Annotated in this window: 49 protein-coding genes, 3 tRNA genes and 1 pseudogene; 35 read left to right on the top strand and 18 right to left on the bottom strand. The window is 44.6% G+C overall.

Going from position 1 to position 56,935, the window contains the following annotated elements; all coding sequences use genetic code 11:
* Window positions 1-57: 57 nt before the first annotated feature.
* The 3 genes and pseudogenes from ED652_RS16395 to ED652_RS16385 form a co-directional block, all read left to right on the top strand.
* Window positions 58-933: pseudogene (locus ED652_RS16395) on the top strand (diguanylate cyclase); the annotation flags it as partial.
* A 305-nt stretch (window positions 934-1,238) separates the two neighbouring features.
* Entirely contained in the window at window positions 1,239-1,796 is a 558-nt protein-coding gene (locus ED652_RS16390) for a phaC PHA synthase (RefSeq protein ID WP_122055500.1), read from the top strand.
* A gap of 244 nt (window positions 1,797-2,040) precedes the next feature.
* Window positions 2,041-3,519, top strand: a complete 1,479-nt coding sequence (locus tag ED652_RS16385; protein WP_122055499.1) for a diguanylate cyclase — start codon at window positions 2,041-2,043, stop codon at window positions 3,517-3,519.
* Window positions 3,520-3,659: 140 nt separating this feature from the next.
* Here the strand turns inward: ED652_RS16385 and ED652_RS16380 are convergent, their stop codons facing one another.
* Window positions 3,660-4,148 (bottom strand): MgtC/SapB family protein, encoded by a 489-nt coding sequence (locus ED652_RS16380; protein WP_122055498.1) that lies wholly within the window; start codon window positions 4,146-4,148, stop codon window positions 3,660-3,662.
* 202 nt (window positions 4,149-4,350) lie between these two features.
* A complete protein-coding gene (epmB, locus tag ED652_RS16375; RefSeq protein ID WP_122055497.1) occupies window positions 4,351-5,373 on the bottom strand; it encodes an EF-P beta-lysylation protein EpmB in 1,023 nt (340 codons plus the stop codon).
* A 33-nt stretch (window positions 5,374-5,406) separates the two neighbouring features.
* Between epmB and efp the strand changes: the two genes are divergently transcribed.
* Entirely contained in the window at window positions 5,407-5,973 is a 567-nt protein-coding gene (efp, locus tag ED652_RS16370; protein WP_004733338.1) for an elongation factor P, read from the top strand.
* 262 nt (window positions 5,974-6,235) lie between these two features.
* Here efp and frdD read toward each other — a convergent pair whose 3' ends face one another.
* From frdD to frdA, 4 genes are read right to left on the bottom strand one after another with little or no spacing between them, the layout of a single operon-like run.
* Complete coding sequence (gene frdD, locus ED652_RS16365; protein WP_009847918.1) at window positions 6,236-6,613, bottom strand: fumarate reductase subunit FrdD; 378 nt, start codon at window positions 6,611-6,613, stop codon at window positions 6,236-6,238.
* An 11-nt stretch (window positions 6,614-6,624) separates the two neighbouring features.
* Entirely contained in the window at window positions 6,625-7,008 is a 384-nt protein-coding gene (gene frdC, locus ED652_RS16360; protein ID WP_004733341.1) for a fumarate reductase subunit FrdC, read from the bottom strand.
* A gap of 1 nt (window position 7,009) precedes the next feature.
* Window positions 7,010-7,774: a succinate dehydrogenase/fumarate reductase iron-sulfur subunit gene (locus tag ED652_RS16355; protein ID WP_122055496.1), complete on the bottom strand. Its 765-nt coding sequence runs from the start codon at window positions 7,772-7,774 to the stop codon at window positions 7,010-7,012.
* A complete protein-coding gene (frdA, locus tag ED652_RS16350; protein WP_017096120.1) occupies window positions 7,774-9,597 on the bottom strand; it encodes a fumarate reductase (quinol) flavoprotein subunit in 1,824 nt (607 codons plus the stop codon). Before frdA ends, ED652_RS16355 begins: the two co-directional genes overlap by 1 nt.
* A 451-nt stretch (window positions 9,598-10,048) precedes the next feature.
* Between frdA and epmA the strand changes: the two genes are divergently transcribed.
* On the top strand, window positions 10,049-11,020 hold the full coding sequence (gene epmA / locus ED652_RS16345) for an elongation factor P--(R)-beta-lysine ligase (RefSeq protein ID WP_122055495.1): 972 nt from the start codon (window positions 10,049-10,051) through the stop codon (window positions 11,018-11,020).
* A gap of 90 nt (window positions 11,021-11,110) precedes the next feature.
* Here the strand turns inward: epmA and ED652_RS16340 are convergent, their stop codons facing one another.
* From ED652_RS16340 to rsgA, 5 genes are all read right to left on the bottom strand, one after another.
* Window positions 11,111-11,998, bottom strand: coding sequence for a DMT family transporter (locus ED652_RS16340; RefSeq protein ID WP_122055494.1), 888 nt, complete (start codon window positions 11,996-11,998; stop codon window positions 11,111-11,113).
* Window positions 11,999-12,158: 160 nt separating this feature from the next.
* Window positions 12,159-14,039, bottom strand: a complete 1,881-nt coding sequence (locus ED652_RS16335; RefSeq protein WP_122055493.1) for a methyl-accepting chemotaxis protein — start codon at window positions 14,037-14,039, stop codon at window positions 12,159-12,161.
* 260 nt (window positions 14,040-14,299) lie between these two features.
* Complete coding sequence (locus ED652_RS16330) at window positions 14,300-15,715, bottom strand: DASS family sodium-coupled anion symporter (RefSeq protein WP_122055492.1); 1,416 nt, start codon at window positions 15,713-15,715, stop codon at window positions 14,300-14,302.
* Between the two features lie 297 nt (window positions 15,716-16,012).
* Window positions 16,013-16,924, bottom strand: a complete 912-nt coding sequence (gene asd, locus ED652_RS16320; RefSeq protein WP_122055490.1) for an archaetidylserine decarboxylase — start codon at window positions 16,922-16,924, stop codon at window positions 16,013-16,015.
* 125 nt (window positions 16,925-17,049) lie between these two features.
* Window positions 17,050-18,105, bottom strand: coding sequence for a small ribosomal subunit biogenesis GTPase RsgA (gene rsgA, locus ED652_RS16315; RefSeq protein ID WP_017107428.1), 1,056 nt, complete (start codon window positions 18,103-18,105; stop codon window positions 17,050-17,052).
* A 149-nt stretch (window positions 18,106-18,254) separates the two neighbouring features.
* Between rsgA and orn the strand changes: the two genes are divergently transcribed.
* The 4 genes from orn (at window position 18,255) to ED652_RS16295 (ending at window position 19,320) form a co-directional block, all read left to right on the top strand.
* Window positions 18,255-18,800: an oligoribonuclease gene (orn, locus tag ED652_RS16310; protein WP_017107429.1), complete on the top strand. Its 546-nt coding sequence runs from the start codon at window positions 18,255-18,257 to the stop codon at window positions 18,798-18,800.
* 180 nt (window positions 18,801-18,980) lie between these two features.
* Window positions 18,981-19,056, top strand: a tRNA-Gly gene (locus ED652_RS16305).
* A gap of 52 nt (window positions 19,057-19,108) precedes the next feature.
* A tRNA-Met gene (locus ED652_RS16300) sits at window positions 19,109-19,185 on the top strand.
* A 59-nt stretch (window positions 19,186-19,244) separates the two neighbouring features.
* Window positions 19,245-19,320, top strand: a tRNA-Gly gene (locus ED652_RS16295).
* 611 nt (window positions 19,321-19,931) lie between these two features.
* Here the strand turns inward: ED652_RS16295 and queG are convergent.
* A complete protein-coding gene (queG, locus tag ED652_RS16290; protein ID WP_122055489.1) occupies window positions 19,932-21,074 on the bottom strand; it encodes a tRNA epoxyqueuosine(34) reductase QueG in 1,143 nt (380 codons plus the stop codon).
* Between the two features lie 240 nt (window positions 21,075-21,314).
* On the opposite strand from queG, the gene tsaE reads away from it, so the two are divergent.
* The 8 genes from tsaE (at window position 21,315) to hflC (ending at window position 30,901) form a co-directional block, all read left to right on the top strand.
* Window positions 21,315-21,779, top strand: a complete 465-nt coding sequence (gene tsaE, locus ED652_RS16285; protein ID WP_122055488.1) for a tRNA (adenosine(37)-N6)-threonylcarbamoyltransferase complex ATPase subunit type 1 TsaE — start codon at window positions 21,315-21,317, stop codon at window positions 21,777-21,779.
* Complete coding sequence (locus ED652_RS16280; RefSeq protein WP_122055487.1) at window positions 21,773-23,491, top strand: N-acetylmuramoyl-L-alanine amidase; 1,719 nt, start codon at window positions 21,773-21,775, stop codon at window positions 23,489-23,491. Before tsaE ends, ED652_RS16280 begins: the two co-directional genes overlap by 7 nt.
* A 50-nt stretch (window positions 23,492-23,541) precedes the next feature.
* The gene (gene mutL, locus ED652_RS16275) at window positions 23,542-25,809 is read left to right on the top strand and encodes a DNA mismatch repair endonuclease MutL (RefSeq protein WP_122055486.1); all 2,268 of its coding nucleotides are present in this window, start codon (window positions 23,542-23,544) and stop codon (window positions 25,807-25,809) included.
* 141 nt (window positions 25,810-25,950) lie between these two features.
* A complete protein-coding gene (gene miaA / locus ED652_RS16270; RefSeq protein WP_102279161.1) occupies window positions 25,951-26,883 on the top strand; it encodes a tRNA (adenosine(37)-N6)-dimethylallyltransferase MiaA in 933 nt (310 codons plus the stop codon).
* Window positions 26,884-27,075: 192 nt separating this feature from the next.
* Entirely contained in the window at window positions 27,076-27,339 is a 264-nt protein-coding gene (gene hfq / locus ED652_RS16265; RefSeq protein WP_010434097.1) for an RNA chaperone Hfq, read from the top strand.
* Between the two features lie 44 nt (window positions 27,340-27,383).
* Window positions 27,384-28,691: a ribosome rescue GTPase HflX gene (hflX, locus tag ED652_RS16260; RefSeq protein WP_017107433.1), complete on the top strand. Its 1,308-nt coding sequence runs from the start codon at window positions 27,384-27,386 to the stop codon at window positions 28,689-28,691.
* 27 nt (window positions 28,692-28,718) lie between these two features.
* The gene (gene hflK / locus ED652_RS16255; protein WP_017107434.1) at window positions 28,719-29,921 is read left to right on the top strand and encodes an FtsH protease activity modulator HflK; all 1,203 of its coding nucleotides are present in this window, start codon (window positions 28,719-28,721) and stop codon (window positions 29,919-29,921) included.
* Between the two features lie 2 nt (window positions 29,922-29,923).
* Window positions 29,924-30,901 carry a protease modulator HflC gene (hflC, locus tag ED652_RS16250; RefSeq protein ID WP_076669155.1) on the top strand — a complete coding sequence of 326 codons (978 nt, stop codon included), beginning with the start codon at window positions 29,924-29,926 and terminating at the stop codon, window positions 30,899-30,901.
* 170 nt (window positions 30,902-31,071) lie between these two features.
* Here hflC and ED652_RS16245 read toward each other — a convergent pair whose 3' ends face one another.
* On the bottom strand, window positions 31,072-31,260 hold the full coding sequence (locus ED652_RS16245; RefSeq protein WP_026012244.1) for a DUF2065 domain-containing protein: 189 nt from the start codon (window positions 31,258-31,260) through the stop codon (window positions 31,072-31,074).
* 172 nt (window positions 31,261-31,432) lie between these two features.
* Here ED652_RS16245 and ED652_RS16240 point away from each other — a divergent pair, with 172 nt between their 5' ends.
* Entirely contained in the window at window positions 31,433-32,749 is a 1,317-nt protein-coding gene (locus tag ED652_RS16240; RefSeq protein ID WP_017078237.1) for an adenylosuccinate synthase, read from the top strand.
* Window positions 32,750-33,047: 298 nt separating this feature from the next.
* Complete coding sequence (locus ED652_RS16230) at window positions 33,048-33,683, top strand: tetratricopeptide repeat protein (RefSeq protein WP_122055485.1); 636 nt, start codon at window positions 33,048-33,050, stop codon at window positions 33,681-33,683.
* A gap of 154 nt (window positions 33,684-33,837) precedes the next feature.
* Here the strand turns inward: ED652_RS16230 and ED652_RS16225 are convergent, their stop codons facing one another.
* Complete coding sequence (locus ED652_RS16225; RefSeq protein ID WP_122055484.1) at window positions 33,838-35,247, bottom strand: amidohydrolase; 1,410 nt, start codon at window positions 35,245-35,247, stop codon at window positions 33,838-33,840.
* 247 nt (window positions 35,248-35,494) lie between these two features.
* On the opposite strand from ED652_RS16225, the gene rnr reads away from it, so the two are divergent.
* The 5 genes from rnr (at window position 35,495) to rplI (ending at window position 40,446) form a co-directional block, all read left to right on the top strand.
* A complete protein-coding gene (gene rnr, locus ED652_RS16220; RefSeq protein ID WP_122055483.1) occupies window positions 35,495-37,996 on the top strand; it encodes a ribonuclease R in 2,502 nt (833 codons plus the stop codon).
* A 158-nt stretch (window positions 37,997-38,154) separates the two neighbouring features.
* Complete coding sequence (rlmB, locus tag ED652_RS16215; protein WP_004735856.1) at window positions 38,155-38,895, top strand: 23S rRNA (guanosine(2251)-2'-O)-methyltransferase RlmB; 741 nt, start codon at window positions 38,155-38,157, stop codon at window positions 38,893-38,895.
* Between the two features lie 289 nt (window positions 38,896-39,184).
* Window positions 39,185-39,598: a 30S ribosomal protein S6 gene (rpsF, locus tag ED652_RS16210; protein ID WP_004735855.1), complete on the top strand. Its 414-nt coding sequence runs from the start codon at window positions 39,185-39,187 to the stop codon at window positions 39,596-39,598.
* Window positions 39,599-39,730: 132 nt separating this feature from the next.
* Entirely contained in the window at window positions 39,731-39,958 is a 228-nt protein-coding gene (gene rpsR / locus ED652_RS16205) for a 30S ribosomal protein S18 (RefSeq protein WP_000090472.1), read from the top strand.
* Window positions 39,959-39,996: 38 nt separating this feature from the next.
* Complete coding sequence (gene rplI, locus ED652_RS16200) at window positions 39,997-40,446, top strand: 50S ribosomal protein L9 (RefSeq protein WP_017107439.1); 450 nt, start codon at window positions 39,997-39,999, stop codon at window positions 40,444-40,446.
* A 199-nt stretch (window positions 40,447-40,645) separates the two neighbouring features.
* Here the strand turns inward: rplI and ED652_RS16195 are convergent, their stop codons facing one another.
* Window positions 40,646-41,542 carry a DUF481 domain-containing protein gene (locus ED652_RS16195; RefSeq protein WP_122055482.1) on the bottom strand — a complete coding sequence of 299 codons (897 nt, stop codon included), beginning with the start codon at window positions 41,540-41,542 and terminating at the stop codon, window positions 40,646-40,648.
* Between the two features lie 176 nt (window positions 41,543-41,718).
* Here ED652_RS16195 and ED652_RS16190 point away from each other — a divergent pair, with 176 nt between their 5' ends.
* From ED652_RS16190 to ED652_RS16180, 3 genes are read left to right on the top strand one after another with little or no spacing between them, the layout of a single operon-like run.
* Complete coding sequence (locus ED652_RS16190; RefSeq protein WP_162929952.1) at window positions 41,719-43,110, top strand: replicative DNA helicase; 1,392 nt, start codon at window positions 41,719-41,721, stop codon at window positions 43,108-43,110.
* Between the two features lie 6 nt (window positions 43,111-43,116).
* A complete protein-coding gene (gene alr, locus ED652_RS16185) occupies window positions 43,117-44,202 on the top strand; it encodes an alanine racemase (RefSeq protein WP_122055481.1) in 1,086 nt (361 codons plus the stop codon).
* 2 nt (window positions 44,203-44,204) lie between these two features.
* Window positions 44,205-45,410 (top strand): BamA/TamA family outer membrane protein, encoded by a 1,206-nt coding sequence (locus ED652_RS16180; protein ID WP_122055480.1) that lies wholly within the window; start codon window positions 44,205-44,207, stop codon window positions 45,408-45,410.
* A 116-nt stretch (window positions 45,411-45,526) separates the two neighbouring features.
* Here the strand turns inward: ED652_RS16180 and ED652_RS16175 are convergent, their stop codons facing one another.
* Window positions 45,527-45,946, bottom strand: a complete 420-nt coding sequence (locus tag ED652_RS16175) for a secondary thiamine-phosphate synthase enzyme YjbQ (protein ID WP_102291149.1) — start codon at window positions 45,944-45,946, stop codon at window positions 45,527-45,529.
* A gap of 326 nt (window positions 45,947-46,272) precedes the next feature.
* Here ED652_RS16175 and pgi point away from each other — a divergent pair, with 326 nt between their 5' ends.
* The gene (gene pgi, locus ED652_RS16170; protein WP_122055479.1) at window positions 46,273-47,925 is read left to right on the top strand and encodes a glucose-6-phosphate isomerase; all 1,653 of its coding nucleotides are present in this window, start codon (window positions 46,273-46,275) and stop codon (window positions 47,923-47,925) included.
* Window positions 47,926-48,066: 141 nt separating this feature from the next.
* Here pgi and ED652_RS16165 read toward each other — a convergent pair whose 3' ends face one another.
* Together ED652_RS16165 and zur are read right to left on the bottom strand one after the other, a co-directional pair.
* Window positions 48,067-48,528 carry a chemotaxis protein CheX gene (locus ED652_RS16165; RefSeq protein ID WP_004735847.1) on the bottom strand — a complete coding sequence of 154 codons (462 nt, stop codon included), beginning with the start codon at window positions 48,526-48,528 and terminating at the stop codon, window positions 48,067-48,069.
* Window positions 48,529-48,545: 17 nt separating this feature from the next.
* The gene (gene zur / locus ED652_RS16160; protein WP_122055478.1) at window positions 48,546-49,004 is read right to left on the bottom strand and encodes a zinc uptake transcriptional repressor Zur; all 459 of its coding nucleotides are present in this window, start codon (window positions 49,002-49,004) and stop codon (window positions 48,546-48,548) included.
* Window positions 49,005-49,317: 313 nt separating this feature from the next.
* On the opposite strand from zur, the gene dusA reads away from it, so the two are divergent.
* The 7 genes from dusA (at window position 49,318) to ED652_RS16125 (ending at window position 56,478) form a co-directional block, all read left to right on the top strand.
* Window positions 49,318-50,298 carry a tRNA dihydrouridine(20/20a) synthase DusA gene (gene dusA / locus ED652_RS16155; RefSeq protein WP_122055477.1) on the top strand — a complete coding sequence of 327 codons (981 nt, stop codon included), beginning with the start codon at window positions 49,318-49,320 and terminating at the stop codon, window positions 50,296-50,298.
* Window positions 50,299-50,545: 247 nt separating this feature from the next.
* Window positions 50,546-50,767, top strand: coding sequence for an envelope stress response protein PspG (gene pspG / locus ED652_RS16150; RefSeq protein WP_017108630.1), 222 nt, complete (start codon window positions 50,546-50,548; stop codon window positions 50,765-50,767).
* A gap of 135 nt (window positions 50,768-50,902) precedes the next feature.
* On the top strand, window positions 50,903-51,571 hold the full coding sequence (locus ED652_RS16145) for a TIGR04219 family outer membrane beta-barrel protein (protein ID WP_122055476.1): 669 nt from the start codon (window positions 50,903-50,905) through the stop codon (window positions 51,569-51,571).
* Between the two features lie 191 nt (window positions 51,572-51,762).
* The gene (locus ED652_RS16140; protein WP_004735813.1) at window positions 51,763-51,993 is read left to right on the top strand and encodes a hypothetical protein; all 231 of its coding nucleotides are present in this window, start codon (window positions 51,763-51,765) and stop codon (window positions 51,991-51,993) included.
* Window positions 51,994-52,116: 123 nt separating this feature from the next.
* On the top strand, window positions 52,117-53,982 hold the full coding sequence (locus ED652_RS16135; protein ID WP_122055501.1) for an assimilatory sulfite reductase (NADPH) flavoprotein subunit: 1,866 nt from the start codon (window positions 52,117-52,119) through the stop codon (window positions 53,980-53,982).
* On the top strand, window positions 53,982-55,709 hold the full coding sequence (cysI, locus tag ED652_RS16130; protein ID WP_061026048.1) for an assimilatory sulfite reductase (NADPH) hemoprotein subunit: 1,728 nt from the start codon (window positions 53,982-53,984) through the stop codon (window positions 55,707-55,709). Before ED652_RS16135 ends, cysI begins: the two co-directional genes overlap by 1 nt.
* Complete coding sequence (locus ED652_RS16125) at window positions 55,702-56,478, top strand: phosphoadenylyl-sulfate reductase (RefSeq protein WP_102542874.1); 777 nt, start codon at window positions 55,702-55,704, stop codon at window positions 56,476-56,478. The genes cysI and ED652_RS16125 overlap by 8 nt, the downstream gene beginning before the upstream one ends.
* Window positions 56,479-56,935: the final 457 nt, after the last annotated feature.

Genomic DNA, 56,935 nt, shown 5'->3' with positions numbered 1-56,935 from the left:
ACGACCGCATCTTAACTTTAATTGCTAAATCACTTTGTAAATACGTGGATTCCATATATGGATTGGGGAAAAATGCTCGGCTACCAACCGCATGAGTTGACTGCGACGTTTGAGACTTGGAAAAATAACTTACACCCTGATGATTATCATCAAGCCATGAAAGCTTTTGAAGAGCACCTGTCGGGGAGCTGCGACTTGTATGAAGTTGTTTACCGAATGACGCATAAAGATGGCAGTGATAGCTATGTGTATGACAGAGGTCGTGTTGTTGAGTTTGATACCAATGGAACACCGCTTAGAATTATGGGCACGCACATCGATATCACGCAAGAAAAACGCTTTGAGCAACAATTGACGACATTGGCCTCTACCGATAGGTTGACGGGGCTACTCAATAGACAAGCCATCGAACAACGTTTTCGTGAAATGAAAAGCGCTGATACGTTAGTCAGAGCGGCGCTGATCTTTATTGATATCGACAACTTTAAAGCGGTGAATGACACTTTAGGCCACCAAGAGGGCGATCAGTTGTTGAGTTTTATTGCTCAGCGCTTGGTTACTCTAGCCTCTGATGTGAATTCGTTAACTTCTGGTGCGGCTTCGCAAATTTCTGATACAGCTTCGCGAGTTTCTGGTATAGCTACGCTAGCCTCTGAACCGGCGCAAATCGGACGGATTGGCGGAGATGAATTTGTCATCTTGTTTCCCGATACGAAGCTAGATCAAGTCACGCACTTTTGTGAAGAGTTGTTGCAGACGGCGGTACCTGAAAGCAATCAAAGGCTGAAGGGCGTCGCCATCGGAATGAGTATCGGTGTGTGTTTCTTTAACCAAGGTGAACATCACTTTAATGACGTGTACCAGCAATCTGATTTGGCTATGTATCAAATTAAGAGAAACGGCAAAAATGGAGTGAAAACTCTGTATCTCTGATGAAAAAGGCGCTTTCATCAAACCCTCCTATGCTCGGTTGAACATAACGGGTATTCCATATCCCAATAGTTTGTGCGAACTTTCTTCTTTCTTCTTTCTTCTTTCTTCTTTCTTCTTTCTTCTTTCTTCTTTCTTCTTTCTTCTTTCTTCTTTGTTCTTTGTTCTTTGTTCTTTGTTCTTTTAGGCCTATATTCAACAGTACAGTTATGACATTGATTTAACATGAATAGCTGTGAGTAAAGGATAATAAATGCTTGATTGGAAATGGATTATCAAGTTAACAATAAGTCAGTGGAGACTCCCCAATGAAAAAACTACTTTCAGTACTTGCTGTGTCTGCAGCAGTAATGGCACCGGCAGCATTTGCTTCTTCGCCTGTTATGTTTTCAACGATCAACGGCTTCAATGCTCCTGATTCAGATGCGGTTGGTGGTGTACGTTTAGCACTTCTTCATGGTCAAGTGAACGACGTTAAAGGTGTCGACCTTGCTATTATTGGTATGTCAGAGACGCAAACGACGACAGGTGTAAACTTGGGTATTTTTGGTGCGCATAAAGTAAACCAAGAAATGACCGGTGCTTCATTGGGTATATTCAACTGGAACCCTGGAAAAACGACAGGTTTGAACTTGGGTGCAGTTAACATCACTAATGATGTAAAAGGCGCGAACGTGAGTTTTGTTAACTATTCTGAAGGCGACACTATGGTTGATGTTGGTGCTGCGAACCTTTCAGAAGTGTCGACGGTTCAGGTTGGTATCTTCAACAAAACAACGAAGATTGAAGGCGTGCAAATTGGCTTGATCAACTGTGCTGATAACGGCTTCTTCCCGTGCTTCCCGATCGTAAACTTCGCTAAGTAAGTTTATTGTTGAATGCTTGGTTTACTCTTTTTTGTAAACTGAACTTATTTGTAAACCGAGCTTGTCAGTAAACCAAGTTTATTTATACGCCTAGGCTCCTCTGTTTAGGCGTTAATGTTTCCAATTCCCTTTCAATCAACATGCCTCAAACTACTTAATAAGCATTTGATTTTATATTTACTATTGCAGTATTTTTACTTATAAGTACAATGTGCGATAAATTCCCAACGATGATTTATATGCTTTGATTAATCCCCATACCGTCGATTTTAAAAAGGCTTTTTTAAGTCTAACCGCCAGTTTTTTAGTAGTTTTGAGCTTGTTGCTCGTTGATTCAGCGGAAGAATCAGATAAACAGTATGGAATCGAAAACCAAGGTGTCACGCGCTCTTTAGCGGAGCTCACACAGATCATAAATGCGCTTGAGTACAACATTACTGCACTTTATCCACTGCATGGCGATACTTATGTGTTCTCGCATGAAAAAAAGGTAGAGGGTGAGACGTGCTATTTCACCAGTGAAGAGCAGCATGCCCTTCGCTTTGACTTTATGTTCTCTGGCCCTCGCGAGATGTGCGACCCTAAGTCGGATCTTCATACCGAAGCGGGTAAGCGCTTGTTTATCGCACCAACCATGGCTTATTTTGCCAATACCATTGATACCATCTCTGCGATTTACTTTATCTCGAAAGAGAAATTTATCATCTCTTCACCATCTGATTTTGCTCGCTATATCAAGGGCGACACATTTGATTCGGTGGTCAACAGTCGCCCGTATTGGATTAATACGATTCGTTTTGGTTTAGCTCAGGGGCAAGACCAAGTGGTGTATACCGGCCAATATGATGATTACCTGACAGGTAAAAAAGTCGTGACGTTGACCAAAGGCATTTACGTTAATGGTGACTTTAAAGGGGTATTAGGCGTCGATGGTTATGTTGCTAACTTAGTCTCAAACCTTACCCATGGTTATAAAGTGACGAGTACGCGAGGCGCAAACAAGTACGGGGTTATGGACTTTACCTATTCCAAGCCTTTGTATGTTGATGACATTAACACCCAGTTATACCTGAGTATTGAAGAAGATAAGATCGAGCACTTTCTACATGTATTGGCGATGGAGAAGATTCAACTTTCGATACTGTTGGTTTTGTATCTACTCTCGGTTTTATGGCTATGGCGTTTTTATACAAGACAAGAACACCAGCGTTTGAATGACCTAGCAATGTGCGACCCATTAACTGGTTTACTGAATCGACGTGGTTTTGAAGCTCGATTACTGGCGCAGGATGAACAGCCGATTATTGGTGTTGGCGTGTTTGATATCGATGATTTCAAAGTCGTTAATGATCGCTATGGCCATAAAGTGGGGGACGAAGTGATTTGTCATGTGGCTCAATTGATGCTGAACAGTGTTAGGCAGCAAGATATTGTGGCGCGATTTGGTGGTGAAGAGTTTGTTGTCGCGATCACGGGTGAATCATCGGAGTTGCTTTCATCGATTTTTCAACGAATTCAAAACGACATTAGCCTGCAGTGCTACCGCTCTCCAGCTGGCGACAAGATTAATATCTCAGTGTCTGGTGGCGCGACGCTCTACTCTCTGTACAAGTTCGACAGTGTCGGGCACTTGTGGGAAAACCAGAGTATTCGTTCTTCGGATGAGCAGCTTTATAAGGCGAAAGCCGCGGGTAAGAGCCAAGTGTGTATTCACGTGCATTAAGCGCTTGTCTAAAAACTCAAAGCCTAGTCGTTTGACTAGGCTTCTTTTTCGTTTCTAAGAATGAGTCTCTAAGAATTTGCTCTAAGAAATCGAATCTAAGGACAAAATGTCTTTAAGATAAACGCATCTAAAATTAGAGGTTACTTCTTCACGCGACCTTTATTCATCCATTTCTGATGCACACCACGGCGCAGGCTTTGGAAGCTGTTTTCGACCTTGTCGACACCAAGCAGAATCACTAATGCCAATAGCGTGATGATTACCGATTGAGAAAGGTGCCCTAACGCAATCATCATACCCAACGCAGCCAACACCCAAATAATGGCCGCTGAGGTGACACCATGAATCTTTCCATCGAGTGTCATCATCACACCTGCACCAAGGAAACCAACTCCGGTAATGATCTGACCAAGTACACGAGCCTGATCCAGTGTGTTGGGGGAGAGGCTAATCGCCATGGTAAGAAATAAATAGGTACCGCTGATAATAAGAATCGACGTTCGGATTCCAACCGGTTTGCCGCGTGTTTGTCTTTCGATTCCGATTAAAGAACCACACAGCATGCATACTGCTAGGGCTGCCCAGCTAAAGGGGGCAAGGTTGAGAGTTTGTTCTATAAATTGTGACATATCACCCCTCCTAAAAATTTAGAATAGAGCGAGTATGCTAATAATAGACCAGACGATCGAACAAAAAATTTTTGTCTTAACGATTGATGGAGGCGACTTAAAAGCTAGCAGCCGTTTGTTGTTAAGGTAAAGCTAGGGGAGTGTTCTTTTGTCGCTTCTTGATATTTAAGACGATAAGAAGCGACCATTGTTCAAGATAGAGTTATTCAATATGTAGATCGAGTGGCGTCTTGCTACTGCGACCGCCAATCTCGCGAGTTAACTTAGGCACTAGATAGCCTGAAACCTCAGAGATCAAACCCTTAAAGTGCATCTTTGCCTCTTCATCGGAAATATAGAAATGAGCGGCGCCCTGAACTTTATCAAGTACATGCATATAGTAAGGTAAAACACCGGCGTCGAATAGCTTGCCGCTTAATTCTTTCAACGAGTTAGCGCTGTTATTGACACCTTTTAGCATCACGCCCTGATTGAGCAGAGTGGCCCCAGTTTGCTTTAATTTATGAAAGGCTTGCTTGAGTTCTAAGTTAATCTCGTTGGCATGATTAATATGGCTCACCATCACCACATTGAGGCGCGTTTGAGCTAACAATTGGCACAGTTCATCCGTCACTCGAGCAGGGATCACAACCGGTAATCGGCTATGAATTCGAACGGTTTTCACATGCGGAATCTGTTCGATGGTATGGATCAGCCATTCGAGTTCGCTGTCTTTGGCCATCAAAGGGTCACCACCGGATAAGATAACTTCGTTGATCTCGGGATGTTGATCCACATAATCGAGGCTGGTTTGCCATACAGACTTAGAACCCTTGTTGTCTTGATAAGGGAAATGACGACGGAAGCAGTAGCGGCAGTTAATGGCACAGCCACCTTTTACAATCATCAATGCGCGACTTTTGTATTTGTGCAGCAGTCCTGGAATCGCGTTGTCTTGTTCTTCCAGTGGATCAGCTGAATAACCCTGGTGAACTTCAAACTCTTCACTGAGCGGCAAAACCTGACGCAATAGAGGGTCGTGTGGATTGCCTTTTTCCATTCGCTCAACAAAGCTAAGAGGAACTCGAAGTGAAAACAGCTCACGTGCTGCGAATCCTTTTTGCCACGGTGTTGGGTCTATTTCCAATGCTTGAAGCAGTTTTGTCGGGTCAGAGATCGCATTCGATAGTTGTTTGAGCCAGTTTTGCTCAACAGATTCGACTTTTCGGGTTATGATATGCGGCATTGAAATTAACTCAAAGATGTGGAAGAGAAAATCATGGCGTCAGTAAGCACCAATGAATTCAAAGGCGGTTTAAAATTCATGTTAGATAACGAGCCTTGCGCAATTATCGACAATGAATACGTTAAGCCAGGTAAAGGCCAAGCGTTTAACCGTGTAAAACTTCGTAAACTGCTGTCAGGCAAAGTGTTAGAGAAAACATTCAAGTCAGGCGAAAGCTTTGAGCTTGCAGATGTTGTTGACGTTGAATTAGGCTACCTATACAACGATGGCGAATTCTACCACTTCATGAACAACGAAACATTTGAGCAAATCGCAGCAGACGTAAAAGCAGTCGCTGACTCAGCAAAATGGTTAGTTGAAAATGACGTTTGTACTCTAACGTTGTGGAATGATAACCCTATCACTGTTACTCCGCCAAACTTTGTTGAGATCCCAGTAACTGAAACTGATCCTGGCCTTAAAGGCGATACACAGGGTACGGGTGGTAAACCTGCAACTCTAGCAACAGGCGCGGTCGTTCGTGTACCTCTATTCATCGCTATCGGTGAAGTGGTTAAAGTTGATACTCGTACTGGCGAATACGTTGGTCGTGTGAAGTAATTTGATTGTGTCCACCTTGTTTAAGGTGGCTCAGTGAAATAGAAAAGGTCGCTTATCGCGGCCTTTTTTGTATCCCAAGATCAGAGACGAGTAAACGGGATGCGGGATACGAAAAGCAGGAAGAGCAAGAGTGAGTTAGAGGATAAGAGATTCGACAAGCAACAAAAAAAGCAGAACAAGATAACCCTGCTCTGCTTTTAGTCTTTTCGCTCTTAAGCTTTTCGAATCTCGATTACTCGAATCCCGAATCTGCTCTTAACTGTTAGATCATGAAGATGAAGATAACAGACAGTGCGCTGATTAGGCCTGCAACGAAGTAGCAGCCCACTTTACCTGCAACGCCGACGTGGAACTTAAGGTCGTGCATGCCGTGGTGAAGACGGTGCATTGCGTGCCACATTGGCAGTGCTAGTGTACCGATGATGAATAGCGCACCGATAATGCTGGTGGCAAACTCAGACACACGTTCGTAGCTCATTGCATCCGCATCGATAATGCCCATAGGCACTAAGATACCCAGCACTAGAATCGTGATCGGAGTGATCATCGCGAACCAAGTACCGCCAGCGCCAAATAGGCCCCACCAGATTGGTTCATCAGAGCGTTTCGGATTGTGGTTAACATTGTAATTTGTGTTCATAACGAAGCTCCTTACACCACCATAAGAACGATTAAAGAAATAAATGCCACCGCTGCCCACTGGGTCAGTACGATGATTCTTTTATCTACCAATTTGCCTTTAAGGCGGATTGGCATTACTTGAGGCATCATGCTGAAGAAGGTCTGAGCGTGCAGTAAGCTGCCTAGCAGTGCCACGATGTTGATACCAACAACGACAGGGTTAGCCATAAAGCTCAACCAACCTTCCCACGCTTCAGGGCCTTTCACTAGCGAACCCAAACCGAAGGTTAGGAACAGAGTGAATAGAATCAAAGGCAGTACAGTCGCTTCACGTAGCATGTAGAAGCGGTAGAACGGATGGTTGCTCCACCACGTTCTCTTCATCTCACGAACATAAGGCTTACGATTGCTCATATTATGCCTCCTCTGCTGTTTTTACTTGCGATCCGTCTGGTTTGAACATCGAAATAACGAAGTCCATTGAAGACTCAACTTTACCTTGGTTTACTGCCGCTGCTGGGTCTACTTTCTTCGGACATACGTCAGAACAGTAACCTACAAACGTACAGCCCCAAGCGCCGTTGTCGCCATTGATAAGCTTCATACGTTCAGCTTTACCATTGTCACGGCTATCTAGGTTGTAGCGGTGAGCAAGAGCAAGTGCCGCAGGGCCAATGAACTCAGGGTTTAGACCAAACTGAGGACACGCCGCGTAACACAAACCACAGTTGATGCAGCCAGCGAACTGTTTGTACTTCGCCATTTGCTCTGGAGTTTGGATGTTAGTGCCATCTTCAGGTGTACGGTCGTTACCAATGATGTAAGGCTTGATTGCTTCAAGACGTTCGATGAACGGCGTCATGTCGACAATCAAATCTTTCTCGATTGGGAAGTTAGCCAATGGCTCAATTTTGAAGCCGTTTGGATAATCACGTAAGAAGCTCTTACACGCCAGTTTTGGCACGCCATCAACCATGATGCCGCAAGAACCACAAATCGCCATACGACAAGACCAACGGTAAGACAGGTCTTTATCTAGGTTATCTTTGATGTAACCGATCGCATCAAGTACTGACATGGTTTCATCAAACGGAACTTCAAAGGTTTGAAAATGAGGTTCTGCATCGTGCTCAGGGTCATAACGCAAAATTTCAATTTTTTGGATTCGATTCGCTGACATTATGCTTGCTCCTCTTCGCTCTTCTTCGCATTCTCTTCTGCTGCTTTTTCGGCTGCAGCGGCTTTCTCGGCTGCTTCACCGTATAGACGAGCTTTAGGTTGAGATTTAGTAATCTTAACGCCGCTGTAGTCGATAGTTGGTGCCGCATCTTCGTTGTAGAAAGATAGAGAGTGTTTCAGGAAGTTCACGTCGTCACGTTCTGTGCAGTTGTCGTCTAGACGTTGGTGTGCACCGCGAGACTCTTTACGAAGGATCGCTGAGTGAACCATCGCTTCTGCAACTTCAAGGCCGTAACCCACTTCGATAGCATAAAGTAGGTCAGTGTTGAACACTTTGCCTTTGTCTTTAATGCTGATCTTCTTGTAGCGCGCTTTCAGTTCAGTGATTTTGTCGATGGTTTCTTGCATCAAGTCTTCTTGACGGTAGATACCACAACCCGCTTCCATGGTGTGACCCATTTCAGTACGGATGTCAGCCCAGTTCTCATCGCCTTCTTGAGCCAAGATGCCTGCGATGCGATCTTCAACCGCTTTGATTTGCTTAGCGATAGCTTCTTCATTCCAGCCTTTGAATTCAGCTGCACGTTTCACGGCTTGCTCACCGGCTACGCGGCCAAATACGACGAACTCAGCCAGAGAGTTAGAACCTAGGCGGTTTGCACCGTGTAGGCCAACTGAAGCACATTCACCAACGGCGAATAGGCCTTTAATGCGAGTTTCACACGTACCGTTAGTTTCAATACCACCCATGGTGTAGTGAACGGTCGGGCGAATTGGGATTGGCTCTTTTGCTGGATCAACGTTTACGTACGCTTTTGCAAGCTCACAGATAAACGGAAGACGCTCTTGCAGGTACTCTTCACCAAGGTGGCGAAGGTCAAGGTGTACGACATCACCAAGTGGGTGCTTGATGGTGTTGCCTTTCTGCTGCTCGTGCCAGAATGCTTGAGAAACTTTGTCACGAGGACCCAGTTCCATGTATTTGTTTTTCGGCTCGCCCACTGGAGTTTCAGGGCCCATGCCGTAATCTTGCAGGTAACGGTAGCCGTTCTTGTTGACGATGATACCGCCTTCACCACGACAACCTTCGGTCATCAAGATGCCAGTACCCGGTAGGCCTGTTGGGTGGTATTGAACGAACTCCATATCACGCAGTGGTACACCGTGGCGATAAGCCATTGCCATACCGTCGCCAGTTACGATGCCGCCGTTGGTGTTGCAGTGGTAAACACGACCTGCGCCACCCGTTGCTAATACAACAGATTTCGCTTTGATCGTAACAAGCTCACCTTCAGACATATGAATCGCGATTAGGCCTTGTACTTCGCCATCTTCAACGATCAAATCCACCACAAAGTACTCATCAAATCGTTTGATTGTGTCGTACTTCATCGAAGTCTGGAACAGTGTATGAAGCATGTGGAAGCCGGTTTTATCCGCTGCGAACCACGTTCTTTCTACTTTCATACCGCCGAATCGGCGTACGTTTACTTCACCGTTTTCTTTACGACTCCATGGGCAGCCCCATTGTTCCATTTGGATCATTTCGCGAGTCGAGTTTTCAACAAAGTATTCAACAACATCCTGTTCACATAGCCAGTCGCCACCGCCAACAGTATCGTTGAAGTGGTTATCTAGGCTATCTTCGTCTTTAATTACTGCTGCTGAACCGCCTTCTGCTGCTACCGTGTGCGAACGCATTGGGTAAACTTTAGAAATCAGTGCTACTTCCAATTCAGGATTAGCTTCAGCCGCAGCGATAGCTGTACGAAGACCAGCGCCGCCTGCGCCGATGACTGCGATATCTGTGGTAATTGTCTTCACAGTTATTCTCCAGTGTGATGCGGAGTATTCCGCTTGTTATTATAAAAAGCTTATTTAGGAGGTTCTAAATCGTAGGAACCATTTAGCACCCCTAAGCCTTAAGTGGTAGGTTCAGTGTAAGAGAGAAAGGCATTTCAAAAATTGATGCATTTGGGTTTTTAGGTCGGTAATGCATATGGAGGCATAGAAATTATAGGTTATGTGACTGCAATCACGGCAATGAATTGTTGATAACGATTAACCCACAGGACGGGTGTTAACGGCTTGTTGAGTATGATTTTTGTTATCAATGTTGATGTGAAAGCTGTATTGATAATTGTATTGTAGAACGTAATTTTCTGGCTTCATTAAAACAACATTTTGCTTTCATCAATAGACAGATAGAAGCTTACAAAAGAGACGAAAGGTGGTAATTTTCGTCGCCTAGAATTCAGTGATATGGAACTTAATAATGCACTCTACATGGCAACCGGCCGCAACCATTAAGCAGTTAAAGCAACGTGCTGATATCCTTAATCAAATTCGCCAGTTCTTTACAGAACGAAACGTGATGGAAGTGGATACGCCTGCGATGAGTCACGCTACGGTGACGGACGTGCATTTGCATACCTTCAAAACTGAATTCGTAGGGCCGGGTTATGCGCACGGCCAGCCGTTGTTCTTTATGACCAGTCCAGAGTTTCATATGAAACGACTGTTAGCGGCGGGCAGTGGCTGTATCTACCAAATTTGTAAGTCTTTTCGTAACGAAGAAAATGGCCGTTATCACAACCCTGAGTTCACTATGTTGGAGTGGTATCGCGTTGGCTTTGATCATCATGACCTGATGGATGAAATGGATTTGCTGTTACAGCAGGTTCTAAAATCAGGCACAGCGCAACGAATGACTTACCAACAAGCCTTTATTGATGTGTTAGGTGTTTGTCCGCTGGAGAACTCGATGGATACGTTGAAGCAAGCGGCTGCACAACTTGGGTTAAGTGATATTGCGGATCCTGAAGAAGATCGCGATACGCTCTTGCAGCTTCTGTTCAGTATTGGGGTAGAGACGAAAATCGGCCAAGATGTTCCGGCCTTTGTTTATGACTTCCCGGCATCGCAAGCGGCGTTAGCTAAGATTAATCCTGAGGATTCACGAGTGGCGGATCGCTTTGAGGTGTATTTCAAAGGGATTGAATTGGCAAACGGCTTCCATGAGTTGGATAAACCACAAGAACAACTTCAGCGTTTTGAAGAGGACAATGCCAAACGCATTGAGATGGGCTTATCGCCTCAACCGATTGATCATCACTTGATTGAGGCATTAAAAGCGGGCTTACCAGACTGTGCCGGTGTTGCTTTGGGTATCGACCGCCTGATCATGCTGGCGTTAGGTTATGACCATATCGATGATGTGACGGCTTTTCCTTTCCCACGTTCTTAGCTTTTTGCTTCTACTGAAAGTTAATAGTCCTTAGCTATTAACTTTCAGCTTCTAATCCGCTGCACTAGCTGACCAGAATACCGGTACCCACTAGCTAACCAGAATACCAGTACCAAGTACGGCAACAATGGCTCCTATCCAAGCGTAGGCGTTCGGTCTCTGCTTGGTGTACAGCCAGAGTATTGGTAACAACATGATTGGCGTGGTTGAAGATAACAGTGCGACCATGCCGACATTGCCTTCCTGCAACGCATACAAAATCAGCGTCATTCCCACGGCCATCGCTAGAAAACCATTAACCGCGGTAATTGCGAATATCTGTTTATTCATTGGGTTGATTGCGCGTGAAAGTTTAGCGCCCGTTAAACGAAACAGAGAGTGAGCAACAAAGGCGGTGATCATTCGAATGGCTGAAGCGGCGATAGGGTCTATGTTGGTTTGCATCACGGGTTTGGCAATAATACCGCCCAGTGCCTGGCAGATGGCGGCTGTGATTCCTAGAGCAACACCAATCCACACCTTGCCCTTAATGGTTTCGAGTTGGTTTTTCGCTTGCCCACGACGACCAAAGAAGATTGCGGTTAATACACCACTAAACACCAACGCCGAGCCAATCAACTCCACAGAAGTCATGCTTTCGCTAAACAGGAAGTAACCAAGAATCGCCGAGAACACGGCGTGACAAGAGAACAGCAAACCCGCTTGGCGCGGTCCCATTCGGTTCAAACAGGCAAATAGGGCCGTATCACCAATGAAGATACCAATTAGACCCGACAGCATCATCGGCGTGACTAAGTCAGCTTCCACACTTGACCAACCGCCAGTAAACCAAGCCATGCTTGATAAGATGATCGCGGTACAACCCATTCGCCAGCGGCTATAAGCGAAAGAACCTAAGTGTTGAGCAGGCTTTACTGACATCAGGCTCGCAATCGCCCAAAGAAAAGCGGCAGCTAGAGCCAACCATTCAAATCCCATCTGAATAACATCCTTGTGTCTGGGATAAATTAGCTCATCAATATGCATCAAACCGAACTGAGAACAAAGCGATTCTTATTAAAGAACGACTTTGTTTCAGTTATTGGTTTGTGTCAGCTGTCGCTTTCTAGTGTGGTTCACTTACTTTGCTTGAGGCGCGCTATACCTTAAAGCGTTCCACATCTCGGCGCATCGACTCAGCAGCGTTGCTCATTTCATTTGAACTATTGCGGCTGCTTTCCGCTTGTTGTGCTAGATCGTCAGAGGCATCTTTGATTCCTTGCGTATTGCGGCTGATGTCCTCGCTTACCGCGCGTTGCTCTTCTGCAGCACTCGCAATTTGCAGCGCCATGTCGTTGATTTCAGTGATGGCTTGCGTGATTTTAGTCAGGCTGCCATGGGCTTGTTCTGCGAAGCCAACACTGTTTTCTGCTAACTGAGTGCTGGTGGTCATGCTTTCAACGGCATGCTCGGTATTCTTCTGTAGCGTATCAATCATCACGCGGATTTCTTCGGTCGAGCCGTGCGTTCTTTGGCTTAGCACTCGCACTTCATCGGCCACAACCGCAAATCCACGACCTTGTTCACCCGCTCGAGCAGCTTCAATCGCCGCATTCAATGCCAATAGATTGGTCTGTTCGGCAATGCCTTGAATGGTGGATAGGATCTGGTTGATGCTTTGAGCATTACTCTCTAATTCACGAATAACATTGGCGGCATCTTCAACTTGAGTCGCAAGGCCAGTAATCGCATCACGGTTTTGTTGGATAACCTCTTGGCCTTCGTTACAAGCGGTAGCGGATGCTTGAGAGGCAGAGGCGGTTAATTCGGCATGGCTAGCCACTTCGGCTGCAGTGGCAGACATCTCATGAATTGCGGTCGCAATTTGGTTGATGTCGTTTTGTTGATTCTCAACTCGAATGGATGATTGGGTCGCCAGCTGATTGGCTTTCTCTGCATGATTGTTGAGATCGTGGCTGTGCTCTATCACGCCCTTCAACATGCTTTGCATCTGGCTTAAGAACTGGTTTACAAGCTCGGCAAGTTTACCTATCTCGTCCATACGCGTGATATCAATACGTTGAGTGAGATCACCTCTGCCTTGAGCGAGCTGAGTTAAGGCTTCAGACAAGGTTTGTAACGGAAAGAGTAGGCGGTTGATCACCACGGTACTCGCAATCGAAATGATGACGTACAAAACCAAAGAGGTCAGCGTGATGAATTGAATGGCATCAGATACCGCAGAAAACGCCACCTCTTTATCGATAACAATACCCAATGACCAATCGGTATTCGGAACGTTGGCCATGTAGACCATTTTATCACCCTGGCCAGGCCAAGTGAGAGTGGTGATCATTTGGTTTTGGAGCAGTTGTGACACTTTGTCTGTTGTTAGCTCTGGATTCAAACTGGTCAATGGTTTTTGACTCAGCGCTTCATCGCTGTACGCAACGATGTTGTTATTACCATCCACTAAGAATGCAAAGCCATAATTATCCAGTTTTACATTGAGCACGGTATCAATAATGCTGGTTACGGTTAAATCTGCTGCGAGAACGCCCTGTCTATCTCCACTGAATGCTTTTGCGAAACTGATGACAATGCTGCCGTCAAAGTCTTGATAAGGTTTTGTAATGATGAGGTCTGATGTTGAGTTGGCATCTTTATACCAAGGGCGAGTGCGCGGGTCATAGCCTGCTGGCCAATCTTCACCTTTATCGCCATACGCGATAGTGCCATCGCTGAATCCCGCATAAACAGACAAGAATTGCCCGGCTTGTTTGGTGATTAGTAACTCGCGGTCAGAATTACTATTGCTTGAAATAGTCGGCTCATTAGCAAGCATCATGTCACTGCGAGTTGAGAGCCAATCGGCAATGTAGTTCGTCGTGCCGACACTGACATTTTTCATTTCTTGGTTAATCGCGACTTCAGTCTCTTGAGTCAGCTGATTGACCGATATCCAAGCTTGAGCGCCACTTACGACGGCGATAATGACCGCAATTGCGATCTGAATTTTAAACTTAATAGTATGTCTCAAGGTCTATTCCTCTCTATTAGACAAAAAACTAACGACAGTGACGTACTTGATGGTGAATTGGTGTGTCTCTGATGCGTGTATAGTGCCGTTGTCTTGATGTTTGTAAATATGCTTAAAATCAAAAATTTAAAATGACTTATCGTTATTTTTAATAAACCGTGAAGTAGAATCACAATTGTCTATCGATTAAAAACGGATAAACCCTCCAGATAGCGAAATCATGATTGCTATCTGGAGGGTTGTAGTGAGAAGTTAACGTGCTAGGTGATAATAAACAGGGCGAGGTAGACCATCAGCAAGCCGACGATCCCTAAGATGATACCCATTTTCGCCATGTCTTTACTTTCGATAAGCCCGGTCGAGTAGGCCAACGAGTTTGGTGGTGTCGATACTGGAAGAATCATACCGAGTGATGCGGAGAAGGCGACCACAACCAGTAAGCCTTGTAAGCCGCCAATCGCGACCAAACTTTCCATGGATGCGCCAATCGCAGCTGCTATCGGCATCAACAAGTTGGCAGTCGCGGTGTTCGACATGAAGTTCGCCATTAACCAACACACGATAGATAGTGTCAGTACCACAGCAGCAGGCGAGAGCGATTCATAATCAATCGCGTGCGCTAATGCTGCAGCTAGTCCTGTTTTGTCCAAGCCAATACCAATCGCAATGCCCCCTGCCACTAACCACAATACATCCCAGTTAATCAGCTTGAGCTCTTCTTTGCCCATGATGCCGGTCAGAGTGAACACCGCCAGTGGAATGATCGAGACCACATAAGTGTTCATGCCGTGCAGTTTGGTGGTCATCCACAATAAGATTGTCGCAGCGAAGGTGACGTAAACGACGATCGCTCGCCAACTTTTTCTAAATTGACCATCAAGCTTAAGGACCATATTTCTTTCTTTCGAAGGGAAGAGTTTTTGTAGGAGAAACCAAGCGATGGTCAGTTGGATGATCACAAAGGGTAAGCCCATCATCATCCAGCTAAGGAAGTCGATACTGTTCTCGCCGGTTAGGTATTGCAGTGCGATCGCATTGGGTGGTGTACCTATGGGTGTTGCGATACCACCGGTATTGGCGGCGATTGGAATGCACAACACGAGCGCTTTAATCCCCATGTCGCCTTTTGGCGCAGAGGCTACGATAGGACCTAGCAATGCGAGCATCATTACTGTTGTTGCGGTATTTGACATGAACATTGAGAACACGGCGGTGATCAGCATTAAACCGAGCATGATGAAGCGCGGTTCCGTGCCAAACGGTTTGAGCAATACTCGTGCTAAGTTGTTATCGAGTTCGTATTTGGATGCGGATATCGCAAGAGCAAAGCCACCCATAAAAAGGATGATGATTGGTGACGAAAATGCACCGAAGATGTCGGTATATTTGATTAATTCACCGAGATCATGCCCCACTGGTGGAGTTCGAAATAGATGCAGGCCTTTGTCAGAAATCATCACCAGTTCAAGTGCAATGATCAGAATTGAGGTGGCGAACACCGGAACAGGTTCAAGCACCCACAGCAGGGCTGCTAATAAGAATATCGCCAACAGGCGGTGTTGAATCAGCGTGAGATCATCGATTGGTATTGAATCTATCGGCATGAATAGCACGCCTAAGGGAATCGCAAAACAAATCAACAGCTTGACCAGAACGCCAATATTGAGTTTAGGCATGTACAAAGACCCTATGAATAAAATATCTTCAAATAGAGTAAGTTATCTGGATTTTTGGTACTTGGAGACGGGTTGTAAAATCGAAAGGTTGTTTAAGGTTTCGACAGTTGTTTTGTTTTTGGTCAATCTTTTGTCTGGGCAATTCGACGTCCTGCTCGTTGGGGGTAAGGTTGTCGGTAGTTAGATTTGTTGAAATCTTGGAGGGAAGTGTCTGGAACTAGATAAGAAAAAGGCGCGTTCTTCTCTAAATATAGAAAAATAACGCGCCTTTAAAACTAAATGAGCTAACTCAAACCGTTAAGCTTGGTCTGTGTTCTCTGTTGAATTAACAGCTTCAGTTTCAACGTCTTTACCAGCAATGTGCGCGAAAGGGGTACCTAGAACGGTTTTTTCACCATTCTGCATCGTTTCGTCAAACTTGATTGTATCTTTCGCAAACAGATTGATAACCGTTGAACCAAGCTTAAAGCGACCCATCTCTTCGCCTTTCTTCAAGATGATAGATTTATCGCCTTGTGCTGGGTAATCCCACTTGTAAACCGAGTTACCGCGAGGCGGCGTGATGGTGCCAGCCCATACTTGCTCGATGCTACCTACGATAGTTGCACCAACCAGCACTTGTGCCATTGGGCCAAATTCAGTATCAAAGATACACACCACACGCTCATTACGTGCGAATAGGTTTGGAACGTTCTCTGCCGTTAACGGGTTAACTGAGAACAGGTCACCCGGAACGTAGATCATCTGGCGCAGTGTGCCGTCACATGGCATGTGCACGCGATGGTAATCACTTGGCGACAAGTAAAGCGTTGCGAATTCGCCGTCTTTAAACTCATCGGCTAGAGCAGCATCACCACCCAATAGCTCACGAGCTGAGTAGTTATGGTTTTTAGCTTGAATCAGTTGACCGTCAGTAATTGGGCCAAACTGACTTACACGTGCATCAGCAGGGTGAACAATAACAGAATCACCTTCTGCGATAGGGCGCATGCCTTCTTTCAATTCACGTACGAAGAATTCATTGAATGTCTTAAAGTGTTTTGGATCGCTATGCAGAGCTTCATCCATGTTCACTTTGTACTGCTTGATGAACCAGTTAATGATCGCTGTTGTTAAACCACCCGCTTTAGCAGACGCCAGTTTACCAACTAAACGAGTCAGGCCATGTTGTGGGATCCAGTACTGCAATCCAACTTTAATCTTATCCATTGTATTAATTTTCCAATGCTAATTGTTTTTCAATTAAATCTGTCGATGACGGTTTAGGGCGCGAGATGTTACTTAAGTTCGCGCCAATTGTCAGTAAATGCACACATTTGTTCACAAAAACGCGATTAGAGATCGGCTTTCTTGCTTCGTGAGTACTGACGGTTATCTTTGTTGTCAGCCATTGTTTCAATAATGCGGTGGTAGCTAGCAAAACGTAAGCGGCTAATTTTTCCGTCTTCAACTGCTTCACGCAGAAGACATCCTGGGTCGTCATTGTGTTTACAATCGCGGAACTTACAGCCACCTAGGTATGGCTTGAATTCAATGAAAGCATCTGTGACTTCATCGGGTTCTAAATGCCATAGGCCGAATTCACGTACCCCAGGGGAATCGATAAGATCACCACCAGAAGGGAAGTGATACAAACGCGCTGCTGTGGTGGTGTGTTGACCCAGTCCTGAGTTTTCAGAAACTGCACCTTCTTCAATGTCCAATGTTGGCATCAGTGCATTCACTACGCTGGATTTACCTACGCCAGATTGACCAACGAAAATATTGATACGATCTTTCAGTTCAGCTTCCAACTCTTTGATGCCGTAACCCGACTCTTTACTCACGAACATGACTTTATAGCCGATTTTCTCGTATATCTTCAGTGTTTCTCGGTATTCGCTAATTTGTTGCTCTGTCAGCAAGTCGACTTTATTGAGTACAACTAAAGGCGCAATATTCACCGTTTCAGAGGCGATCAAGTAGCGGTCGATGATATTAAGTGATAGCTCTGGTAGTACAGCTGAAACGATAACCATTTGGTCTACGTTTGCGGCAACCGGTTTTAGGCCGTCATAGTAGTCAGGACGAGTTAGCATTGATGTTCTAGGCTCAACGGCTTCGACAACACCAGAGATGCCAGCCATTGACTCAAGCCCTGCGCGCCAAGTTACTTTGTCTCCGGAAACTAATGTTTCGATACTACGACGCAAGTTACAACGGTGAACTTCGTTGGTTTCAAGATCTTCGATATCAGCATGTTGACCAAAGCGCGTAATCACGAGCCCGCTTTTTGTTCCGCCAAGCATGTTCTCATCCCACTGGATAGAATCTTCTTTCTTGAGTCGCTTGTTCTGGTTGCTACGTACGCGACGTACCTGACCTTTGGTTAACTTCTTTTTTTTAGCCACAATTTTTCACTTAACACATCTAACTTGATGATTGAGGACTCAAACAGGATGTTATTGGTGCCACTGATTTCGATGGCCCTAAAGCTAGTTTGAGTATAGTTATTTGGGTATAGTACCTCTTTTACACATAAACAAATAGGCGACGCCTTATGTCCTTTAGCGATCAGAACCTTATTTGGGTTGATCTAGAGATGACAGGACTAGATCCTGAAACTCATAAAATTATTGAAATTGCCTCTATCGTTACAGATAGTGAGCTCAACATTCTGGCTGAAGGGCCTGTTTTGGCCATTCACCAACCTCAGAGTGAACTGGATAAGATGGATGAGTGGTGTACGACGACTCATACTGGCAGCGGTTTAGTAAAGAGAATTCAAGAAAGCACCGTTTCAGAGCAAGACGCAATCAAACAAACAATTGAGTTTCTTGAAAAGTGGGTACCGAAAGGTAAATCGCCTATTTGTGGTAACAGCATTGGCCAAGATCGCCGTTTTCTATACAAGCACATGCCAGAGTTGGAAGAGTACTTCCACTACCGCTATGTCGACGTAAGCACTCTGAAAGAACTTGCGCGTCGTTGGAAACCTGAAGTACTCGATGGTTTTTCTAAATCAGGAAGCCACCTTGCACTAGACGATATTCGAGAGTCGATTGCAGAGCTTCAGTACTACCGAAAAACAATCATTAGCATCTAATCTGATTGAATGATCACGTTTATCTAACTTTTCAGGTACATACAGGGCATTTTTTTTGCAATTTTGTGTGCTTTTTCAGCAGTTGAGTAAAAACTTGCTGATTTTTGCATTAAGGACTTGCATCACAAAAAAATGCTCTTATAATTCGCAGCCCTGAACGGCGAAAGACGTTTTCAGATTGCGATACTAGCTCAGTTGGTAGAGCGCAACCTTGCCAAGGTTGAGGTCATCGGTTCGAACCCGATGTATCGCTCCAAATTCTCTCTTTTTTAGAGAACAGTTTCATTGTCTTAAACAATGCATCCGGACGCGGGATGGAGCAGTTTGGTAGCTCGTCGGGCTCATAACCCGAAGGTCGTCGGTTCAAATCCGGCTCCCGCAACCACATTACAGTTGAACGTTGATTTGATGCTTCTTAGCAGACAAGATGAACGGTTAGCTTATGCGATACTAGCTCAGTTGGTAGAGCGCAACCTTGCCAAGGTTGAGGTCATCGGTTCGAACCCGATGTATCGCTCCAGTTTACTCTTCATGGTAAACAAAACTCTTTAAACCACAGCGTTTAAAGACGACCTTACCGGTCACGTTCTTTCTTTAATGCTGCGAAGCATAATCCCCCAAAAAAGCAAATAATCCTCCATCATGGTGGATATTTTTTTGTCTTAAATTTTTCTTAGCAACTGGAATGCTAGTAAACATCAGGTCTCTGAAGCAGATACTTGAGGTTTTTCACATCTATAAACAGACTTATCCACAAAATGTTAGGTGTGGATAACTTGGTTGATAAAGTTATTTCAGACTTAATTCTTTACATATCTCAAAAAGATCTTTCTTTATTTCAATGCGTTAGTAAAACACAGCTCTCTGTAACTTGTTGTTTTATATTGGATTGTGACTTGGCTTGTGATTGAGCTAAAGATCGTTAACTTGTTGTTTTTTGATCTTAATCATTTATGGGCTTTGTGTTTAACTTTATGTGGGTGTTGAAAGTTTACGAAATATTTTAATTTTTTCCACATTGCCAAAATTGAGAACAAGGTCAAACATTGTTCTAATATTATGTGTAATGGGTTGTCTTAAATATTGGACTATTTAGGCAGGTTAACTAGCCAATCGTTGGTGCTTAAAGGGCTAGGCGTCTCTTGGCAGGCCTTTCTCAACAATGCGTATTAGTCGGTGCTTTTTGGTGGAGATTTTGCTGCTATTTTTTTGCACGCCGCTAGCGTTGGGTAACTGTTGTAGTTGTTTATTCAAAGCCCATTCAATATGCACATCCAACATGTCGTTTTTGCCTTGATGAGATTCTAGTGTTTCAACAATGCGTTGTTGAAATGGCGCATTGCCCATAGCAACAAAGATATTGCGCAACCACTGGGTGTGGCCGATACGTCTTATTGCTGAGCCTTCCATTTTCTTTAGGAAGGTGGCTTCGTCCCAACTTGAAAGTGAAATGAGATCGGCCTCTTGGAAATCCTCTCTACGATGAAAGTCTGTTTGCTCTGTGAGTTCGGCATGACGATTCCACGGGCAAACTAACTGACAGTCATCACAACCATAAATACGGTTACCAATTGCGTCTCTAAATTCTTCTGGGATCACACCATCGTATTCAATGGTTAAGTACGAAATACACTTACGCGCATCGACAACACCGTCGGCGATAATGGCACCCGTTGGGCAGGATGTGATACATGCGGTACATTTCCCACACTCATCGACACTCGGTGTATCGACTGGCAGAGGAATGTTAACCAACAGCTCGCCTAGGAAGAACCAAGACCCTGCGTCTTTATCTAGAATTAACGAGTGTTTACCAGTCCAGCCTAATCCCGCTTTTTGAGCTAATGGTCTTTCTAAAATAGGCGCTGAATCCACAAAAGGACGTGAGTCAAATTCCTCAACTTCTTTTTCAATTCTTTGTCCCAGCTTTTTCAACTGGTTACGGAACAATTTGTGATAATCGCGGCCTAAAGAATAACGGCTGATATAGCCCTGAGTGGTATCGTTTAGGTTGGATGCAAACTGAGCTTCTGGTGGTAGGTAATTCATTCTAGCGCTGATTACTCGAATGGTCCCTGGGTGAAGTTCATCTGGACGCGCACGCATCATTCCATGCCGAGCCATCCAATCCATCTCGCCGTGATTGCCAGCATCTAGCCATGCTTGAAGAGGGGCTTCGTGTTCACTCAAATCGACATCGCAGATGCCAACTTTTTGAAAGCCGAGCTCTTTTCCCCAGATTTTAATTTGTTCAGCAAGATGGTCTAGATTCATGGCTTAATTCTTATTTTCTCTGTTTTACAATTAGAGATAAGGCTAATTAAAATTAGGTTCGGCAAAAATGGGGGCGGATCTTAACGGATCTTTACGATATTAACCAGAACAGACGTGTTTTGAGCAGTATTTTTCATAGAACTTACACTTGAGTGCTTGTCTCCCAAAAGCATCACGGTTTACTATTCTTGTTCTTTTGATTTTTATATAGTCAACGATCGATTTTTAGAGAACGTATTCATGAGCACGAAACAATTTACTTTGAAAGATGAACAAGCAACGATTCAACTAGGAACGGAGCTTTCTAATCTTTGCTCACAGCAGACGACTATTTATCTGCATGGTGATCTTGGCGCAGGAAAAACGACGTTCAGTCGTGGCTTTGTAAAAGCACTTGGCCATCAAGGAAATGTAAAGAGCCCAACGTATACTCTAGTTGAACCTTACCAACTTGCAGATTGGCAGGTGTACCACTTTGACCTTTATCGTTTGGCCGATCCTGAAGAGTTAGAGTTCATGGGCATCCGTGATTACTTTACTCCAGACGCTATTTGTTTGGTTGAATGGCCTGAGAAAGGTTATGGGATGCTACCTGAAGCAGATTTGGATATTGATATTCGTTACCAAGACGATCACCGTATTGTTTCTTTAACCTCTAATAGTGAATACGGACAGCGCTTACTTAGTCAGTTGGAGTTATGTTGATTTCTAAACGCCTTTTTTCATCAGTAGCCGTAATGGCTGCTGTTTTTTCTTTACTGTTTTCTTCACTTGTTTCTGCAAACTCACTGAAAGGGTTGAGGGTTTGGCCTTCACCTGAAGAAACTCGTGTGGTTATCGACCTTAAATCAGAAGCGGACTTTAGCTATTTTACTTTGAGTAGCCCAAGTCGTTTAGTTGTCGATTTAAAACATACCAACCTTGCGACCAAGTTACCTGTTGTGGTGAAGGACAGTCCCGTTCTGTCGAAAGTTCGTAAGAGCTCCCCGCCAGACAAAAACACCTATCGCTTGGTTTTCGAGTTGAAGAAATCCTCTAAAGCCGATTTGTTTAAACTGAGCCCGACTCCTGGTGGTCAGTATGGGCACCGTTTGGTGATTGACTTCCCTCATGGTGCGACAAGTAAGGGAACAACATCGAAGCCGAGTAAGCCAACAGTTAACAAAAATATTAATCAGGTTAAACGTCAGAAAGACATTCTGATCGTGATTGACCCTGGCCACGGCGGTGAAGATCCTGGTTCAATCGGCCCATCTCGTAAATATGAAAAGAATGCGACTCTGAGTATCTCTCGCAAGCTTGCTGCACAGTTGAATGCGGTCCCGGGGATCAAAACTCGTATGACTCGCAATGCCGACTACTTTGTAAACCTTAACCGACGTGTTGCGATTGCTCGTGAAAATGAAGCTCACTTGTTTATCTCTATTCACGCGGATGCGTTTACGACTCCTCAGCCACGAGGTGGTTCGGTGTTTGTGTTGAATACTCGACGCGCCAATACGGAGATTTCACGCTGGATCGAGAACAAAGAGAAACAGTCTGAATTGCTCGGTGGTAGCGGTGCCGCTTTCACTGGCAACATTGATGATAAAAACGTAAACCAAACTCTGCTTGATTTGCAGTTCAGCCACTCTCAAAAAGAGGGCTATAAGCTTGCGACAACGATTCTTTCTGAGATGGGTAAGGTCGCTAAGCTTCATAACAGCAAGCCAATCAATACCAGTTTGGCGGTATTGCGTTCACCACAGATACCATCGGTATTGGTCGAGACGGGCTTTATTTCAAACCCGACGGAAGAGAAGCTTCTTTTCCAACGCTCGCATCAAGATAAATTAGCACGAGCAGTGACTAAAGCGGTCGTTAAGTATTTGAAGGCTAACCCACCTGAAGGGATTATCTTGTCTAATGCAACGTCATCAACAGGTAGCGTGAGCCAGCATAAAGTGTCTCGTGGAGAGTCGTTATCGGTGATTGCGAGTAAATATGGTACGTCGACACAGACGTTGATGAAATTCAATAATCTGAAATCGAGCAGCCTAGCAATTGGCCAAGTACTTAAGATTCCAGGCAGTGCTTCAAGTTCATCATCAAGCAGCGCAGTGAAAACCAAGACCATAACCCACACGGTTAAGTCTGGAGAGTATCTAGGCAAGATAGCCAGCCGTTACAAAGTTCGGGTTACAGATATCAAACGTGAGAACCGCTTGAAATCTGAAACCGTGAGAGTCGGCCAGAAGCTACGCATTACGGTTGAAGTTAAAGATGTCCCTCTGCGCAAACATAAAGTCGCAAGAGGTGACTACCTAGGTAAGATTGCTTCTAAATACGGCGTGAGCGTCAACAGCATTCGCCAAGCGAATAAGCTACGATCTGACAGCCTAGCAGTGGGTCAGGTGTTGATTATTCCGCACAAATAAGCTTTTAACGCAGACATGTTTCCATCAGTGGCAGTAAGGTAACTATAAATATGACGATCAAAATACTGCCAGCTCGGTTAGCGAACCAAATCGCAGCGGGTGAAGTGGTAGAAAGACCAGCTTCTGTTGTGAAAGAGTTGGTTGAGAACAGTTTGGATTCAGGTGCCACACGTATCGATATTGATATCGAGAAAGGTGGCGCTAAGATGATCCGCGTTCGTGACAACGGCAAGGGCATCGTTAAAGATGAGCTTGCCTTGGCGCTGAGTCGTCATGCTACCTCCAAGATCCATACCCTTGATGACCTCGAGGCGATCGTCAGCCTTGGTTTTCGTGGTGAAGCGCTCGCGAGTATCAGCTCTGTTGCCCGCTTAACCATGACTTCACGCCCTGCGACTCAAGATCAAGCTTGGGCTGCGCACAGTGAAGGTCGGGATATGCAGGTGAAACTGCAGCCTGCAGCGCATCCTATTGGTACTTCGGTTGAGGTGTTGGATCTGTTCTTCAATACACCAGCACGCCGCAAGTTTTTGCGTACTGAGAAAACCGAATTCACGCATATTGATGAACTGCTTAAACGTATCGCATTGAGTCGCTTTGATGTGACGATCAACCTCCGCCATAACGGTAAAATGATTCGTCAGTACCGCGCTGCCAAAACACACGTTCAAGCAGAAAAGCGCATCGCAGCGGTATGTGGTAATCCTTTTGTTCGTCATATGCTTAAGATTGAGCTAGAACATCAAGGTCTAAAACTTCATGGCTGGATCACCACGCCAGAAGGAGCAAGACAACAAAGCGATCTGCAATACTGCTATGTGAACGGCCGTATGATGCGAGATAAGCTGATCAATCATGCGATTCGTCAAAGCTATGAGACCAGCCTACGCCCAGACCAATTTGCAACTTATGTGTTGTTCATTGAACTAGACCCGCATCAAGTCGATGTGAATGTTCACCCTGCCAAACATGAAGTGCGCTTCCATCAAGCCCGCCTTGTACACGACTTTATCTACCAAGCGTTGAGTGATGGCTTAGCACAAAGCAAACAAATTGATGCAGCACCGATCAATCAATCGGCTTTTCATCAGTCAGAAGCCCCAAATTATCAGCAAGATGGTTCGATGTCTGAAACGGGGGATGTTGCGAGTTTTTCTGAGCCAGAAAGTATAACGCCGACTCATTCGGATCAAACACAGATCTCTGAGAGGCTGCGACACGCCATTGAGCAGACGCCAGCCTACCCAAGAAAAGCCGAATCTGAGCAGGTTTATGATAACCCTCAGCACAGCGTTAATGATGCTGGGCAGCACTATAGCTCACCAGAGAACAGAGGTTCATCGTCTAGCAGAAGCTCTTCAACCAACTTAGATTCGTCAACTAACATGAGTTCAGCTAGCACAGGCTCGTCGGCTCGCGAAACCAGCTTTACAGGTTCTCCTCGTCAAGAGTGGATAGAGTCTCGACCTGCTCCGAGAAAAGAAAAAGAACCCAACCAACATCATGCTGACCCCGCGCCTTCAAAGCGTGAAGTTAAAGCCTACAAAGAGCTGTTGAAAACGCCAGATTTTGATGATCAAGTTGTACAGTCTTCACTTTCTCAAGAGCATGTAGCACCAGTAGAAACCAAAGACAACATAGAAAATATAGAAAATATAGAAAATAAAGGAAATATAGAAGCTAAGCCTGCTCAACAGAATCCTGTTCATTTAAAGCCAAGAGCACCTGTGACGGACTTAGGCAAAGCAGTCTCGGTAGTGGAACGTCAGTATCTTGTGATGGGGAACAAAAACGGCAGCGTATTAGTGTCTTTAGCCAAAGCGGAATTGCTACGTGTGATTGGCCAGCTTGATACTCGAGAAGGGGCATTAAAAAGCCAGCCGTTATTGGTGCCTTTATCAATCAAATTAGGCGCTGATTTAGTCGGTGTCGCTAAGGCGCTAAGTCCAATGCTGTCCGTGCTTGGTATCGAGCTTAAAGCTAGGAATAACGAAGCGATAATGGTGATGGGAGTGCCTTCTCCTTTGAGGCAGCAAAACTTACAAATTTTGATCCCAGATCTGTTATCGTACGCGGCTTCAATAAACGCTCAGGCCTCGGAAACTCAAGGTCACAGCTTTTCTAACGATACGTTGCCATTACTGGTTAACTGGATCGGGATTCAGACAGCACAAGTAAAAAACGACTACACTTTATCTGAAGCGGTTCAACTAGTTGGGGAACTTGAGCAACTTTGGCATGGTCTACTTCCATTAGATGATCCCGAATTTGTTAATCCTATCGACTTTTCAGCGACCATCGCAGCTTTTATGGCTTAGTTGTTTATCGATTTAAAGACTCAAGTTTATTGACGGTTTAACTTTTTGCGACGACATTGATCTTCGCAACGATACGTATTTTTGCGACAAAAAAGCCCTTTGCTATAAAGCGCTATAACAGAGAAACCAATACAAAATATCATGACTGAAAAATTACCTTTAGCGTTGTTTTTAATGGGCCCAACGGCATCAGGAAAAACAGACTTAGCTATCCGCTTACGTCAGAAGTATCCGGTAGAGATCATCAGTGTCGATTCGGCATTGATCTATAAAGACATGGATATCGGCACCGCTAAACCGGATGCAGAAGAGCTTGCGCTCGCGCCTCATCGCTTGATTGATATTCTTGATCCAAGCGAAGCGTATTCTGCGGCAGATTTTCGTCGTGATGCGATCAATGAAATGAATGCCATTGTAGCGGAAGGTAAAATCCCGCTACTTGTTGGTGGCACAATGCTTTACTACAAGGCATTGTTGGAAGGTTTATCGCCACTACCAGCCGCGGATCAAGAGATTCGTAAGCAGATTGAAGCGGAGTCTATTGAACAGGGTTGGCAGGCATTGCACGATCAATTAAGAGAGATAGATCCCGTATCCGCTGAAAGAATACACCCAAATGATCCACAAAGGCTTTCAAGGGCATTGGAAGTTTACCGAATTTCGGGTAAAACATTAACAGAGCTAACTCAAACGAAAGGCGATAGCCTGCCATTTCGTGTAAAACAATTTGCAATAGCTCCCAAGGAAAGGAAAGAACTCCATCGCCGCATTGAGCTGCGTTTCGAAAAGATGATAGAAGCGGGTTTTGAAGATGAAATGAAGGCGTTGTACGCCAGAGAAGATCTTCATCCTGAACTGCCATCGATCCGATGCGTTGGTTATAGGCAGATGTGGGATTATTTAGATGGGAATTGTGATTTAGACGAAGCGGTTTTCCGTGGTGTCTGTGCAACCCGTCAATTGGCCAAGCGACAAATCACCTGGTTACGCAGTTGGGATGATTTAACTTGGTTAGATAGCGAAAACATTGAACACGCGTTAGAAACTCTTTCAGATGCAATAGCATCTGATTAGTATTGCTGTGTATAATGTGATCGCTTTTGCGTGAATATACTCTGGAAAGGATCAGTTATTGAGGCTTTTAAAAATCACAGCCTTTCAATAACAACGGAGTTTTTTTATTCGTTTAGCTCAGATGCAAAGGCCGCACCTTTTTGTGCACCACTAGCTAAATAATTACAACAAAATATAAATAAGGAAAATAAAATGGCTAAGGGGCAATCGCTACAAGACCCATTCCTAAATGCACTCCGTCGTGAGCGCATTCCAGTCTCTATCTATCTTGTTAACGGCATTAAGCTGCAAGGTCAGATCGAGTCTTTCGATCAATTCGTGATCTTATTGAAGAACACAGTAAACCAAATGGTTTACAAGCATGCGATTTCTACTGTGGTTCCTGCTCGTGCAGTTAGTCACCACAGCGGCGAGCAACGTGCGCCATCTGATCGTCCAGAGAAGACTGAAGATTAATCGTTCAAATAATACAGCTTGCGCTGTAATAAGGAGTTGGTTGCTTGTTTGACCGTTATGAATCCGGCGAGCGAGCCGTACTTGTTCATATCAACTTCACGCAAGAGGGAGAATGGGAAGACCTGAGCGAATGTGAAATGCTGGTCTCCTCAGCGGGGGTAGAAACGCTACAAGTGATTACTGGTAGCCGACAGTCCCCACTCCCTAAATACTACGTTGGAGAAGGTAAAGCCCTAGAAATCGCACAAGCTGTTCAGCTGACCGGTGCTGAAATTGTGATTTTTAACCACTCCCTCTCTCCTGCCCAAGAGCGCAACCTCGAGCAATTGTGTAAATGTCGTGTGATTGATCGCACGGGTTTGATCTTAGATATCTTTGCACAACGTGCGCGAACTCATGAAGGTAAGCTACAAGTTGAGCTCGCTCAGCTTCGTCATATCTCTACCCGATTGATTCGTGGTTGGACTCACCTTGAAAGGCAGAAAGGTGGTATTGGTCTTCGTGGTCCAGGTGAAACTCAACTGGAAACCGATCGACGTTTGTTGCGTGACCGTATAAAAGCGATATTACGTCGTTTAGCGAAAGTGGCTAAGCAGCGTGAACAAGGACGACGTGCTCGTAATCGAGCTGAAATCCCAACAATTTCTTTGGTTGGTTATACCAACGCAGGGAAATCAACACTTTTCAATCGAATCACTAGTGCAGGTGTTTATGCCGCAGACCAACTGTTTGCAACCCTAGACCCAACACTACGTAAGATTGAATTGGCAGATGTCGGGCCTGCAATTCTCGCAGATACCGTAGGTTTTATCCGTCATCTACCGCACGATCTGGTCGCTGCGTTTAAGGCTACGTTACAAGAGACGCAGGAAGCTGACATTTTGTTACATGTTGTTGATGCCAGTGATGACCGCTTTCGTGAGAACATTCAGGCTGTTCATGAAGTATTAGAAGAAATCGATGCTCATGAAGTGCCAACCCTTGTAGTCATGAACAAAATTGACTGCATGGAAGACCAAAAACCTCGAATTGAAAGAGACGAAGAGGGCGCACCTCGCGCTGTTTGGGTTTCTGCAATGGAAGGAGAAGGTATTGAACTGCTGTTTGAAGCTTTAACTGAGCGTTTAGCGAGTCAGATGGTTCAATTCCGGTTGTGTATTCCACATCAACATCAGGGCCGTATTCGCAGCTTATTCTTTGAGATGAAATGTATTCAACAGGAAGAGTATGATGAAAATGGTAACTTGTTGATAGATATCCGAATGCAACAAATAGATTGGTCTAAACTTGAAAAAAGAGAAGGGGCGCTCTTAGGTGACTTTATCGTTACCAAAGAGACTGCTACAGTATAACGTCATATCAAATGATGGAGCTTTCTAATGGCGTGGAATGAGCCTGGAAATAACAACAACGGCGATAATAACGGCCGCGATAATGACCCTTGGGGTAAGAACAATAATCGCGGCGGCCGAGATCAAGGACCGCCAGACTTAGACGAAGTGTTTAGTAAACTAAGTCAAAAGTTAGGTGGCAAGTTTGGTAAAAAAGGTGGCAACGGTAACGGGCCATCTATCGGTGGTGGCGGTGCGATTGGCTTTGGTGTCATTGCTGTCATTGCGATTGCTATCTGGTTCTTCGCTGGTTTCTACACCGTTGGCGAAGCAGAAAGAGCAGTAGTACTTCGATTGGGTCAGTTCGACCGTATCGAAGAGCCTGGTCTTAACTGGCACCCACGCTTCATCGATGAAATCAAAGATGAGCAACTGGTTAACGTTCAAGCGATTCGTTCTCTACGTGCTGCTGGCACGATGCTAACGAAAGATGAAAACGTTGTGACCGTTGAAATGGGTGTTCAATACCGTGTTTCTGACCCATACAAGTACTTGTATCGTGTAACGAATGCAGACGACAGTTTACGCCAAGCAACCGATTCTGCGCTTCGTGCGGTAATTGGTGACTCACTAATGGATAGTATCCTGACAAGTGGTCGTCAACAGATTCGTCAAAGCACTCAAGAAACGTTGAACCGTATTATTGATAGCTACGACATGGGTATTCTGATTGTTGACGTGAACTTCCAGTCAGCACGTCCACCTGAGCAAGTGAAAGATGCATTTGATGATGCTATCGCGGCTCGTGAGGATGAAGAGCGTTTCGAGCGTGAAGCTGAAGCTTACCGAAATGACATTCTTCCAAAAGCAACAGGTCGTGCTGAGCGTTTGAAGAAAGAAGCGGTGGGTTACTCAGAGCGCACAGTTAATGGTGCTCTTGGTCAGGTCGCTCAGTTCGAGAAACTGCTACCTGAATACCAAGCAGCTCCTGAAGTAACACGTAACCGTATGTACCTTGATACAATGGAAAAAGTGTACTCAAGTACCTCGAAAGTCCTGATTGATTCTGAATCAAGCGGTAACTTGCTATACCTACCAATTGATAAGCTAGGCGCACAAGGTGGTTCTCAGTCGGGCACTCGCCCTGCAAAAGCATCATCAACTTACGATCAAATTGAGTTAGAAACTCAAGCGGATCCTAAGCCTAGCACTCAAACTCGTTCAGACAGTTCACGCCAAGGGAGATACTAATAATGCGTAAATTAATGATCCCTGTATTAGTTGTGACGATTGCCCTTCTATTGATGTCACTGTTTGTGATTCAAGAAGGCGAACGTGGCATGGTAATTCGTTTTGGTCGAGTTCTCGATGACAACGGCGTATCACGAATCTATGAACCAGGCCTGCACTTTAAACTGCCTATGTTTGATCGCGTAAAAGTACTTGATGCTCGTATTCAAACGATGGATGGTCGTTCTGACCGTTTCGTAACATCAGAGAAAAAAGACGTTCTAATTGATACCTACGCAAAATGGCGTATCGCTGATTTTGGACGTTTTTATCTGAGTACTGGCGGCGGCAATATCATGACGGCAGAAGCGCTTCTTGAGCGTAAAGTGACAGATGTTCTTCGTTCTGAAATTGGTTCCCGTGAAATTAAGCAGATCGTGTCAGGCCCTCGTAATAAGGACATCCTGCCAGACTCTGCTGATAGCGAAGTTGTCACAACGGTAGCGGCTGCAGAAGCACTAGAAGTTGATGGCGAACGCGATAAGATCATGGAAAACGTTTTGTCTGGAACGGCAGAAAGTGCGATGGCTGATTTAGGTGTTGAAGTTGTTGATTTCCGAATGAAGAAGATTAACCTTCCTGACGAAATCAGTGAATCTATCTACCGCCGTATGCGTGCAGAACGTGAGTCGGTTGCTCGTAGACACCGTTCACAAGGTCGTGAGAAAGCGGAAGTTATCCGTGCTCAAGCTGAGCTAGAAGTGGCAACAGTTCTTGCTGAAGCTGACCGTACAGCTCGAATCACTCGTGGTGATGCTGATGCAGAAGCAGCGAAGATCTACTCTGATGCGTTCAGCAAAGATCCTGAGTTCTACGGCTTCATGCGTTCATTGCAAGCTTATGAGACATCATTTAGCGATAAGAGCGACATTCTAGTACTGGATCCGAAGACTGACTTCTTCCAATACATGAATCAAGCAAGCGGCGCTTCAGCAAAATAAGCTGATGCGTTAGCGAATGCTTAGCTCAATAAGCAAAATACGTTAAAACTTAAAAGGCTCCCATTGTGGGAGCCTTTTTGTTTTCTATGACTTATTTCAGGAGGAGACATGTTTGTGGATTCACTATTGAGGCAAGGGGAGGCGCTTAACAGCATTCTACTTACAGAAACCTAGCGGTAGGTCATGAAAGCGATAACGACGCCGGCAACCACAAGGCAACCGCCAATTCGGCGCAGTTGCGTGTCTGGCTGTTGGCTTAATTGAGCAACCATGTTTCTCCAGCCATTGGGTGCAATCAAGGGCCCCAGCCCTTCAACGATAAGAACAAGCCCGATTGCGAGCCAGATAGAATTAGACATGTTGCTGCCTTTTGCCTGTAAAAAGATAATAATATCAGCATCTTTACGGATCTTCGCGGTGTCATTGCAAATTTGCTTGTCGTTAGCTTTAACAATTATGAACAAAAAATGACTGCAAGAAATGTGATTCGGTGCTAGAATCCATTTTTAATTAGCAACAGAAATTGGAAAGATGGGAAATAACGTAGTCGTTCTAGGCACCCAATGGGGTGATGAAGGTAAAGGTAAAATCGTTGACCTTTTAACTGAAGATGCAAAATACGTGGTTCGCTACCAAGGCGGTCACAATGCAGGTCACACACTTGTAATTGACGGTGAAAAAACCGTTCTTCACTTAATTCCATCAGGTATCCTACGCAATAACGTTAAATGTGTTATTGGCAACGGTGTAGTATTATCGCCTGACGCACTTCTTAAAGAAATGAAACCTCTTGAAGATCGCGGTATCCCAGTACGTGAGCGTCTTTTCATCTCTGAAGCTTGTCCTCTAATTCTTCCGTACCACATTGCAATCGACAACGCGCGTGAAATCGCTCGTGGCGCTAAAGCTATCGGTACAACGGGTCGTGGTATCGGTCCTGCTTACGAAGATAAAGTTGCTCGTCGCGGTCTACGCGTTGGCGACCTTTTCGATAAAGAAGCATTTGCTGAGAAGCTAAAAGAAGTTATGGAATTCCACAACTTCCAACTAGAGCACTTCTACAAAGCTGAAACAGTAAGCTACGAAGAAGTTCTTGAGCAAGCGATGAGCTACGCAGACATGTTAACTGCGATGGTTATCGACGTAACTGACGAACTAGACGCAGCACGTAAGCGCGGCGACAAGATCATGTTCGAAGGTGCTCAAGGTACGCTACTAGATATCGACCACGGTACTTACCCATACGTAACGTCTTCTAACACGACTGCTGGTGGTGTTGCTGCAGGTTCTGGTTTCGGTCCTCGTCACATCGGTTACATCCTTGGTATTACTAAGGCTTACTGTACTCGTGTTGGTTCAGGTCCATTCCCAACTGAGCTATACGATGGCCTTGAGAAGCAAGACCCAGTTGGTAAGCACCTAGGCGATGTTGGTCACGAGTTTGGCGCAACAACTGGTCGTCTACGTCGTACTGGTTGGTTCGATGCTGTCGCTATGCGTCGTGCAATCCAAATCAACTCTCTATCTGGTATCTGTCTAACTAAACTAGACGTTCTAGATGGCCTAGAAGAACTAAAAATCTGTACTGGTTACAAGATGAAAGATGGTTCTATCCTAGAAGTTTCTCCAATGGCTGCTGAGTCATTCGAAGAAGCGACGCCAATCTACGAAACAATGCCTGGTTGGTCTGAAAACACATTTGGAGCTAAATCTATCGACGCGCTTCCACAAGCTGCTCTAGATTACATCAAGCGTATCGAAGACCTAACTGGTGTTCCAATTGATATCGTATCAACTGGCCCAGATCGTAACGAAACTATCATCAAGGTTCACCCATACGGCGCATAATGCCTGCTGAGTGATTACCACAGCACGAACAGTGCTTTGATAATTAAATCGTTTCTAAAAGCCGACTTTCGTAAGTCGGCTTTTTAATACCTGCAATTTAGCCACTCACTCTTTGATGGTGATCTTTTAAGCGTCATCAGGCAAAATATTGCCTATTAGCGGCAAGTTTTGTCTAAAGCCATCAAGGTTGTTGCCGATACAGATATCATGGAAAGTGAAGTTCACCCTATTTTGGGGCGTCTACCTCGGTAGCCAATAAGAAATAGATAACTTTAGCGACAGATAATTGAGTGCAGGTATGAAGCTACGAATTGTGGCAGCTTCATTAATAATGGCGCTGAGCTCACCCTTGAGTCATGCAAATTTGGCTGATTTGGGAGAGCCCGTTCCAATATATACAGAAGCTGAACTGATTAAATTAATCGAAAATAATCGACATCTAGAGCGTGTGAAAGCGGATAAGTGCCAGCTAGTAGAAGATATCGTTGCTCGTGCAACGCGTATTAGCTTGCCTTCTTACGAGTTTTTATACGGTGATATGCTGGCGTGGGGTGTGTGTGTTCCACAAGATGTAGAGCTTGGTCTTTACTATATGGAAAACGCCGCGCATCAAGGTTTACCCGCAGCACTAGAGCAACTGGGTCGTTATTATTCTCGTGGAACCTTGGTTCAACAAGACAAAGAGCGTGCAATTCCGTACCTACGTGAAGCGGCCTCTATGGGTAACCTAAGTGCAAGCATTCACTTAGCGGAACTCTTACTGCGTGATTACGGTAGCCCGTTAGATTATGAAGATGCTTACCGCTGGTTATACAACTCGGTGACAGCAGATGACAGGCAACACAAACGTATTACTGTGCTTCGAAGCGGTTTGGAGCGGAGAATGCCAGACAATATTATTGCTCGAGCAAAACGCCGAGATGTGTTCTGGTAATGACGAATGTAAATTAAGGTTGATGGCTAACGACTGCACTCGTTAATCATCTATCTTGAATTAGAAAGATATCGATATAAAAAGGCCTCGTAGGTAAATACCTATGAGGCCTTTTTTGATCTGAACGGAAAACCGTTTATCTCATTCGGTGACGTTATTGAACAACTTCACCAGATTCAATCACCGTTTTACGAACGACTTTGGTGAAATCGAGTGCTTCTTGACGAATCTTGTCTTCATCGACGGTTAGCATGTCGCGGTCTTGCATGATGATCTTACCATCAACGATGGTGTGGCGAACGTTACCAGAATTAGCCGAGTACACTAAAGCTGAGTATGGGTTGTATACCGGAACCATGTTCGGTGCTTTGGTGTCGATCACTATGATGTCAGCTAGTTTACCGGTTTCAAGAGAACCGATCTTATCTTCCATGTGTAGCGCTTTTGCTGCGCCCATTGTCGCCATGTCGATCACTTTGATCGGAGGCATTGCTGCACGATCTTTGTTGACCAGCTTGTGAACTTTAGCGACTTGGTTGAATTCATCAATGGTGCTCAGGGTATTACCAGACATTGGGCCATCGGTACCTAAACCAATACGAACGTTTTCGTCGTACATCTTAAGGGCAGGGGATACGCCTTTCGCGGATTTGATATTGGCACTCATGTTATGAGCTACACCCATGTCTGATTTTTTCACCAGTTCGATATCATGATCATCCACTAGGATCATGTGTGCACCCACCAAGTTTTTGTTCAATGCGCCAATGCTGTCCATGTATTGAACTGGTGATAGCCCATCTGAACGCTCTGCGATTTTCTCTTCTTCACGGTGTGATTCTGCAAGGTGAATCATTACTGGTACATCTAACTCTAGAGAGAGCTTAGATATTTTCTGTAGGACTTCAGTGGTATTGGTGTAAGGCGCATGTGGGGCAAACGCAGGTGTGATTCGCGGGTGATCTTTGTATTCTTCAATGAAGTTCAATGCGTACTTAATGCCTTCTTCGGCGTTAGCTGCATCAGCTACAGGGAACTTAATCACAGTTTCACCTAGGATGGCACGCATACCGATCTTATCGACGGTTTTAGCTACTTCATCTTCGAAGTAGTACATGTCGGCGTAAGTGGTCACACCGCCTTTTACCATTTCGACGTTACCTAGGTTGGCACCAATACGTACCATGTCTCGTGATACCAACTTCTTCTCGAGAGGGAAGATATAACGGTGAAGTCGGTCTGGCACATCATCGGCTAATGAACGAAACACCGTCATCGATACGTGAGTGTGAGTATTGATGAGACCCGGCATCACGATATCACCATCAACATCTAAAACTTGCTTAGCTTGGTATTGCTTCTCTAGTGAAGCATCACCAACCGCAATGATTTTGTTGTCTTTGACGACAACAGTACCGCTTTCATAAACCGTTTTGTCTTGGTTCATGGTCAGAACCATCGCATCGGTAATCATCAGGTCAGCTTTTTCCATTGCCGAGCTAGCAAATGGAAATAGAGCTAGGCTTGCCATTGCTGAAGCCAATAAGGTGCGTTTTAGTTTCATATCATACTCAGAACAGGAGTTGGTAAAGTGCGTGGATAATAGTGTATTTCATTCATGGCGCAAACGTTTGTTTTATCGTTTGCTTAAAATTTTGATGATAGCCCACGTCTATGAAGTGATGTTTCACAAAGTGAAGATATGTATCAATCTGAGGTTATTTGAGGGTTTTCCAAAGCATATCTGTAGGTTACCCCTAGCATCAGATATACTAGGGGTATATACCTTCCTTGCTTAAGCAGGCCCGCCTATGTCAAAAAACACACCAATGTTAGAAAACACGACAGCGACAACCACTGTTGATCCTTTTGCCGACCGAGAGTCGAAAAATTACGATAACCCAGTACCAAGCCGAGAGTTCATTATTTCGTTTCTAACAGATGCGAATATTCCGATGAACCGCAACGATCTATTCGAAGCTTTGGGTCTTGCTGGAGAGGAACAATATGAAGGGCTACGTCGTCGTTTACGTGCAATGGAGCGTGATGGACAGCTTATCTTTACTCGTCGTCAGTGTTACGCATTGCCTGAGAAGATGGAACTGATCAAAGGCTATGTGATTGGTCATAAAGACGGTCATGGTTGGGTTCGCCCAGACGGCAGTGTGGGTAAAGACAATGATATCGTACTGCCGCATCATCAGATGAAAACCATCATGCACGGTGATTACGTATTAGTTCAGCCTACTGATAACAGTAAGCGTGGTCGTCGTGAAGGCCGCTTGGTTCGTGTGCTTGAAGAGCGTAAAACACCACTTGTTGGTCGCTTCTTCCTAGAGTACGGCCATTCTTATGTGGTTGCTGATGATTCGCGTATTAGTCACGACATCCAGATCCCTACTGAGCATAAAGGCGGTGCTCGAATGGGTAATGTGGTTGTGATTGAAATTACGGATCGCGGTGGTCGTTCTCGTAACATGATGGGTAAAGTGACCGAAGTTCTTGGTGAGAATATGGCGCCGGGTATGGAAACGCAGATTGCGATCCGTACTCACCAGATCCCACAAGAGTGGCCTGAAGCGGTAGATAAGCAAATCGAAAATCTTGGTGAGCATGTTCCGGAAGAAGCAAAAGAAGGACGTGTAGACCTACGTAAACTACCATTGGTTACTATTGATGGTGAAGATGCGCGAGACTTCGATGATGCGGTTTACTGTGAAGCGAAGAAAGGCGGAGGCTGGCGCCTATGGGTAGCGATTGCTGACGTAAGTTACTACGTTCGCCCAGATACCGCGCTAGACAAAGAAGCAATTAACCGTGGTAACTCGGTTTACTTCCCGTCACAAGTTGTGCCAATGCTGCCAGAAGTGCTTTCTAACGGCCTGTGTTCGTTGAACCCACAAGTAGACCGCTTATGTATGGTGTGTGAGATGACTATCTCAGACAAAGGTAAACTGTCGGGTTACAAGCACTACGAAGCGGTAATGAACTCTCATGCCCGTCTGACTTACAACAAAGTTGGCGCTATCTTAGATGGCAATGAAGAACTTCGTGAGCGTTACGAGCCTGAAGTACCACATCTTGAAGAGCTTCATAAGATGTACAAGGTACTTAAGAAAACGCGTGATGAACGTGGTGCGATTGAGTTTGAAACGGTAGAAACTAAGTTTATCTTCAATGCGGATCGTAAGATTGACCGTATTGAACCCGTCATCCGTAACGATGCACACAAGATCATCGAAGAGTGTATGATTCTTGCGAATATTGCATCGGCGTCTTACGTAGAAAAAGCAAAAGAACCTGCACTGTACCGTGTTCACGATACTCCGGGAGAAGAGCGCTTAACTGGCTTTAAGAGCTTCCTTAGTGAGCTAGGTTTAACGCTGGAAGGTGGCCTGTCGCCATCACCAGTAGACTATGCACAACTGATGCAACAGATTAATGAGCGTGAAGATCGTGAGTTAATCCAAACCATGCTACTGCGCTCGATGAAGCAAGCGGTATACAACGCGGACAACGCGGGTCACTTTGGTTTAGCTCTTAAACGCTATGCTCACTTTACCTCGCCAATTCGTCGTTACCCAGATTTGCTATTGCACCGCGCGATTAAGTACCTTATTGCGAAAGAAGAAGGCCGTCAGAGTGAGCGTTGGACGCCAACCGGTGGTTACCACTACACGTTCGATGATATGGACTTCTACGGCGAGCAGTGTTCAATGACTGAGCGTCGTGCTGATGATGCTACACGTGAAGTGAACGACTGGCTGAAATGTGAATACATGCAAGACCATGTCGGTGAAGTGATGGATGGCGTGATTGCGAACGTGACTGGCTTCGGTTTCTTTGTGCGTCTAACTGAACTGCACATCGATGGTCTGGTACATATTTCTGCGCTAGCGAATGACTACTACCAATTTGATGCTGTTGGTCAGCGTTTAGTTGGTGAAAGCTCGGGTAATATTTACCGCTTGGGTGATTCGGTTAAAGTGAAGGTTTCGGCGGTTAACTTAGAAACTCGTCAAATCGACTTTGATTTAGAAGACACCGATCGTCAGCCGCGTGGTAAAGGTAAAACAGCCAAGAAGCGTGCAGCTGAAGCGATGAAAAAGGCGAAAAGCAAGAAGCGTTCAGCGGTGAAGAGCAATAAGCCGAGCGTACCTGCAACGCCTTTAGTTGAACCAACTAAACGACCAGACGGAAGTAGCGAAAGTTCAGCTAAGAAGAAAAAGCCAGCGAATAAAACCGGTGCCGCTAAAGCTCGTGCTAAGAAAAAGCGCGCAGCAAGCCGTAAGCCAAAGGCTGATAAGTCTTAAGCTATCGTCATTACAGTGACGAGTAGGGCTTAAACGTCTAACGAATTTAAATGCGAGAGTATCAGGCGGAAGATGCATGCTCTCGAAATAAACAACACAGAGGTGGGTGCATCGGGTTTGATGCCTTCATCTCTGAGCAATAAGAGTAACCAGAGACAATGAGTAACGAATTTATTTACGGTATTCACGCGGTGAAAGCCGTACTAGAAAAAGATCCAGCACGCTTTATTGAAGCGTATGTGCTTAAAGGTCGTCAAGACGATCGCCTTCTTCCATTACTGAATCAACTGCAGCAATTTGGCGTGTCGATTCAACAAATGGGACGCAAGCCGCTTGATGAAAAAGCACAAGGTGCAAATCACCAAGGTCTTATTGCTAAGGTGAAGCCTGCTAAGCAGCTTAATGAAACTCACCTAGACGATATCCTTGCGCAGCACGAACAACCTCTGCTGTTGGTTCTAGACGGCGTAACAGACCCTCACAACCTAGGTGCTTGCTTACGTAATGCAGACGCCGCAGGTGTGGCCGCTGTTATCGTCCCTAAAGACCGCTCTTCGCCGCTAACGGCAACAGTAAGTAAGGTTGCTTGTGGCGCAGCAGAAACGGTTCCGCTAGTACGAGTGACTAACCTGGCTCGCACAATGCGTGCACTGCAAGAACAAGGTGTATGGTTTGTCGGTACGGCAGGTGAAGCAACGCATGATATCTATCAAGCGAAGTTGACTGGGCCGCTTGCTGTTGTGATGGGTGCTGAAGGTGATGGCATGCGTCGTTTAACGCGTGAAACGTGTGATGACCTGATTAAGATTCCAATGTCAGGCAGCGTGTCGAGCCTAAACGTTTCAGTGGCTTCTGGTATTTGTTTATTTGAAGCGGTACGTCAGCGTCTAGCTCAGTAACGTTCGACTTAACAAAGCCTAAACGACTTAAGTCTATGAATTTATTAACGCTCACTACTTGCTGGTGGGCGTTTCTTTTTAGGCACTTATGACGGAGCCTATTGGTTTGTCAGATGGCTAGATGGCGAAAGAAAAACTGTTTCATTATTCGCCAAATACCACTTGCCAATACCGGGTTCTTTCTATAATATTTGCCGTCCTTAAAACTCGGTCATTTTTCTTTAGTTCCTTGCTTCCCTTGGACGACCGAGCCTTTCGTGGAAGCTAATAATCCGTAAGGAGCAACCAAATGCGTCATTATGAAATCGTATTCATGGTTCACCCTGATCAAAGCGAGCAAGTTGCTGGCATGATCGAGCGTTACACTGGTTCAATCACTGAAGCTGGTGGTACTATCCACCGTCTAGAAGACTGGGGCCGCCGTCAAATGGCTTACCCAATCAACAAACTTCACAAAGCTCACTACGTTCTTATGAACGTTGAAGCTGGCCAAGAAGTGATGGACGAGCTAGAAACTGCTTTCCGTTTTAACGATGCAGTTCTACGTAACATGATCATGCGCACTAAAGGCGCTGTGACTGAGCAATCTATCATGCTTAAGCAAAAAGAAGAGCGTGCAGAGCGTGCTCCTCGTCGTGATGACCGTGAAGAACGTGCACCACGTCGTGAAGAAGAAGCTAAGCCAGAAGCTGCTGCTGAGTAATTCTTTTTTGGCCTTTTAGGTCATTAAATTTTATTCAACTCGTTTAGGTATTTCCACTACAAGCATTTGCTTACGCTTATTTATAAGCCAGTGTGAATACCGCATTATTAAATTTAGATCAGGAGATAGCCCATGGCTCGTTTCTTCCGTCGTCGTAAATTCTGCCGTTTTACTGCAGAAGGCGTACAAGAGATTGACTACAAAGACGTAGCAACTCTAAAAAACTACATCACTGAAGCTGGTAAAATTGTACCTAGCCGTATCACTGGTACAAGTGCTAAATACCAACGTCAGCTAGCTCGCGCTATCAAGCGTTCTCGTTACCTAGCTCTACTACCGTACACTGACAAGCATCAGTAATCGGTAATAGTTAATAATAGTTTAAGAGGACTAAGATAATGCAAGTTATTCTACTTGATAAAATCGGTAACCTAGGTGGCCTTGGCGACCAAGTAAACGTTAAATCTGGTTACGCTCGTAACTTCCTTATCCCACAGGGTAAAGTAGTTATGGCAACTAAAGAAAACGTTGCTATGTTCGAAACTCGTCGTGCTGAACTAGAAGCTAAAGTTGCTGAGCAACTAGCTGCTTGTGAAGCTCGTGCAGAGACAGTTAACACTCTAGAAGGCGTTACAATCGCTTCTAAAGCTGGTGACGAAGGCAAACTATTCGGTTCTATCGGTACTCGTGACATCGCTGACGCTATTACAGCGGCAGGTGTTGCAGTAGCTAAGAGCGAAGTACGCCTACCTGAAGGCGCTCTACGTAACATCGGTGAATTCGAAGTAAGCATCCAACTTCACTCTGAAGTTTTTGCTACTGCGAAAATCACGATCGTTGCTGAGTAATTTCAGTACCAAGACGAATTCTTTCTTTTGAAAGCTTTAAACACCAGCTTCGGCTGGTGTTTTTTTATGTCTGAAATATAGGAAAACATAGGGGAGGGTTGCAGTAGGTAAAAAGCTTACAGTGATCCATAAGCTCTTATTGCTGAACAGGTCGTTCTCAAGGTTAGAAGTGGCCTTAAGATTAGAACTGCTCCTGAGACTAGAATTGAAAGAGCAGGTTAATCGACAGCACAGAGTCTTCTTTGCTTAATCCATTAGGTACCTTATCGTGGTACTGACGAGAATGAGCAATCTTCAGTGCAATATTGTCAGTAATATCGTTGATCGCTTCTAATTCAGTATCAAATTTCAGGTTACTGTGGCCAGATACTAACGTTACATCGGCTTTGAGCTGTAAATTCTTCAGCACTTGCCATGACGTGTTCACATTGCCACGGAAAATGGCTTCCTCAACAATCTCAGGAAAGATGATGTCATCGTCGTCTAATTCATCGAGATTCGGTTCTTGGTAACGAAAACCCGGGCCCACTTCAACTTCCAACACAAACTCTTCTGTATTTGAAAATTGGTAACCCAAACCACTAGAAACGGTATAGTCTTTAAAATAAGCGCTATAACGTGAGTCGACACCTTTGAAGCTGCCGTAGAGGTAGGTTTTGGGGCTTAACTTATAATCACTTTGAGCCGAGTAAGTCGATTGCCTTTTGTCTTCTTCACCATCTTTGTAGAGGTTGTAGTATTTCCATTCGCCACTGGTTCTATGACGGCCAGTCGTATACTCACCATTTAGGCGGGCATTTAACGATCGAGAATCAGAATTACCAGTATGCGACTGATATCCAAATTCGACTTCAGTCTTTAGCGGGTTAGGCAGTTCTGTGTCACTCGTATCACTCGGTGCGATATCCATATCTTTTTCGGGTGTTGGTGCAACGACGATCGGCTCAGCAGCAGGTTCTGGTACTACTATCGAGTCGAGGATTGCATCAACAGAGGCTTTAGCATCATCCGCTAAGGCCAACGGAGTGCTCAGGAGACCGATGCTTAGAAGACTAGAGCTTAGAATACCAGTGCTCAGAGCCAATAATTTGGACACACATACCTCTAGTTATACAGTGAATGAATGGAAGGATCGTAATGCTACCCTTGGTTAATTCCGTCAGCAATAGGTAAATTCTTACTGAAGAATAAAACAATCCCCGAGGATTGCATTACAAATGCATGTTCTTGGGTATAATGAACGATCATTATTAGTTATTGAGTGTAGTCATAGTGGATACCAGAAGTCAGAAATCAGCCAGCGATCAGGTGGACGCCATCAAAGTCCCACCACATTCATTAGAAGCTGAGCAATCTGTTATCGGCGGTTTGTTGCTGGACAACGAACGCTGGGATACGGTTTCAGAAAAAGTCGTGAGCAAGGACTTTTATAGTCGCCCTCACCGTCTGATCTTCGAAGCAGTAAAAGATATCCTTGAAGAAAGTTCTCCTCTGGATCTTATTACACTCTCTGAACATTTAGAGTTGCGTGAGCAGCTCGAAGAAGTTGGCGGTTTTGCATACCTTGCCGACCTTGCTAAAAATACCCCAAGTGCGGCGAACATTAACGCTTACGCAGATATCGTGGCGCAACGTGCTCTAGTTCGTAGCCTGATTGGTGTGGCGAATGAGATTGCCGATTCTGGTTATGACCCTCAAGGTCGTACATCAGAAGAGCTTGTTGATCTGGCTGAGAGTAAGGTCTTTGCGATTGCAGAAGGCCGAGCGAGTGAAAACGAAGGCCCACAAAACGTTGATAGCATTCTAGAGAAGACTCTGGAACGTATCGAAATCCTATATAAAACGCCACAAGATGGTGTGACTGGTGTCGATACTGGCTTCAACGACCTCAACAAGAAAACAGCAGGCCTACAGGGTTCTGACTTAATTATTGTTGCTGCGCGTCCATCGATGGGTAAAACCACCTTTGCGATGAACTTATGTGAAAATGCGGCGATGAAACAAGACAAGCCGGTTCTGATCTTCTCTCTTGAGATGCCAGCCGAACAGCTGATGATGCGTATGCTTGCGTCACTTTCTCGCGTCGACCAAACCAAGATTCGTACTGGTCAATTGGATGATGAAGATTGGGCGCGTATTTCATCGAGTATGGGTATTCTTATGGATAAGAAGAATATGTATATTGATGATAGCTCGGGTCTAACACCAACAGAGGTGCGTTCGCGTGCTCGACGTATCGCTCGTGAGCATGATGGTATCTCTATGATCATGATAGATTACCTTCAATTGATGCGTGTACCTTCATTGTCTGAAAACCGTACCTTAGAGATCGCTGAAATTTCGCGTTCCTTAAAAGCCCTTGCGAAAGAGTTGAACGTGCCGGTTGTGGCACTTTCTCAGCTTAACCGTTCCCTAGAGCAACGTGCTGATAAGCGCCCAGTAAACTCGGATTTGCGTGAATCAGGTTCTATCGAGCAAGATGCCGATTTGATCATGTTCATCTATCGTGATGAGGTTTATAACCCAGACAGTTCACTGAAAGGCATCGCTGAAATTATCCTTGGTAAGCAGCGTAACGGTCCTATCGGCTCGGTTCGTCTGACATTCCAAGGGCAACACTCCCGATTTGATAACTATGCAGGCCCTGCATTTGATGATGAGTAATCGCTAATGACTTACATGAAAGCGGCGACGGCGAGCATTGACTTAAACGCGCTCGAACATAACCTGAACCAGATAAAGTCGAAAGCGCCTCAGTGCAAGGTAATGTCTGTTGTGAAAGCCAATGGCTACGGACACGGCTTACTGCATATCGCTAAGCACTCGAAAAACTCAGATGCTTTTGGTGTGGCGCGTATTGAAGAAGCATTACAGCTTCGTGCTGGTGGCATAGTTAAACCTATTTTGTTGCTGGAAGGCTTTTACTCTTCGGGTGACTTACCCATTCTAGTAACCAATAACATTCAAACCGTGGTGCATTGTGAAGAGCAATTAAGCGCGCTAGAGAATGCCGATTTGGAAACACCCGTTGTGGTATGGCTAAAAGTCGACAGTGGTATGCACCGCCTAGGCGTTCGCCCTGAGCAATACCAGAACTTTGTTGAGCGTTTGCATCAATGCCCAAATGTGGCAAAGCCATTGCGCTACATGAGCCATTTTGGATGTGCTGACGAGTTAGATAGAACCACAACAGTTGAGCAGACTGAGCTTTTCTTATCTCTTACCGACGGTTGTGAAGGGGAGCGTTCACTTGCGGCCTCTGCAGGTCTATTAGCTTGGCCTGATAGTCATCTTGATTGGGTTCGCCCCGGAATCATCTCTTATGGTGTTTCTCCGTTTGTTGATAAATCAGCGCAAGAGCTGGGCTTTTTGCCGGTGATGACTCTGACTTCACACTTAATTGCGGTTCGTGATGTGAAGGCTGGTGAAAGTGTGGGTTATGGTGGTAACTGGACCAGTGAACGTGATACCAAGGTTGGTGTTATCGCAATAGGTTATGGTGATGGCTATCCACGCATGGCACCTAACGGCACGCCAGTGTTTGTAAACGGTAGAAAAGCACCGATTGCAGGTCGTGTCTCCATGGACATGCTAACGGTCGACCTTGGCCCTGATGCTGCAGATCAAGTTGGTGATGAAGCGACGCTATGGGGCAAAGATTTACCTTCAGAAGAAGTCGCGGAACATATTGGCACTATCGCTTACGAACTCGTGACGAAACTGACGTCTCGTGTAGCAATGGAATACGTGAAATAAATATGTTCAAGAGAGCCTCTCGACACTGGCTAATGTCAGCTATGGCATTGCTCAGTGTTAGCTTTTCTTCTTCCGCTGTGAGTGAAGAAAAAGATACGGCCTTTGTCCCTTTCTATTTCAGTACTGAGACGATGGGTAACACCTTTGGGGTTGCTGGTGTCGCAAAGGGTGTTTGGCAGCCTCAAGCCGCTTTGTTTGCGATGGCGCTCTATTCTGATAAAGACAGCTATGTTGGTTTTTTATCTGCTTTCAACTTTGCACTTTCTGAGAATGTCTTATTCAGCACTCAGATGTACCAAGCACGCTTCAACGACAATCCTTATTACATTGGCTCTCAAGGCGATAACGATTCATCTATTGATGATAAAACCATTGCCGATGGCTTAGAGCAAAACTATCAGTTTGAATTTAAGTATTTGCTACCTTGGGGCAATGTTGCAGAACATGGCTTGTTAGGGGCTTTTCAGCCAATCAAAGATGTTAGCTTTGCCTCACCTGTCGATTCGGGTGTCAGCTCGATTATCTTCACACCTTTTTATACCGCTCGTGAGCTAGAAGGTTTAAACAACACGGAAGAGGCGACAGGCTTTAGTCTGGCTTTGGATTGGGATAACCGTGATAGCACTCGTAACCCAACTAAAGGTTCTCATACTAACCTTGAGTTCACTACCGGTGCTGAAAGTTGGTCTAACGATGACTTGTGGTTGAAGTGGACGTTCCAAAACAGTCAGTATTTCGCATTAGGCCCTTTAGGCGACTTGTTTGACCAACAAGTCGTGGCACTCGATTTCTATACCGCTGATACACCAACTTGGGATAACTGTTCTGGGCAGGATTGCGCGCGTCCACCTGAGACAGAACAAGCTCGACTTGGTGGATTGTATCGATTAAGAGGCTATACCGGAGGGCGTTACCACGGACGTTCTGCAGTCCATTATTCAGCGGAATACCGAGTCATCCCTGATTGGCAACCGCTAGGTGATATCCCTTTAATTAACTACTACGATTTGCCTTGGTGGCAATGGGTGGCGTTTGCTGAAGTAGGGCGCGTTGCGGATGAGTACGATATTAAAACCCTGCACACGGACATGAAATGGAGCCTTGGTGGCGCGGTTCGTTTCCAAGTGGAAGGCATTGTTGTTCGAGCCGAATTAGCGCGAGGCGGCGACGAAGGAACCTTTCGGGTCATGATAAACCAGCCCTTCTAAAGCTTTCGGCTTATGGTAGGCCAAATGCTATTTTTATAGAGTGGTCGTGGAAACACACCACTCTTTTTTATTAAGAAGACATTGTTTTTATTAAAAAGCTCTCGCTTTCAAGCCGTCTACTCACCTTGAATCGTCGCGATCACAGTGCGGCTTCCACCACAATCTCGGTGTTCTCCTAAGTAAATGCCCTGCCATGTTCCTAAAGCTAAACGACCATTGCTAATTGGTATTGTCACACTGGTGCCAAGTGTCGATGCTTTAATGTGGGCTGGCATATCATCATCGCCTTCATAAGTGTGTCTGTAGTAGGGCGCTCGCTCGGGTACAAACTTATTAAAGTGCGATTCCATATCGGAACGAACGGTAGGATCCGCGTTCTCATTTAACGTGAGACTGGCAGAGGTATGTTGGATAAAGAGATGTAATAAACCAACAGATAGAGAGTTGATATCGTGTATCTGTTGTTCAATTTCATCAGTAATGAGATGGAATCCACGCTTTCGTGCATTTAGGTGTATAGTCTTCTGAATCCACATACGCCATCCTTTATAATGTATTTGGAAAAAAAGTGGTTTAACGCTATCTTTTGAACTTGAATTTATCAGGTATCGCTCACATTTAATTATGTTAGAGCTAGAGTCTGTACCGATTCTTCTATCAGGAAATCTAATCCTGATTTATCTCAAGGTACAGCTCTTCATATACTGCATAATACGTTGTGAAAAAAAATTACAAAGAATCTTTCAGTGGTGACGCGGTTTGGTCATCATAGAAAAATATAAACTTTCGCCTAATCGGGGGTTCTATTCATCACTCTTGTGACGTTTAGAATAAAACCTACAGTAATATCGGGATAGATACCATGTTGAAAAATATCAACCCAACGCAAACACAAGCGTGGAAAGCTCTAACTGCACATTTTGAGTCAGCTCAAGATATGGATATGAAAGAACTATTTGCTCAAGATGCAAAGCGTTTCGAGAGCTTTTCTACTCGTTTCGGTTCTGACATCTTAGTAGATTACTCTAAGAACCTTATCGACGCTGAAACGATGCAGCACTTATTCGCTCTTGCAAACGAGACTGAAGTTAAGTCTGCAATCGAAGCAATGTTCGGCGGTGATGCAATCAACAAGACTGAAGGTCGTTCAGTACTTCACACTGCTCTACGTAACCGTAGCGACAACCCAGTAATGGTTGATGGCAAAGACGTAATGCCAGCAGTTAACGCAGTACTAGCAAAAATGGAACTGTTCACGCACCGCATCGTTTCTGGTGAGTGGAAAGGTTACACAGGTAAAGAGATCACTGATGTAGTTAACATCGGTATCGGCGGTTCGGACCTTGGTCCATACATGGTGACTGAAGCTCTAACGCCATACAAAACTCGCCTGAACATGCACTTCGTTTCTAACGTAGATGGCACTCACATTGTTGAGACACTTAAGCCTCTTAACCCAGAAACAACGTTGTTCCTAGTAGCATCTAAGACATTTACTACTCAAGAAACAATGACGAATGCACACTCTGCTCGTGATTGGTTCTTGGCTGAAGCGGGTGATAGTGCACACGTTGCGAAACACTTCGCAGCACTATCAACTAACGCAACTTCAGTTGCTGAGTTTGGTATTGATACTGACAACATGTTCGAATTCTGGGACTGGGTTGGTGGTCGTTACTCACTATGGTCTGCAATCGGCCTTTCTATCTCTCTTTCTATCGGCTTTGATAACTTCGCTGAGCTACTAGATGGCGCACACGAGATGGATAACCACTTTTCTTCAACTGAGTTTGAAAGCAACATCCCTGTGATCCTTGCGCTTATCGGTATTTGGTACAATAACTTCCACGGCGCTGAGTCAGAAGCGATTCTACCTTACGATCAGTACATGCACCGTTTTGCTGCTTACTTCCAGCAAGGTAACATGGAATCAAACGGTAAGTTTGTTGACCGTGAAGGCAACCCAGTAGAATACCAAACAGGTCCTATCATCTGGGGTGAACCAGGTACAAACGGCCAGCACGCTTTCTACCAACTGATTCACCAAGGCACTAAGCTGATCCCATCAGACTTTATTGCTCCTGCTATCAGCCACAACCCTGCATCTGATCATCACCAGAAGCTAATGTCTAACTTCTTTGCTCAAACTGAAGCACTTGCTTTCGGTAAGACAAAAGAGACAGTAGAAGCTGAATTCCTAGCGGCAGGCAAAACAGCAGAAGAAGCAGCTGAACTTGCTCCTTTCAAAGTATTTGAAGGCAACCGTCCAACGAACTCAATTCTTGTTAAGCAAATGACTCCTCGCTCTTTAGGTAACCTAATCGCGATGTACGAGCACAAGATCTTTGTTCAAGGCGTTATCTGGAACATCTTCAGCTTTGACCAATGGGGTGTAGAGCTTGGTAAGCAACTAGCAAACCAAATTCTTCCAGAGCTTGCTGACGATGCTCAAGTAACCTCTCACGACAGCTCAACTAACGGTCTTATCAACGCATTTAAAGCGCTTAAAGCTTAAGACTGTTTGAGTAACACCAAGTAATAATTGTAAAGCGCCAACCTTTCGGTTGGCGTTTTTTATGTCCGTTGGTCTTGCTGCAATAAAAAAGGCTGACGTATGTACGTCAGCCTTTTGTATTTTTATTTACTGCGGTTGTCTCTATTCGAAACAGATCTCGATGAAGGCATTACCCCACTGAGATGTGAAAGGCATGATGATGATAGCACCTTCACACTTATGACGAATGGTGTGGCCTTTACCTGATACGACGATTGGCGTTGCCATGTCGAAATCAAAGCCGCTTTCTGCAAGAATACGTTTTGCACCACCAGTCACCATGTTAGTTATTTCACCAACCATATCGGTCACTTCTTCGTTCAAGCCATTTGGTCGTTCACCCAACATGTTTTCCATGATTTCTAAGGCAAGACCTTCATCAAAAGTGATCGACATTGAGCCTCGAGATTGTGTGCCAACCATACCAATCAGGCCGGATACATCACCACGAGCGATCTCATCTTTCTTAACTCTCGGTTTTTGTGGTTTCAATTCTAGAGAAGCCATCGTTTTTAGTACATTCATCAAAGAAGCTAAAAACGGGTTTACAAATTCAGCGCGCATAATGTTCTTCTATAATCTTATTCTTTCATCTCGGAGGAGCAAGATTGGCAAATGCCATGCGACTCAATGACTTGATTAGTCAATTTAAAGCCATGCTTCTCAGCGTTACTAGCGAGTAGAGTGACAAGCACATCGTCTTGCAATTCTACCACAGTGCCACATTTATCGCAGATCAGTAGTTGGGAAAAATGTTTGTTTGCATTGCAAGAACAGCAACATATGAAGCTATTGGTTGATTCAACTCGGTGAATGAAACCTTGTTCCAACAAGAAATCCAAAGCGCGATATACTGTCGGAGGTTTGGCTTGTGGTTCACTGACTTTCAATTGCTCTAACAATTCATAAGCACTAGAGGCTTTTTTATTAGAGAAAATGAGCTCAAATACTCGCTTTCTCTGAGGTGTTAATCTAACGCCTCGAGATGCGCATATCCCTTCAACTTGCTCTACTAATGTGTGGTCCAAATTTTTCACCATTCAATCGGACATCCCTATTCAAACCTTATTTATAGGTTACTACGTTTTGGGAGCCATTGATTTCTATTAAAGTCAGGTACAGAGCGTATTGTGACCCACGACTTTGAATAAGACAAGGTAACTCAAAATGACAGTGTGACTCAAGGCGTAACTGATTGATTGAGTCTGAATTAGAGGTCTGGTGAATGTATTTATAAAAAATGTGAGGCAAAGTTCATATAGCACAAACAAGGCATAGCATTTACAATAGCCGACCTTGCTTCTGCTGGGTATTCCAGCATATTTTTTTGACTCGCTACTAGGTTACTTTGCCATGACACATTCATGTAAGTTGTCTGTCGCTCCAATGCTCGATTGGACTGACCGCCACTGTCGTTACTTTCACCGTTTGCTCTCTCAGCAGACGCTTCTGTACACGGAAATGATAACAACAGGTGCGATCTTACATGGTAAGGGCGACTTTCTAGAATATAACGAGCAAGAACATCCTCTTGCTCTTCAACTTGGCGGCTCAAACCCGGTTGATCTAGCTGCATGTGCCAAGCTTGCTGGTGAGCGTGGCTATGATGAAGTAAACCTAAATGTAGGTTGTCCTTCAGACCGAGTTCAGAATGGTCGCTTTGGTGCATGCTTGATGGCTGAGCCTGAGCTGGTGGCAGATTGCGTATCGGCGATGAAAGAAGTGACTGATATTCCAATTACTGTGAAAACGCGAATTGGTATCGATGACCAAGACTCTTATGAATTTCTGACTAAGTTTGTTTCGACGGTTTCTGAAAAAGGCGGCTGTGAGCAATTTACGATTCATGCTCGTAAAGCATGGTTGAGTGGCCTTAGCCCAAAAGAGAACCGCGAGATCCCACCGCTAGATTACGATCGTGCATACCAAATCAAGAAAGACTTCTCTGATCTTGTGATTGCTGTGAATGGTGGCATTACTACTCTTGAGCAAACTAAAGAGCACTTGCAACACCTTGATGGTGTGATGATCGGTCGTGAGGCTTACCATAGCCCGTTTATCTTGGCTGAAGTCGATCAGCAGATCTTTGGTTTAGGCACGCCAATCAAGAAGCGCTCACAAGTGGTTGAAGAAATGTACCCGTACATTGAGCGTGAGCTTTCAAATGGTGCAAGCTTAGGACACATCTCTCGTCATATGCTTGGTTTGTTCCAAAGCATGCCGGGCGCAAGACAATGGCGTCGCTACATCAGTGAAAACGCACATAAGAAAGGTGCAGGTATCGAAGTGATGCAAACAGCATTGGCTAAGATCCCTAAAGAGTTAAACGTATAACCTCCCTCTAGGTTAAAAGTTCGAGCTTAAAAGCCAAAGCTAAAAACCCAAGATTTAAATCTAAGGTTAAATTCGCCATTAGAGGCTAAATTTACCATTGATGGTTTCTTTAAAAGCCACGCATTAAGATGTGTTGCTTTTTATTTGCCTGATAAATAAGGGTTTTATTATTTTTACTAACTTGGTATGGAAGCTGCAATATTAGAAAGTAGGAAAGATAGGTCATTAACTCATTAGGGAGACCATTATGTTTGAATTAATCTTTGTTCTTATTTTCGTCGCAACTCTACTTGTCACTGGTATCACGTTTATGACGGTATTGGCTGCAACCGGAGTCGCGTTAGCAGTCATGTTGGTTTTAGGTATGATGGGCGTCGTGTTTAAGTTGCTGCCTTGGTTAATCGTAATTGCATTGGGTATCTGGTTTTTCAAAAACTTTGTACACAGTTCTAACCAAAGACGTTACTAAGGTCATGGTGTCGTCAAATCTTTGAACGTCAGCGGTTTATCGTTTGAGAATTTAAGATGTGTGATAGAATTTTCCCCAATAATCTATGAATGTGCATACAATTAGCACAACGATATGGAATTGGAGCTATCTCAAATGAATAAAATGCCATTAATTGCTTTAGTGGGAATGCTATCTTTAAGCTCGGCAGTATCTGCTGAAGAAGAGTTTTCTTACACGGCTAAAGTCGGTGCCGATATGTGGTGGGGAAGTACAAAGCTAAACGAAGTTAGACAAGATGATGATTCTAACTCTCCTTCGTTGTATTTCGCATTTGAGCATAATGCCCCGATGCTACCAAACGCTAGTTTTCGCTATACTTCTGTCGATGCGGATTCATTGGCCTTCGATAAGTACGACTACACCTTCTATTACACATTGTTAGATCACAAGCTGATGAACTTTGATGCAGGTGTGACTTTTACTCAGTATTCAAACTCGAATTACATCGAACCGAAAACAGGTGGCGCTCAAACAAGCTTTGATGAATTTACTTGGAGCTTCTACGGTAACGCAGAGATCAACGTTCCCGACACCAACTTCGATATCATTGGGACGATGGAGTTTGGTGATAGCAATGGTATTAAGAGCACTGACTTGATGGCGGGTGTTCAGTACCGAATTCCAGTATCAGAATCTGAAATTGCCCTGCGTGGTGGTTACCGTGTTATCGATTTAGATTCAGATGAGTTCTTTAGCTCTGATCTAGGTAAAAGCTTTGTCATGGTAGATGGTTGGTTTGCTGGCGCTGAAGTGCGCTTCTAGGCTATTCAAGCTCATTTAGAACAAATTTTAAGAACGCCACTTTATTAAGTGGCGTTTTTTTATATCTATTGATTATATCTTTCTGGAATTAGTTAGCACATTCATCACTTTCGACCATCCTTAATACAGAGAGCTAATTAGCGTCTATTCTTAAAAGGACTATGTTGTGAGGTCAAAGCAAGGGATGGAATATGACACTCAATGAATTACGAAATTTATATCGAGAAAATCTGTTGGTTGAAGCGATCATAGAGCCCTCAATTCAAGAGGGGTCTTGGGTTGTGGAGTTTCGCCATATGGGCGGTGGCTTTGTTTTGCTTACTGATGTTCATGGTGAAGAGTGTCATTACGCGGATTTAGACCTAGCATCTAAGTCGGCAATGGCGGTTGGCTTTCAACAAGTTCGTATTGAAAACCAGTAACTCAATTGACGTTTCAATCGGTTTTTACTTCCAAAAAGTTATAAAACATACTTTTCTATTCTTTCTTGTTATTAAAAGGAGTGGTTAATCTATCGTCACGCAATGATTAGGGATGTCGTGACCATGTCTTTAAATAAGAAAGAGTCTTCACAAAATAATAATGCACAGTCTGGGGCTAATGAGTTACCTGGGCTAGCAGCACCACTTAATGACCAACAATTGGGTCATCTTCAGAAAACTGTTTCTGAGTTATCTTCACAACAACTGGCATGGGTCAGTGGTTACCTTTGGGGTGTGAGCCAAACTCAGCCTGTGGGTGCCGCCGCGCCAATCGCTCAAGCAGCCGCTGCAGTAGCCGCAAAACCTGCGGGTAAGCTCAGCATTATTTTCGCATCTCAAACAGGTAATGCTAAAGGCGTCGCTGAATCGCTTGAGGCAGAAGCGAAAGCCTTAGGAATCGCGGTCGAACTTTTCGATGCAAGTGATTATAAAGGTAAGAACCTAGCCAAAGAGACACACGTCATTTTTGTGGCTTCAACTAATGGTGAGGGCGAAGCCCCTGATAACGCCATTGAGTTGCATGAATTCCTACAATCGAAGAAAGCGCCAAAATTATCAAACCTACAATACGGTGTGATTGGTTTAGGTGACTCAAGCTATGAGTTCTTCTGCCAAACAGCTAAAGACTTCGATAACTTCCTCGCTAAGCTTGGTGCTAAATCGTTTGTTGATCGTCTTGATTGTGATGTTGATTACGAAGAGTCAGCAACGGAATGGCGCGGTAAAGCATTAGAGCAAGTAAAAGAGACGCTATCGACAGGCAATGAAGCCGATGTGGTTCAATTACCAGTAGGTCAAGCGGCTGCCGGTCATTCACAATATACTAAACAAAACCCATACACCGCTACACTATTGACGAGCCAAAAGATCACCGGTCGTGATTCGGGCAAAGATGTTCGTCATATCGAGATTGATCTTGATGAGTCGGGTATTACTTACCAACCGGGTGATGCGCTAGGCGTATGGTTTGAAAACAGTTCAGAACTCGCAAATCAGATCCTTTCTAAGGTTGGGTTGTCTGGTATCGAAAGTGTTGATGTCGATGGTGATAACTTATCTGTCCACAGCGCACTTGTCAGTAAATTCGAGATTACATCTTCAAACCCTCAACTTGTGACTAAGTTTGCCGAGCTATCGGGTAGCAAGAAGTTAATCAAGTTGGTGGAGGATAAAGACAAGCTTCGTGAATACGCGGGTAATACTCAAGTTGTCGATGTTTTAGCTGAGAAGAAAACTAAGCTATCGGCTGATGAATTGATTGGTCTACTACGTAAGCTGACTCCGCGCCTTTACTCTATTGCATCAAGCCAAGCAGAAGTGGATGAAGAAGTTCACTTAACGGTTGGTCTGGTTGAATACCAAAAAGGCGATGAATCTCGTTTAGGCGGAGCTTCTAGCTTCTTAGCTCAGCGACTTGAAGAAGGTGGTGAAGTGAAGGTGTTCGTTGAGAACAACAATAACTTCAAACTACCACAAGACGACAATACGCCAATCATCATGGTCGGCCCGGGTACCGGTATCGCACCGTTCCGCAGTTTTGTTCAAGAGCGTGAAAACAATGATGCTGAAGGCAAAAGCTGGTTGTTCTTTGGTGACCGAACTTTCACTCAAGATTTCTTATATCAAGTTGAATGGCAGAAGTACCTTAAGTCTGGTGCGCTAACCAAGCTTGATGTTGCCTTTAGTCGTGACCAAAAAGAAAAGGTTTATGTTCAAGATCGCTTAATCGAACAAGCAGCTCAGGTTTGGCAATGGCTGCAAGAGGGCGCGTACCTCTATGTATGTGGCGATGCGACTCGAATGGCGAAAGATGTTCATGAAGCGTTAGTTACGATAGCGGAAAAACATGGCAATCAGAGCCGCGAACAAGCTGAACAATATATTAATGATTTACGTAAAGCGAAACGTTACCAAAGGGATGTGTACTAATGAGCAAGCAAGTAATCGAGCAAGAAGTGCTAGGTCAAGTACTGGGACCTTTGGCTGATAACGAACGTCTTAAGCGTGAAAGTAAAAATCTTCGCGGTACGATTGAACAAGATCTCCAAGATAGAATTACGGGTGGCTTTACTGCTGATAACTTTCAGTTGATTCGTTTCCACGGTATGTATCAACAAGACGACCGTGATATTCGTAATGAACGTACCAAGCAAAAGCTAGAACCTTTACATAACGTCATGCTGCGTGCGCGTATGCCTGGCGGGATCATCACTCCGAAGCAGTGGTTAGCTATTGATAAATTCGCAGATGAAAGCACCTCTTATGGTTCTATCCGTCTTACTACCCGTCAAACGTTCCAGTTTCACGGTGTATTGAAGCCGAACATTAAGTTAATGCACCAAACACTAAATAGTATTGGTATAGATTCAATCGCGACTGCGGGTGACGTAAATCGAAATGTTCTATGTACGACAAACCCTGTTGAGTCTGAGCTTCACCAAGAAGCTTACGAGTGGGCGAAAAAGATCAGTGAGCATTTATTACCTAAGACACGTGCTTATGCTGAGATCTGGCTAGATGGTGAAAAGCTAGCAACAACGGATGAAGAACCTATCCTAGGTAGCAACTACCTACCGCGTAAGTTCAAGACGACGGTTGTAATACCTCCGCAAAATGACGTAGATGTTCATGCTAACGATCTTAACTTCATCGCGATTGCTAAAGACGGAAAGCTGGTGGGCTTTAACGTATTAGTGGGCGGTGGTCTTGCAATGACGCACGGCGATACTTCTACTTATGCACGTAAAGCTGACGACTTTGGTTTTGTGCCATTAGATAAAACGTTAGATGTAGCCGCTGCGGTGGTAACGACTCAGCGTGATTGGGGTAACCGTTCGAACCGTAAGAACGCAAAAACCAAATACACACTAGACCGTGTTGGTATTGATGTATTCAAAGCAGAAGTAGAAAAACGTGCAGGCGTTGAGTTTTCTGAAAGCCGTCCTTATGAGTTTACTGGCCGTGGAGATCGTATCGGTTGGGCGGAAGGCATTGATGGTAAGCACCACTTAGCGTTATTCATCGAAAATGGTCGTTTACTTGATTTCCCAGGGAAAGCGCTGAAAACAGGTGTTGCTGAAATAGCGAAGATCCACAAAGGTGACTTCCGCATGACAGCGAACCAAAACCTAATTGTTGCTGGTGTACCTAAGAGCCAAAAGGCAAAAATTGAAAAGCTGGCACGTCAATACGGTCTGATGGATGATGCCGTTTCCGAGCAGCGTAAAAACTCAATGGCTTGTGTGGCATTCCCAACGTGTCCTTTAGCAATGGCAGAAGCTGAGCGTTTTCTTCCTGAGTTTGTAACGGATGTTGAAGACATTCTGAAGAAACATGGATTACCAGAAGAAGATAACATCATCCTTCGTATCACAGGCTGTCCAAACGGCTGTGGTCGTGCAATGTTGGCTGAACTTGGTTTAGTCGGCAAGGCGCCGGGGCGTTATAACATGCACTTAGGTGGCAACAAAGCCGGAACTCGTATCCCGAAGATGTATAAAGAGAACATCACTTCAGCTCAGATCTTAGAAGATATTGATTCGCTGGTGGGACGTTGGGCTACGGAACGTAACGACAATGAAGGGTTCGGTGATTTTACAATCCGAGCTGGCATCATCGAAGAGGTGATCATTTCAAAGAGGGATCTGCATGCATAATTCTGTCGCTTCAAAATTGAAGTTAGCAGAGCTACTCGCATTGACTAAGACGGAGCAGATACTTCGTCTTGGACAAATTAATGCTGAGTTAGAACAGCTAACTGCATTAGAAAGAGTGAAGTGGGCTCTAGAAAACTTAGAAGGAACACATGTGGTGTCTTCTAGTTTCGGAATCCAAGCGGCGTTGATGCTGCACTTAGTGACTCAAGCAAAACCCGATATTCCAGTTATTCTTACGGACACTGGGTATCTATTCCCGGAAACGTATCGATTTATCGATGAGTTGAGTCAGAAGTTGACTCTAAACCTTCAAGTCTTTCGTTCTCAGCAGAGCCCTAATTGGCAAGAAGCGCAATATGGCAAACTTTGGGATCAAGGTATAGAAGGGATAGAGAAGTACAACAAGCTTAATAAAGTTGAACCGATGAGAAGAGCGCTGGATGAGCTCGAGGCTGGCACTTGGTTTTCTGGCTTGCGAAGAGAGCAATCTCAATCGCGTGCAAACTTGCCTATCTTATCTATCCAAAATGGTGTGTTTAAGTTCTTGCCAGTAATTGATTGGACAAATAAAGATGTTCATTATTACTTAGAAGAGCATGGCCTTAGTTACCACCCACTTCGTGAGCAGGGGTACCTTTCTGTTGGAGATACTCATACGACTAAGAAATGGGAACCGGGTATGACTGAAGAAGAAACCCGTTTCAATGGTCTAAAACGAGAATGTGGTCTCCATGAAGACGATGGAGAGCAATATGGCTCTGGGATTTAGACTCATTGCTATTTAAAAAGCTGCCTCAAGGCAGCTTTTTTAGTTTCTAGGGGATGAAATTAAAGTAATTGTGGATAAGTCTGTGGTTATTGTGTAGGTACTTTGTAGTTAAACTTGCATAAATAAGGCTTTGAGTGTTTATCCATCATCTAACCGTTATTTTTGCAGTTTTCGGTAATAAACACTTGCCAATGTGAGGAACATCTCTATAATGCCGCCTCACTGACACGGTAGACGCCACAAGGCTTCAGCGAAGAATGTTAGTAAGGCAACTAGCTTTAAGCGATAATTTGCTTCTACTTTTAGAAAGTAGGAATTAATTTTCAAAAGTGTTTGACACTGAGAATTAAAACGCTAGAATGGCCGCCTCTTCCGAAGTGATGTAAGTCACAACGAAGAGAAGCTCTTTAACAATTTAAACCTATCAATCTGTGTGGGCACTCGTTGATGAATATCA

The sequence above is a fragment of the Vibrio sp. Evd11 genome (genome assembly GCF_900382755.1).
Taxonomy (GTDB): Bacteria; Pseudomonadota; Gammaproteobacteria; order Enterobacterales; family Vibrionaceae; genus Vibrio; species Vibrio lentus.
This window is presented reverse-complemented; position numbering and strand designations above follow the sequence as displayed.

Excerpts from the sequence above, each read along its gene's own strand:
- ED652_RS16380 (WP_122055498.1), bottom strand. The coding sequence starts at position 4,148 with ATGTCACAATTTATAGAACAAACTCTCAACCTTGCCCCCTTTAGCTGG.
- cysI (WP_061026048.1), top strand. The coding sequence starts at position 53,982 with ATGAGCAAGCAAGTAATCGAGCAAGAAGTGCTAGGTCAAGTACTGGGA.
- hflK (WP_017107434.1), top strand. The coding sequence starts at position 28,719 with ATGGCGTGGAATGAGCCTGGAAATAACAACAACGGCGATAATAACGGC.
- ED652_RS16140 (WP_004735813.1), top strand. The coding sequence starts at position 51,763 with ATGACACTCAATGAATTACGAAATTTATATCGAGAAAATCTGTTGGTT.
- frdC (WP_004733341.1), bottom strand. The coding sequence starts at position 7,008 with ATGAGCAATCGTAAGCCTTATGTTCGTGAGATGAAGAGAACGTGGTGG.
- hfq (WP_010434097.1), top strand. The coding sequence starts at position 27,076 with ATGGCTAAGGGGCAATCGCTACAAGACCCATTCCTAAATGCACTCCGT.
- ED652_RS16245 (WP_026012244.1), bottom strand. The coding sequence starts at position 31,260 with ATGTCTAATTCTATCTGGCTCGCAATCGGGCTTGTTCTTATCGTTGAA.
- asd (WP_122055490.1), bottom strand. The coding sequence starts at position 16,924 with ATGGATAAGATTAAAGTTGGATTGCAGTACTGGATCCCACAACATGGC.
- ED652_RS16240 (WP_017078237.1), top strand. The coding sequence starts at position 31,433 with ATGGGAAATAACGTAGTCGTTCTAGGCACCCAATGGGGTGATGAAGGT.
- ED652_RS16340 (WP_122055494.1), bottom strand. The coding sequence starts at position 11,998 with ATGGGATTTGAATGGTTGGCTCTAGCTGCCGCTTTTCTTTGGGCGATT.
- miaA (WP_102279161.1), top strand. The coding sequence starts at position 25,951 with ATGACTGAAAAATTACCTTTAGCGTTGTTTTTAATGGGCCCAACGGCA.
- rpsF (WP_004735855.1), top strand. The coding sequence starts at position 39,185 with ATGCGTCATTATGAAATCGTATTCATGGTTCACCCTGATCAAAGCGAG.
- ED652_RS16180 (WP_122055480.1), top strand. The coding sequence starts at position 44,205 with ATGTTCAAGAGAGCCTCTCGACACTGGCTAATGTCAGCTATGGCATTG.
- orn (WP_017107429.1), top strand. The coding sequence starts at position 18,255 with ATGTCCTTTAGCGATCAGAACCTTATTTGGGTTGATCTAGAGATGACA.
- ED652_RS16330 (WP_122055492.1), bottom strand. The coding sequence starts at position 15,715 with ATGCCTAAACTCAATATTGGCGTTCTGGTCAAGCTGTTGATTTGTTTT.
- tsaE (WP_122055488.1), top strand. The coding sequence starts at position 21,315 with ATGAGCACGAAACAATTTACTTTGAAAGATGAACAAGCAACGATTCAA.
- frdD (WP_009847918.1), bottom strand. The coding sequence starts at position 6,613 with ATGAACACAAATTACAATGTTAACCACAATCCGAAACGCTCTGATGAA.
- epmB (WP_122055497.1), bottom strand. The coding sequence starts at position 5,373 with ATGCCGCATATCATAACCCGAAAAGTCGAATCTGTTGAGCAAAACTGG.
- epmA (WP_122055495.1), top strand. The coding sequence starts at position 10,049 with ATGCACTCTACATGGCAACCGGCCGCAACCATTAAGCAGTTAAAGCAA.
- queG (WP_122055489.1), bottom strand. The coding sequence starts at position 21,074 with ATGAATCTAGACCATCTTGCTGAACAAATTAAAATCTGGGGAAAAGAG.
- alr (WP_122055481.1), top strand. The coding sequence starts at position 43,117 with ATGACTTACATGAAAGCGGCGACGGCGAGCATTGACTTAAACGCGCTC.
- ED652_RS16230 (WP_122055485.1), top strand. The coding sequence starts at position 33,048 with ATGAAGCTACGAATTGTGGCAGCTTCATTAATAATGGCGCTGAGCTCA.
- ED652_RS16355 (WP_122055496.1), bottom strand. The coding sequence starts at position 7,774 with ATGTCAGCGAATCGAATCCAAAAAATTGAAATTTTGCGTTATGACCCT.
- dusA (WP_122055477.1), top strand. The coding sequence starts at position 49,318 with ATGACACATTCATGTAAGTTGTCTGTCGCTCCAATGCTCGATTGGACT.
- ED652_RS16225 (WP_122055484.1), bottom strand. The coding sequence starts at position 35,247 with ATGAAACTAAAACGCACCTTATTGGCTTCAGCAATGGCAAGCCTAGCT.
- zur (WP_122055478.1), bottom strand. The coding sequence starts at position 49,004 with ATGGTGAAAAATTTGGACCACACATTAGTAGAGCAAGTTGAAGGGATA.
- ED652_RS16280 (WP_122055487.1), top strand. The coding sequence starts at position 21,773 with ATGTTGATTTCTAAACGCCTTTTTTCATCAGTAGCCGTAATGGCTGCT.
- rplI (WP_017107439.1), top strand. The coding sequence starts at position 39,997 with ATGCAAGTTATTCTACTTGATAAAATCGGTAACCTAGGTGGCCTTGGC.
- pspG (WP_017108630.1), top strand. The coding sequence starts at position 50,546 with ATGTTTGAATTAATCTTTGTTCTTATTTTCGTCGCAACTCTACTTGTC.
- rlmB (WP_004735856.1), top strand. The coding sequence starts at position 38,155 with ATGAGTAACGAATTTATTTACGGTATTCACGCGGTGAAAGCCGTACTA.
- ED652_RS16125 (WP_102542874.1), top strand. The coding sequence starts at position 55,702 with ATGCATAATTCTGTCGCTTCAAAATTGAAGTTAGCAGAGCTACTCGCA.
- mutL (WP_122055486.1), top strand. The coding sequence starts at position 23,542 with ATGACGATCAAAATACTGCCAGCTCGGTTAGCGAACCAAATCGCAGCG.
- hflC (WP_076669155.1), top strand. The coding sequence starts at position 29,924 with ATGCGTAAATTAATGATCCCTGTATTAGTTGTGACGATTGCCCTTCTA.
- ED652_RS16165 (WP_004735847.1), bottom strand. The coding sequence starts at position 48,528 with ATGCGCGCTGAATTTGTAAACCCGTTTTTAGCTTCTTTGATGAATGTA.
- ED652_RS16390 (WP_122055500.1), top strand. The coding sequence starts at position 1,239 with ATGAAAAAACTACTTTCAGTACTTGCTGTGTCTGCAGCAGTAATGGCA.
- pgi (WP_122055479.1), top strand. The coding sequence starts at position 46,273 with ATGTTGAAAAATATCAACCCAACGCAAACACAAGCGTGGAAAGCTCTA.
- rpsR (WP_000090472.1), top strand. The coding sequence starts at position 39,731 with ATGGCTCGTTTCTTCCGTCGTCGTAAATTCTGCCGTTTTACTGCAGAA.
- ED652_RS16135 (WP_122055501.1), top strand. The coding sequence starts at position 52,117 with ATGTCTTTAAATAAGAAAGAGTCTTCACAAAATAATAATGCACAGTCT.
- efp (WP_004733338.1), top strand. The coding sequence starts at position 5,407 with ATGGCGTCAGTAAGCACCAATGAATTCAAAGGCGGTTTAAAATTCATG.
- ED652_RS16175 (WP_102291149.1), bottom strand. The coding sequence starts at position 45,946 with ATGTGGATTCAGAAGACTATACACCTAAATGCACGAAAGCGTGGATTC.
- rnr (WP_122055483.1), top strand. The coding sequence starts at position 35,495 with ATGTCAAAAAACACACCAATGTTAGAAAACACGACAGCGACAACCACT.
- ED652_RS16145 (WP_122055476.1), top strand. The coding sequence starts at position 50,903 with ATGAATAAAATGCCATTAATTGCTTTAGTGGGAATGCTATCTTTAAGC.